We start from the raw sequence: 41,207 nt of genomic DNA on the forward strand, positions 1-41,207 counted from the left end.
CGGCGCAGCACATGCTGCGGCGCCGGGATGTGGCTGTGCTGCTGCCGCTGGCGGCGGCAGGCCTGTGGCCAACGGCCGCGCAGGCGGCGCCGGTGCTGCGTGTGCTGTCCTGGCCTGGGTATGCCGACCCCGATATCGTGGCGGTGTTCGAGAAGCGCCATGGCGCCAAGGTGGAGATCACCACCGTCGCTTCTGACGACGTGTTGCGTGCCAAGCTGGCCAACCCACAGGGGGCCGGTTTTGACCTGGTGGCCGCCAACACGGCCGAAATTTCGCGGCTGGTGGCCCGCCGCCTGCTTGCACCGTTGCCCATACACAACATTCCAAACACCGGGCGCCAGCTGCCACGCTTTCGGCAACTGCATGCCATCGCGGGCATTGCCCAGGGCACGGACGTGTACGCGATGCCCTACACCTATTCCGAGATGGGGCTCATCTACGACCGCCAGCAGATCAGCACGCCCCCCAACTCCATCGCCGTGCTGTGGGACCCCCGCTGGCGGGGCCGCGTGCTGGCGTTTGATGGCAGCAGCCATGGCTTTTCCCTGGCGGCGATGCACCGGGGGCTCCCGCCGTTCCAGATCCCCGCTGCGCAGTTTGGACCTCTGGCGAAGGAGCTGGTGGCCTTGCGCCGCAACGTGCGCTCGTTTTACAGCCTGCCCGAAGAGTCGCTGGAGCTGTTTCGCAAACACCGCATCGCGGTCATGCATGCCAACTACGGCCAGCAGCAGCTCAAGCAATTGCGGGATGCGGGGTTGGATGTGGGTTATGTGGTGCCGCGCGAAGGCGCGCTGGCCTGGCTGGACTGCTGGGCCATCACCCGCCGGTCCACCCAGGTGGCGCTGGCCACCGAGTGGATCAACTACATGCTCGATCCTTCCGTCAGCCGCGAGTTGACCCGGCGCCAGGGGCTGGCCAACACGCTCGACGAGCCGCCCGCGCTGTCGGACGATGCCCCTGCGGGCGCCATCGTGTGGCTGGAGCCCGTGGAAGATGAGGCCCGCCGTGCACAACTGTGGCAGCGCATCCTGTCGGGCGACCGACCGAACCGGTTCTGAACCATGAAAACCCGCATGAAATGGGGCATTGCGCTGCGGCTGGGGGTGCTGCTCGCGTCCTTCAGTGTCTTTGCGGCCGTTCTGGCGGGCTACTACACCTTTGATTCCAGCCGGGTACGCCTGCAGGGGCGGGCCGAACAGTCGCTGCTGGCCACCACGCAGGTGCTGGCGCGCCACATGCAGGCCGGTTTCGGCACCGTGTCGCGCGATACGGCCTTTCTGGCCAGTGTGGCGGCCATCGAGCAGGACAAGAACGTGCTGGCCGATGTATTCCGGGCCAGCCTGATCACCCACCCGAGCTACCAGCAGATCCGCTTCATCGGTGTGCAGGACTTTGGCCTGGAGCTGGTGCGTATTGACCGCAGGGGCGATGCCTGGATACGTGCCAGCGAGGAAGAACTGCAGGAGAAGGCCCACTTCCCCTTTGTGTTTGAAACCCTGGCGCTGGCGCCGGGCGAGGTCTACGTGTCGGAGTTCGGCATCAACCACGAAGGCGCTGCCGATGCCGAACCGCTGCCCGTGTTCAGCATGGCCTCGCCCGTGGTGCGGGGGGGGCAGGTGCGTGGCGTGGTGGTGGTGCGTGTGGCGGCGCAGCAGTTTTTGCGCAATTTCAACACGGCATTGCCCGCGCCCTATGGCTTCTTCCTCAGCAACCGCTGGGGCGACTTTCTGGTGCACCCGGACGCCAGCCAGGCCTTCGGGTTCGACCGGGGCCAACGGATCCTGATCCAGGACAGCTTTGCGCCCGTGGCTGCACTGGTCGAGGGCCGCCAGGAAGAGGTGGTCCTCAGCCAGCCTGGCACTGACGATGACGAGGCCCGTGTCTTCTCGTTCGTGCGCATGCCTTTCGGGCGCCAGGGAGAAGAGCGGTTCATGGTGGTGGGGCTCTCGCAGCCGCTGGCTGCGGTGCAGGGGGAGGTGGTGAATCTGGGCAACAGCATCCTCAAGATGCTGCTCGTGTTGAGCGCTATAGGCGTGGTACTGGCGGGGTGGGTGTCGCGCGTGGTCACGCAGCCGCTCAAGACCATGGTGCGGGCCACGCAGGCTCTGACGCAGGGCCGCTCGCACGATGTGCTGCCCGTGCAGCGCGAGGATGAGGTGGGCGAGCTGGCGCGCAGCTTTCAGGACATGGAGCAGCAGATCAGCCGCCAGATGACGGAGCTCAACGCCAGCCGCGATGCCATGGCCCATCTGGCGCACCACGATGCGCTCACCGGCCTGCCCAATCGCCGCATGTTCGAGCAGCGCCTGGCGCAGGCGCTGGAGCTGTCGCGCCGCAGCGGACGGGACTGTGCCCTGCTGTTTGTGGATATGGACGATTTCAAGGCCGTCAACGACGCATGGGGCCATGCCGTGGGCGATCAGGTGCTGCAGGCCGTGGCCCGCACCATCGTGGGTGCCGTGCGCCAGGCCGACACCGTGGCCCGGCTCGCGGGCGACGAGTTCACCGTGCTGTGCGAAAACGTGGATTCCGAGGACGCCGCTTTGCAGATCGCCGCCAAGCTGGAGCTTGCTTTCGAGACCCCGCTGCAGATCGAAGGCCAGCCGCTGCCCATGCGTGCCAGCATTGGCGTGGGCCTGTTCCCGCGCGATGCCCAGGATGCGCACACGCTGCTGGCCAGCGCCGACGCGGCGATGTACCGTGTCAAGCAGAGTCGCCGCCGAAGGGTTTGAGTCAGCCTGGGGCGGTAGTCTGTGATCTGTTTACCCACATCCGCCACCCATGACCTCGATCTTTGACCAGCACCTGCCTCGCACCGAAGCCAACTTCGCTGCCTTGTCCCCCCTGTCGTTCATCGAGCGCACGGCCGAGGTCTACCCCGACCGCCTGGCCATCGTGCATGGCCCGCTGCGCCAGACCTGGGGGGCAACCTACGCGCGCTGCCGCCAGCTGGCCAGTGCCCTGGTGCAGGCAGGCATCGGCAAGAACGACACGGTGGCCGTCATGCTGCCCAACACCCCACCCATGGTGGAGGCACACTTTGGCGTGCCCATGGCAGGCGCCGTGCTCAATGCGCTCAACACCCGGCTGGACCCCGAGGCCATTGCCTTCATGCTCGACCACGGCGAGGCCAAGGCCGTCATCGTGGACCCCGAGTTCACTGGCACCATGGCCAAGGCGCTGGCCGTGCGCACTGGCACCACGCCCATCCGCGTGATCGAGGTGCAGGACGCGCTGTACGGCCCTGCCGCGCAGAGCCTGGGCGGCACGGACTACGAAGCCTTTGTCGCCATGGGTGACCCGACTTTTGCCTGGAGGCTGCCCGACGACGAGTGGGACGCGATTGCGCTCAACTATACCAGTGGCACCACCGGCAACCCCAAGGGCGTGGTCTACCACCACCGGGGCGCGGCCAGCAACGCCATCAGCAACGTGCTGGAGTGGGACATGCCCAAGCACGCCGTGTACCTGTGGACCTTGCCCATGTTCCACTGCAACGGCTGGTGCTTTCCCTGGACCATCGCGGCCCGCGCGGGCGTCAACGTCTGCCTGCGGCGTGTGGACGCCCAGGCCATCTTCGACGCGATCCGCCAGCATGGCGTGACCCACTACTGCGGCGCGCCCATCGTGCACGGCCTGCTGGTCAATGCGCCGGATGCAATGAAGTCCGGTGTGCAGAGCCTTGCACAAGGGGGCGTCAAGGCCATGGTGGCGGGCGCTGCGCCCCCGGCCTCGATGATCGAGGGCATGGAGAAGATGGGGTTCGACCTGACCCACGTGTACGGCCTGACCGAGGTCTACGGCCCCGCCACCGTGTGCGCCAAACACGAGGCCTGGGACGCGCTCGACATCGGCGAACGCGCCCGCCTCAATGCCCGCCAGGGCGTGCGCTACCACCTGGAGCGCGACGTGCGCGTGCTGGACCCGGAGACCATGCTGCCCGTGCCGCAGGACGGCGAAACCATGGGCGAGATCATGTTCAAGGGCAACATCGCCATGAAGGGCTACCTCAAGAACCCCAAGGCCACCGACGAGGCGTTTGCGGGCGGTTGGTTCCACAGCGGCGATCTGGCCGTGCAGTACCCCGACGGCTACATCAAGATCAAGGACCGCAGCAAGGACATCATCATCTCGGGCGGCGAGAACATCTCGTCCATCGAGGTCGAAGACGTGCTCTACCGCCACCCCGACGTGCTGGCCGCCGCCGTGGTGGCCAAGCCCGATGCGAAGTGGGGCGAAACGCCGTGTGCCTTCGTCGAGCTGAAGGCCGGGGCCACGGCCACGGCCGAAGACATCGTGGCGCATTGCAAGAAGCACCTGGCGGGCTTCAAGGTGCCCCGCGCCGTGGTGTTTGGCGATCTGCCAAAGACCAGCACGGGCAAGATCCAGAAGTTCGAGCTGCGCAAGCTGGCGGGGTCGGCGGCGGCCATCGACGTCTGATCATCCGGCTCAGCCAAAACCGCACGCCAGCGTCTGCCGGCCGCCATCCAGGTTGTATTCGGACTTCCAGTAGTGCCGGTCTTCGATGGCGGTGAATTCCACGCCAGGCCCGGTCGGGTAGGCTGCTGCGAACGGGCGGCGCAGGATGACGAGCAGCTCGCACTGGGGCGGCCAGTCCGCCACCTCGTCGATAGTGTTGCCCCGCGCCAGCTCGGCCTCCAGGATCACGCGCAGCGGGGCGGCCAGGGCGGCGGGAATCTGCTGGCGGCTCATGCGCGGGGCTGGCTGGCGGCAACGGGCTTTGGCGACTGTTCGGGCGGTGCATCGCCCAGCAGCCGCTGCAGGGCCAGCACCTGCCACCGGTGCTCCGGCTCGAAGGCCGAGAGGTCTTGCACCGCATACCCCCCATACGCATACACCGTGGCATAGGCCGCGTAGCTGGCGGCCTCCAGCGCCCGGCCCGCCAGCGCGTTGGCCACGGCGTAGGTGGCAGACACGGCGGCATGGGCCGATCCGTCCAGCGACTGCGAGCCCCGGTGGTGCGAGGCCACTTCCTTGAGCCGGGCGGCTGCGTTGGCCAACGTGGCGGCATCCACCGTGCCTGCCGTGAACGCGGCCAGGGTGTCCAGGCCCGCGATGGCCTCCGGGTCTTCCAGCAGGTGGCGCACGCGCTGCACACAGGCCAGGCCAAACGCGAGGCGCAGCGGGGTCTGGGCGTCGCTGGCCAGCCCACAGTCGGCAGCCAGTTGGGTGAGAGCGGCGTTCATGGCGTGCATCCTTTCCGGCAGCTGATCCATTTGCGAATTTTTGCTATCAATTAAATAGCTGCTTGAGCAATCAGTACAAGCGCCAGGGCCTGTTTTAATCTAAAAAAAGTGCTTTGCGGCAGGCGCAGGACATTGTGGCGGCCCGTGGTCTCCGCGTCGAGGTGGGCAGGGGGATCGGCTTTGCCCGCTGGCTATGCGGCAAGGCCCTCCAGCCAGACCCGGGGCGACATGCCCAGCTTCTGCGCAAACACGCGCGACAGCGCCGAGGGGTTTGCATAACCCAGCTCGTTGGCAATCGACTTCAACGACCGGCCGTTGCGCAGATGGGCCTGCGCCAGCGTCAGCCGCCAGTGCGCCAGGTAGTCGGCGGGGGTGTCGCCCACCACCGCCTTGAAGCGCGCAGCAAACGCGCTGCGCGACATGCCCGCCTGCGCCGCCATCTGCGCCAGGCTCCAGGGCTGGCCCGGGGCATCGTGCAGGGCGGTGAGGGCGCGGGCCAGGGGCGAGTCGGCCAGGCCCGTGAGCAGGCCCGGTGGCATGGCTGCCTCCTGGGGGTGGTCTAGCAGCCAGCGCAACAGCTGGAGCAGCACCACTTCAAAGAGCCGGTCGGCCAGCACGCGGTGCCCGCAGCGCAGGCGGTCGGTTTCGGCAAACAGCAAGTCCAGGGACTGCTGCAGCCCGTCCACCTTGCCCAGGGGCAGCAGCACCAGCGGGGGCAGGGCGCGGGCCAGCGGGTGGCTGGCGCCGCCGTCAAAGTCCAGTGCGGCGCAGGTGAAGTCCGAGCCCTCGGTGGGCGCGTTGTGGAAGAAGTGCTCCAGCGGCCGGGCATAGAAGAGCAGGCTGGGCTCGCGCACCTCCAGCCGCTCCGGTGGGCCCGCCTGGGGCTGGTGGGTGACCACCATTTCCCCGTGCCGCAGCACATGCAGAAAGCCACGCCCGGGCGCCGCCGCAAAGTGCGTGACGCCGCACAGCGGCCCACTGTGGAACAGATGGGCGCGCACCCGAAAGCGCTCCAGCAGCGACGACAACCGGTCAAACGGCACGGGTGCCGGCGCCGGTGTTGGCAAGGGCATGGTGCAGTTGTCTAGGGCATTCATGGTGTTTGGATGATTTGGTATGAATTATGGATTATTCATGCCAAATTGTGCAACGCCACCCAAGACACTGCAGAGGTGCTGTGTTTCAGCACCCGGCCTTCACAACGGCGCCGGTCACCCAACCTGCCAACACTTTCAAGGAAAACACCATGTCCGCTACCGCCCTCTCCACTGCCCGCGTTGCCCTTGTGGACCGCACCACCGCCACCGGCCCGGTGCGCACGGTGCTCGACCAGATCCACGGCGCCTTCGGCGCCACGCCCCACATGTTCCGCGCGGTGGCCAACTCGCCCGCCGCGCTGCAAAGCATGTGGTCCGCCTTTGGCGCGCTGGGTGGCGGCGTGATTGGCGCTGCGCTGGGCGAGCAGATCGCCGTGGCCGTGGCCAACCGCAATGCCTGCGACTACTGCCTGGCCGCCCACACGGCGCTGGGCCGCAAGGCGGGCGTGAGCGGCGATGACCTGGCCGCCGCGCAGTCGGGCGAATCGGCCGACCCGCGCACCGCTGCCGTGCTGCGCTTTGCGCTCCAACTGGTCAACGGACGCGGCCAGGTCGATGCCGCCGACGTGCAGGCGCTGCGAGGCCACGGCTTGAGCGACGAGCACATCGTCGAGATCGTCGCCCATGTGGCGCTCAATCTGTTCACCAACTACGTGAACGTGGCGCTCGCGGTGCCGGTGGATTTCCCCGGCGTCAAGCTGCGCCCCGCGCGCTGACCTGCGGGGCTGCGCGCAGCCTGCCGCTGCGCGGGGGTGCGCGCAGTCCAAGGTACTGCCGGCCCACGCGACGTGGCCTGCATCCGCCGCAACTGCCGCGAAAACCCCTGGGACAGGGAGCGGGGCAGATTCTGGGGCTTGCAGGGCTGCATGCGTGCGGTTTTGTCACGCATGCCGGGCGGGAATGTCGTTTGTCAGTGTGGCAGCCGTGCCGCACCATGGCCTGTCCCTTGTCCTCCCCCGAAAGAGAAACCGCCATGACCACGCCCCGCGACGAGTACGCCATTGACACCCTTGTGCGCCTGGATGCACTGCTGGGGGTCCTCAGCGATGCCTCCCTGCACAAGGAGGTACCCCACGTGCACCCGGCCTACCGCGCCATGATCGAGGCCTCGCCGTTCGCGGTGCTGGCCACCACCGGCCCGGGTGGGCTCGATGCATCGCCGCGTGGCGACCCTCCGGGCTTCGTCCAGCTGCAGGACGATAAAACCCTGCTGCTGCCCGAGCGTCGGGGCAACAACCGCGCCGACAGCCTGCGCAACATCGTGGCCGATCCGCGCGTGGCGCTGCTCTTTCTCATCCCCGGCGTGGGTGAAACCCTGCGCGTGAACGGCCGCGCCCGCATCAGCGTGGCGCCCGATCTGCTCGCGCGCTTCGTCGTGAACGGGCAGCCGCCCAAGTGCGTGGTCGTGGTCGATGTGGAGACGGTGTTCTTTCAGTGCGCCCGCGCCATCCAGCGCTCGCGCCTGTGGGATGCCGTGCCGCCTGGCACCTCGCGCCCGGTGCCGACGCCCGGCGCCATCCTTGCGTCCATCACGCACGGTGCATTCGATGGCGCGGCGTATGACAAGGAGCTGCCAACGCGGCAGCAGGCGACGTTGTATTGAGAACCTGTTCAAGATCTTTTCGGGGTCGCACAAGCGCCTTGCCGGGAGGGAATGCAAGGCGCGGTGCGCAGCCGATAGCCCGTGCTATCGGCAAGCGCCGCAACGCCGCAGACCTCCCGGCAAGGCACTTGCCCGAAGGGTTGGAGTGAAATCGGGCGATTCGAAGCCCCGGCTGCTTGCATGGGCATGAGCCCATGCGGCGCATCCGAAGCATCCACTCTTCCCGATTGCACTCCAATGCGATCCTCGAAAAGATTTTGAACAGGTTCTGAGAGGATCGGCCGGAGGGGCTCGAACCCTCAGGCCTGCTCGGCCGTGAACGCCGTGGCCGCCTCGCGCAGCGCCTGTGCAAACTGCGCCACCTCGGCATGCTGCGCGTCCCGCTGGCGCTGGAACAGCGTGATGGGCGGCAGCGTCCAGCCAAAGCGGTGCGGCACGATGGCCACGCCGGCGATGCGCACGAGCTCCTGGGCAATGTCGGCCGGCACGATGGACACGGCCCGCTCGCTGGCCGCCACCAGTTCGCCGATCACCTTGGACGACAGGCTTTCCACATACGGCTGCGGCGGCACCACGCCCGCGCGCAGGAAAAAGTCGGTGATCTGCTCGCGCATGGGCGTCTGGCGCGCGCCCAGCACCCAGTCCAGGTCCGCCAGCTCGGCCCAGGCCAGGGGCTTGCGGGCCAGGCGCGCCGACAGGCGGCGGTGGGCGATGAGGCGCGGCTCCTGGTGGTAGAGCACCTCGTGCACCAGCCCGTGCATGTCGAGCACGGCGGAGGTGCGGCCGATCACGCAGTCGAGTTCGTGCCCGCGCAGGCGCTGCAGCAGGTGGTCGCTGGTGCCTTCGTGGATGCTGACCGTGGCGCGCAGGCCGCGGGGCCGCGTCTGGCCGATGGCCGCAGCCAGCAGGCGCCCCGGCACGAACGGGATCACGCCGACCTGCAGGTGCGCCGCGCGGCCTGCGCTGGCGGCCTCCATGTCGCGCGCCCAGTGGCCCAGGTCTTGCAGCAGGGTGCGCGCACGGGCCAGCGCCACGGTGCCCAGCGCCGTGGGCACCATGCCGCGCGTGGACCGCTCGAACAGCGGCGCGCCGAAGATCGCTTCCAGCTCGGCCAGCGCATGCGTGATGGCCGGCTGGCTCGTGGCCATGTGGTGCGCCACGCGGGTGAGCGTGCCATGCGCCTCGATCTGCTGCAGCAACACCAGGTGGCGCACCTTCAGGCGCGAGAGCAGGCGGGCCTGGACAGCGTCGGAATCAAGGGGCAAGGGCGCAGGCATGGCGGTTCAAGGCATTAGAAAATCAATATGGCTTGATATTAATTGCTGATGCTTTGCTTATGGGAAGTCTCCACAATGCACGGCAACAACGGAGGGGAAGGCGATGGACTCAGTGCTTTGGGTGGTGGCCCTCGGGGCGGTGGCGGCGGGCTTTGTGCAGGGCCTGTCGGGCTTTGGCTTTGGCATGGTGGCCATGTCGTTCTGGGCCTGGACGCTGGAGCCGCGCCTGGGCGCGGTGCTGACGGTGTGCGGCGCGCTCACCGGCCAGCTGGTGGCGGCGTTCTCGGTGCGCCGGGGTTTTGACAAGGCGCGGCTGCTGCCCTTCGTGCTGGGCGGGCTGGCGGGCATTCCGCTGGGGGTGGCCGTGCTGCCGCGTCTGGACATGGACGCCTTCAAGCTGGTGCTGGGCACACTGCTGGTGCTGTGGTGCCCGGCGATGCTCATGGCCAAGCAACTGCCGCGCATCACCCGCGGCGGCCGCGTGGCCGATGCGGTGGTCGGGATGGCCGGCGGGATGATGGGGGGCCTGGGCGGCTTCACGGGGGTGCTGCCCACGCTGTGGTGCACCCTGCGCGGCATGGACAAGGACGTGCAGCGCGCCATCATCCAGAACTTCAACCTGGCGATGCTGCTGGTGACCTTCGGCACCTACGCGGCCACGGGCCTCATCACCCGCGAGGCCCTGCCCCTGCTGGCCATCGTGGTCCCCGCCATGCTGGTGCCCACGCTGCTGGGCGCCCGGCTGTACCACGGCATCAGCGACGCGCGGTTCCGGCAGATCGTGCTGGGCATGCTCACGCTGTCGGGCGTGGCGATGCTGGTGGCGAGCGTGCCCCGGGTGCTGGCGCGGCTGACATAAGTCCACAATGGGCCGTCCGCTTTTGTGCCGGCCCTGTTCATGGATTCCTGCTCTCATTCACGCGAGGCGCTACATGCAGATGGAATACGTTACCGATCCGGTGGTCTGGCCGAAGCTCCGCTGCGAACATTGCGAACATTGCGAACATTGCGGACATCGGCTCCGCCAGATGCGGGAAGATCTGACACCGGCGCAAAGCCTGGGAGTCTTCTTGTGCGGAGAACCCCTCGCCTGGCTTGTTGTGAGCCTGGGGGCCATCGTCGGCCTTGTTGCGGACGCTGTCGTGGTTCTATGTGTGGCTTGGGCCATCATTGTTCCCTCTGGCGTTTCGTGGCTGTACATGTCGCGCCTTCGTCGCGCGTCCTTTCTTTGCAGCAGCTGCGGGCACATTTGCGGGTACGCCGCCGCGAGGAGCGCAGGCGGTGGCGCGCGACGCCGCCCGAAGCCCTAACATGCTCCCCGGCACACGCCCTGTTGCACGCGGGCGTGGCTGCCGCACCAGGCTGCACGGCGCAGCTGCGGCTTCATCCACCGAGGAGACTTCATGACAACAACACATAACAAGACCCTGGTCCGCACTGCGGGCGCCGCCATGGCCCTGGCGTTGGCCGCCGCGCCGGCGCTGGCCGAGGTGTTCACCAAGGAAGAGCTGATCAAGGCCAACAAGGAAGCGGCCGGCGGAGGCAAGGGCACGCTGATCGGTGAGTACGCCTTCACCCGCGACAAGGCGCTCAAGGACCACGCCATCAAGGAGATCAGCTGGCTCACGCTGCAGCCGGGCGACTCCATCGGCTACCACAAGCACACGACCAACGAAGACACCTACATCATCGTCTCGGGTCGGGGTACTTTCCGCGACAAGGATGGCAAGGACGTGGCCGTGAAGCCGGGCGACGTGACCATCGTGCGCAAGGGCGAGTCGCATGGGCTCGTGAACACCGGCACGGAGCCGCTGGTGTTCGTGGATGTGATCGCCGAGCAGTGAGCGACGCCTGCGGGATCCCGCGGCGGCGTTGAGTCCGAAGGCCACAAAGGCGTTCTGCGGCCGTGCCCGCAGAACGCTTTTTTTTGATAGCTATTTGCGCTTTATGGAAGAGCGTTGTCGGCCTCTTTGCTGCAAAAATAGGTTGTCTCAGTCGCCCATCACCACACCCTCACGCCGCGGGTCGGCGCCGCCCATCCATAGCTTCTTGCCATGGGCGTTGCCCAGCGTGATGGCCTGCAGGCCGCTGGTCATGTTCATCTCACGCACCTCGGCGCCGCGGGCGCGCAGGGCCTCGACCGTGGCGGGCGGAAAGCGCTTTTCCTCCAGCAGCGTGGGCCCGTTCATGGAGCCGAAGTTGGGCAGGTTGATGGCCTGCTGCGGCATCAGGCCCCAGTTGAAGACGCCATACAGCGTCTTGGCGGTGTAGTGGATGATGGCCGCGCCGCCGGGGCTGCCGCCGCTCATCAGCAACTCGCCCGTGGCCTTGTCGAACACCAGCGTGGGCGCCATGGACGAGCGCGGGCGCTTGCCGGGCTGCACGCGGTTGGCGATTGGCTGGCCTTGGGCGTCGGCGGGGGCAAAGCTGAAGTCGGTGAGCTCGTTGTTGAGCAAAAACCCTTTGACCATCTGCCGCGCGCCGAACTGGTCTTCGATGGTGGTCGTCATGGCCACGGCATTGCCGAACGCGTCGACGATGCTGATGTGGCTGGTGCCGTACTCGGGCTGGTCGGGCATGGGCGCATAGCTGGTTTTCACAGCGCCGGGGTTGCCGGGCTGCGCCACCTTCATGCTCTGCGCGCCGATGAGCTTGGCACGCTCGGCCAGGTAGGCCGGGGCGAGCAGGCTGCTCCAGCTGCCGGCAGGCGGCTGTACGAAGTCGGGGTCGCCCACGTACTGCGCGCGGTCGGCAAAGGCCAGGCGGGCGGCTTCGGTGTACAGGTGCAGCCAGTCGGCCGAGGGGATGCCGTCCTGCAGCGGCTTGGCGGCGGCGTCGGTGTTCTTGAGGATGCCCAGGATCTGTCCGATGGCAATGGCACCCGAGCTGGGCGGCGGAAAGCCGCACACGCGGAAGTCTTTGCTGGCCACCTGGTAGTCGTGGCACAGGGCCTCGCGCTTCTTGGGCTGGTAGCCGGCTAGGTCGGCCATGCTGAGCTTGCCGGGGTTGGTGGGGTGTTTTTGCACCTTGTCGACGATGGCCTGGGCGATCTCGCCCTCGTGCAGGGCCTTGCTGCCTTCGGCTGCAATCTTGCGCAAGACAGCGGCGAGTTCGGGGTTGCGCAGGTTCACGCCCACGTCGCGGGCATCGCCATCGGCCTTGTAGAAGTAGGCGGCGGCCACCGGGTCCTTTTTGAGGTGCGGGTCCGCCGCCACCAGGGTGTTGAGCCGCGCGCTGATCTTGAAGCCGCCTTCGGCCAGCGTGATGGCGGGCTGGAACAGCGTGGCCCAGGGCAGCTTGCCGTGCTGCTTGTGAGCCAGCTCCAGCATGCGAACGGTGCCGGGCACGCCGACCGAGCGGCCGCCCACCACGCCGTCGTAGAACGGCACGGGCTTGCCGTCGGCGCCGAGGAAGAGTTTTTCGTCTGCGGCAGCGGGCGCGGTCTCGCGGCCGTCATAGGCCTCCACGGTTTTTCCGGTGCTGTGCAGCAGGAAGGCGCCGCCACCGATGCCGCTTGACTGGGGCTCCACCAGCGTCAGCACCATCTGCACCGCAATGGCCGCGTCCACGGCCGAGCCCCCGGCCTTGAGGATCTGGTAGCCCGCATCGGTGGCCAGGGGGTTGGCGGCGGCCACGGCGAACTTCTCGGTGGCCCAGCCCGGTTTTTCGGTGTAGCCCGACGAGCCTTCGGGCTGGGCCGGCACGGTGTAGGCGAACTGTGAGGGGGCGCTGGCGCAGCCTGCGATGGCGACCAGGGTGGTGAGAGCCGCAATGGCGAGCAGTGTTCTGTTGAATGCGCGGGGAGAGGGCGTGGCGGGCGTTCTGGGCGTGGGTGCTTTTGACATGGCGGCTCCTTCGGTGCAAGAAGCGGCCATGGTAAGTCGCCTTCGCGGCGGGGCGCCGCAGCGTTACATCACGCTACAGGCTTTGAAAATATGAATGTTTTTGGCCTTTGGCGCTTGATGGAAAAGCGCTGGAAGCTATCAAAACAGGAGCAATTGCGCTGCGGGCGTGCACTCAGGCACGTACAGGGCCAGGCCGCTTGTCTTCCACCACAAACTGGGCGAGCGTGGTGGCGGTGCTGTCCACGCGCAGCGGGTCATCCAGCACGCGCAGGGCGGTGGTCCAACGCGCGGGCGTGATGTCGGCCAGGCCATAGCCGCGCTGGTCGCAACGGGCCAGCAGCACGTGCGGGTTGTGCCGGACGATGGCATCCACCTTGTCCTGCGTGGTGCCCGAGCGCGAGCTGATGGAGGTGCCGCAGAACTCGCTGGCGATGACGGGCGAATCGGGGCGGTCGGGATCGGCGTGCACGCGGCACACATAGTTCTGGTGGATGTCGCCGCCCAGCAGCACGGTGTTGCGCGGAGCATGCTGGCCCACGGCCTGCAGCAGGCGTGCGCGGGCGGTGGGGTAGCCGTCCCAGCTGTCGGTGGACGTGACGCCCGAGGGGTAGTGGCGTGGCGAAAACAGGGTTTGCTGCGCCAGCACGCTCCAGCGCGTGGTGTTCTGGTCGCGGGCGTCTGTGGCCAGGCCCGTGTGCAGCCACTGCTCTTGCGCCGTGCCCAGCAGTGTCCGGGCGGGGCTGGCCAGGTCGGCGCAGTCGGCGGCGCGCACGGCACCGGCGCTGGCGGATTGGGGCGAGCGGCAGGCCTGCCAGCTGCGGTACTGGCGGCTGTCCAGCAGGTGGATGTGGGCCAGACGCCCCCAGCGCAGTCGGCGGTACACCTGCAGGGCATCCCAGCGGGTGTCGGGGGATGGCCGGTTCAGGCTGGCGGCGCGCAGCGGCATGTTTTCGTAAAAGGCCTGCCAGGCGGCGCCGCGCAGCGCCAGGAAGCTGGCGTCGTCGCCCCGGCCTGCATGCCCTGTGCTGGCGGCGTAGTCGTTTTGCACCTCGTGGTCGTCCCACGTCACGGCCCAGGGGCAGGCGGCGTGGGCGGCCTGCAGGGCGGGGTCGCTTTTGTGCAGGGCGTAGCGGTCACGGAAGTCGGCCAGCGTGCTGGCCAGGCGCAGGCTGTGGGTGCGGGCCAGGTCGGTGGTGTTCTTGGGCGTGGCGTACTCGTAGATGTAGTCGCCCAGGAACAGCACCAGGTCGGGCTGGTCGGCCACCAGATGGCGCCACGCGGCGTAGTGGCCGTGTTCCCAGCGCTGGCAGGATGCAAACGCCAGGCGCAGCGCGTCTGGCAGGTCACCGGGTGCCGGGGCCGTGCGCGTGCGGCCCACCGTGCTGATGGCATCGCCCAGCATGAAGCGGTAGTGGTACCAGCGGCCTGGTGCCAGGCCCTGCAGCTCCACATGCACGCTGTGGCCGAGCGTGGGCAGGGCGGTGGCTTCGCCTTTTTGCACGATCTGCGCAAAACGCACATCGTGCGCCACCTCCCACCGCACGGTGTGGGTGGCCTGCATCTGCGCCGGGTCGGCCAGCACCAGCCGCGTCCACAGCACCACACCGTCCGGTGCCGGTTCGCCACTGGCCACGCCCAGCGCAAACGGGTTGAATTGCAGAGACGGCGGGTTGCTCCACGCCCAGCGGGGCAAGGTGACGGCAGCGGCAGCCCAGGCGGCGTGCCGCAAAAAGATTCGTCGCTGCTCTTGCGTCATTGCGGCGAGCTGGATATATGCGCTGCGCTTAAAACGGGCGCAGTCCAGGCCAGCGGCCACCGCGCAAGGGCCGCCACGCCGCGCTGGTGGCGTCCCCCTCCCGAAGGAGAGGGGGAAGGCGCCGAAGGCGACTCAGGGGGGGGTTCATCACCCTATGCTGCCATGACGCGGTTTTTGCCCGATCGTTTGGCCAGGTACATCGCCTGGTCGGCACGGCGGATGGCATCGGCGCTGTCTTCGCTGTCGTGCAGCTGGGCGACCCCGGCGCTGAAGGTGATGAGCACCTTCTCGCTGCCCTGCAGGAAAAAGCGTGTGGTCAGCTCGCGCTGCAGCCGCGTCATGGCGGCCACGCCGCTTTCCGCCGGGGTGTCGGGCAGCACCAGCACGAATTCCTCGCCGCCATAGCGCGCCAGCAGATCCTGTGGCCGCATGACCTCGCGCGTGACCTGGGCCAGGTGCACCAGCGCGGCGTCCCCGCCCGAATGGCCCAGGCGGTCGTTGATGGTCTTGAAATTGTCCACGTCCAGCAGCGCCAGGCACAGCGGCGAGCCCAGGCGGCGTGCGCGGGCAATTTCGCGCTCCATGGCTTCGTCCAGGCCCTTGCGGTTGAGCGAGCCCGTGAGCGGGTCGTGCCGGGCCTGGGCACTGGCGCGGTCCAGCTCTTCTTGCAGTCTGGCGACTTCGGCGCGCTTGGCTTCGGTGCGTTCGCGCAGGTCGTGCAGTTCGTCGTGCGCCACGCGGCTGTCCAGTGCCATCGAGCGGGTGGCGGTCATCACTTCCTGCAGCACGGGGGCGATTTCTTCGAGGGTGTTGGCCTTGCCGATCAGGTCGGCGCAGCGGGCCATCGTGCCCTGGTAGGTGGTGCTGGATGCGGTGATCTTGGCCAGGCGTTCGATGAACGTGGCCAGCATGTCCTTCATCTGCTCTTGCGCCTCGACCGTGCGGGCCTTGGCCTCGGTCTGCTTGAAGATCACGTCCTTGAGCCGGCGCTGCACATCGTCCAGGCGGCGCAGCGTGAGCGGCGGGGTGGAGGCGGCCATCAATGCCTCGGCTTGGCCGTGCAGCCAGCGGTCTTCCACGCTGAGCACGGCGATGTTCTCGAACACCATGTGCAGCAACTCCAGCAGGCTGGAGCGGATGGCGGCCTGGTCTTCGGTGGCAAACGACAGCCGGTAGGTGAAGTTGCCCAGCATGAGCTGGACGGTGGAGATGGGCGGTGCGGGTTCTTTCAGAAAGGCGATGAGCTTTTCCGCCATCTCGATCACGCGGGCATCGTCCTCGCCCAGCGCGGGCATCGTGTTGTCGATGAGGCGGGCCAGCATCTGCGCAAACTCGTCCGGCAGGACGCCAGGGTTGGCGGTGCCCGGAGCATCTGCCGCTGTCTCTACTGGGGTGGCCGCCGCCGCCGCCGGGTTCAGCCCCAGGTTGGCGTAGCCGACCAGCACACTTTGTAGCGAAGTCCAGTCTTTGTTGTTGACGGCGCGCTCAAATTGCCCCAGTAGTCGCTTTTGTGCGGGGGTTTGGCCTGGCAACACCCTCAGGATGTGGTGCAGCGGGCCTTCCGGGAACGGCTGGGGGCTGCGGGTTCCTGAGATCTCGTCGTACAGCGCCAAGTAGTTGTCGGGCGTCGGGGGCAGGCGCCGGGCGGTCAGCTGCTTGAGCGTCTCGCGCGCAATTTCGGAAGGTGGTCGGTCGGCCATGTACGGACACCAGTGTCAGGGGAAATCAGGAGGCACGAGTGTGACACAGCGGCTCGCACATTGCCCCACCTATTGGGGGGTGCTGCAGATCGCGCTGGCGCGGCGGCAGACCTGCAGGCGCCGTGGAATGGGCCTGGCCTGGCTACTGGCGTCCCCCGGGGATGGCGCAGCCGCCGCCGCAGGGGATTCCTAGTTCACCATCACGAGCTTGCCCATCACCCCCCGCGAACCCATGTGGGCGTAGGCGGCGGGCAGTTCGGCCATGGGCATGGTGCGGTCGATCACGGGCTTGATCTTGCCCTGGGCGTACCACTGCGCCAGCTCGCCCATCATGGCGGCGTTGGCCTTGGGCTCGCGCTTGGCGAAGTCGCCCCAGAACACACCCACGATGGAGGCACCCTTGAGCAGTGCCAGGTTGAAGGGCAGGGCCGGGATGGGGCCGGAGGCAAAACCCACCACCAGGTAGCGGCCGCGCCAGGCGATGGAGCGGAAGGCGGGCTCGGCAAAATCGCCGCCCACGGGGTCATATATCACGTCGGGGCCCTTGCCGTCGGTGAGCGTTTTGATGGCGTCGCGCAGGTTGTCCTTGCTGTAGTTGATGGTGGCGTCCGCGCCGATGGAGGTGCACAGCGCACACTTTTCGTCGCTGGAGGCTGCTGCAAGCACGCGCGAGCCCATCGCCTTGGCAATCTGGATGGCTGCTGTGCCCACGCCCCCGGCAGCGCCCAGCACCAGCACGGTTTCGCCGGCCTTGAGCTGTGCACGGTCTACCAGCGCATGGTGGGATGTGGCGTAGATCATGATGAACGCGGCGGCGTCCACATGCGAAAAACCGTCGGGCAGTGGCATGCACAGGGCCGCCGGGGCAAGGGTGTGGGTGCCAAAACCACCGGTGCCCGACAGGCAGGCCACGTTTTGGCCGACCTTGAGGTGGGTGACCCCATCGCCTACCGCCGCGACCACGCCTGCGTATTCCGACCCGGGCACGAAGGGCAGCGGCGGTTTCATCTGGTACTTGTTCTGCACGATCAGCAGGTCCGGGAAGTTCAGGCTGGCGGCCTTGATCTCGATGAGCACCTCGCCCGCCTTGGGCGAGGGCGTGGGCAATTCGGTCCAGGCCAGGGCGTCAACGCCGGTGGGGTTGGTGCAAAGCCAAGCGTGCATGGAAAAGTCTCCTGTCAATGTGGGCTGCATGATAGGCGGGGCAACCGGGCGCGCGATGTCCCACGAGCGACGGGGGCTGGCCGTGGGGCCAAGGCCGGACGCCCCACCTACAATCCGTTGCAAGCTCCACCGCAACCCATGAAAATTCTGATTTCCAACGACGACGGCTACCAGGCTCCGGGCATCGTTGCGCTGCACGATGCCTTGAAAACCCTTGATGGGGTGGAGGTGGAAGTGGTCGCGCCCGAGCACAACAACAGCGCCAAGTCCAATGCGTTGACGCTGCACTCGCCGCTGTATGTGCACAAGGCCTTCAACGGTTTTCGCTATGTGAACGGAACGCCAGCCGACTGCGTGCACATCGCCCTGACGGGGCTGCTGGGCTACCGGCCCGATCTGGTGGTGTCGGGCATCAACAATGGCGCCAACATGGGCGATGACACCATCTATTCGGGCACGGTGGGCGCGGCCATGGAGGGCTATCTGTTTGGCATTCCAGCCATTGCCTTCTCCCAGGTGGACAAGGGGTGGGGCGAGATCGAGGCCGCTGCGGCCAAAGCGCGCGAAATCGTTGCGCAGATGCTGGCGCAGAAGCTCGTGAACGAAACCCCGTGGCTGCTGAACGTGAACATTCCCAACATGCCCCTCGACGCGCTGAAGCCCCTCAAGCTGTGTCGCCTGGGGCGCCGCCACGCGGCCGAGCGTGTGATCGTGCAGGAAAGCCCCCGGGGCGAGGCGATGTACTGGATCGGTGGCGCAGGAGCGGCCAAGGATGACGCGGAGGGCACGGATTTCCATGCCACGGCGCAGGGCCATGTGTCCATCACGCCGCTGAAGGTGGATCTGACCGACCACGACAACCTTGGCTACTGGGCGCAAACGGCGTCCCGGCTTGCGGCAGGGGCGGCTGGCGCCCCTGAGCTCTGATGCAGCGCCGCCCAGGATTTCCAGCCCGGTTGCCGGGGTCTGGACATGCTCCAGCCCGGACCGCGCCGATGGCGACGCCCGTCCGCAATCCAGTGGCGGCAGCCCCGGTAGGCATCGGGTTGGACTCTGCGGCGGTCCGCGCGCGCATGGTGCAGAAACTGGCGGCTGGTGGTATCACGTCGGCGGCGGTGTTGCAGGCCATGGGCACTGTGGAGCGCCATCGTTTTGTGGACAGTGCCCTGGTCAATCAGGCGTACGAGGACACAAGCCTGCCGATTGGCCTCGGGCAGACCATCTCCAAACCCAATGTCGTTGCCCGCATGTGTGAATTGCTTTTGGGGGCTGAGGGTGCGCGCACCGGTGGGTTGGGGCGCGTGCTGGAGATCGGCACGGGCTGCGGCTACCAGGCCGCCGTGCTGAGCCACCTGGCACGCGAGGTCTACACGCTGGAGCGCCTGCGTGGCCTGCATGACAAGGCGCGCCACAATCTGCGCCCGTTTCGCCTGGCCAATGTTCATTTGCTGTTTGGTGACGGCATGCTGGGCTACGCCAAGGGCGCACCCTATGCAGCCATCATTGCCGCAGCTGGTGGTGATGCCGTGCCCCAGGCTTGGTGCGATCAATTGGCCGTTGGCGGCAGGCTGGTTGCACCCATGGCACTGGCGGGTGGGCAGCAGATGTTGCTTGTGATCGACAAAACTCCGCACGGATTGAAACAAAGCGTGCTGGAGCCTGTGCATTTTGTCCCTCTAAAATCGGGGATTGCCTGAAGGGAATTGCTTATGTTCGTATCGCGTGGTCTTGTGGTTGGGTTGACTGTGGCACTGGCGGGTTTTGCGCTCACCGGCTGCGGTACCCGGCTGAACAAGGCTCCAGTGGAAGACCGAGGCACATCCTCCTCCACACCTTCTTCCTCCGCACAACCCGGTGTGGTGGTTGGCGCCCCCGTCAAGCCGCTGCCTGGCGCCGAGAACGCTGGCAAACCAGGCTATTACACGGTCAAGCCAGGAGATACCCTTATCCGCATCGGGCTGGAATCTGGCCAGAGCTGGAAAGACATTGCGCGCTGGAACAGCCTTGACAATGCAAATCTGATCGAAGTCGGCCAGGTGCTGCGCGTGGCGCCGCCGGTAGCCGCTTCGCAGGCAGTCGCCTCGGACAGTGGCGTGGTAACGCGGCCTGTCACGTCCTCCACCGTGACGCCTGCAGCACCTGCCAGCACACCAGCGCCCGCTGCCAGCGCGGCCAAGCCTGCCACTTCGGCGGCCTCTGGCCCCGTGGTGGCAGTGGCACCCGCCACGCCTGCGGCTCCCCAGGCTGCAGCAGAAGATGACATGGCGTTTATCTGGCCAGCCCCAGGTTCGTTGATTGCCGGTTTTGACGAGGCGCGCAACAAGGGGTATGACATTGCTGGCAAGGCGGGGGATCCGGTCCTGGCAGCTGCCGATGGCCGTGTGGTGTATTCAGGGGCGGGGCTGCGCGGATATGGCAATCTTGTCATCCTCAAGCACAACAACACGTTTTTGACGGCGTATGCCCACAACCAGACCCTGCTTGTCAAGGAGGATCAGGCTGTGCGCAAGGGGCAAAAAATTGCCGAGATGGGTAGCACCGACGCCGACCGGGTCAAGCTGCACTTCGAAATCCGTCGCCAGGGCAAGCCTGTCGATCCGTCGCGTTACCTGCCTCCCCGTTGAATCCCGCTGTGGCTCTACCGCCCGTGGGTGCAACCGGTGATGTGCAGGGCTCGGCCGGAACCGTGGATGACCTGCTGAACGAAGAGTCGGAGGGGCTTGCGGAAGAATCGGGAAGCGAGCTTCGCTCCGCGCAGATCGGCGCCGGGCAACATGCCGCCCGGCTGGACCGGGCGCTGGCCGATCTGGTTCCCGAGTTCTCGCGCAGCTATCTGCAGCAGTTGCTGGCGCAGGGCCTGGTGAGCCTCAACGGCAAGCCGGTCACCAAGGTCGCTACCCGCGTGAAGGTGGGCGATCAGGTGGTGCTGGAAATGCGGCCCACCCTGCAAAGCCAGGCCTTCCGGCCCGAGCCCATGGAGATCGAGGTCGTCCATGAGGACGCGCATCTGCTGGTAGTGAACAAACCAGCGGGCCTGGTGGTCCATCCAGCGCCCGGGAACTGGAGTGGCACCTTGCTCAACGGTCTGCTCGCCCGCGACGAAAAAGCACTGACCGTGCCGCGTGCCGGCATCGTCCACCGGCTCGACAAGGACACGAGTGGCTTGATGGTGGTGGCGCGGGATCGCTCCACCATGGACGCGCTGGTCGCACTGATCGCGGAGCGCAAGGTGCAGCGCCAGTACCTGGCCCTGGCCCACGGCGCATGGTCAGGTCCCAAGAGCCGCACGGTGGATGCTCCCGTCGGCCGAGATCCACGCAACCGCCTGCGCATGGCTGTGGTGGACCTGGTGCTCCATGCGGGCAAGCTGGCGCGGACCGACGTGCGCTGGTTGGCTGGTTCGGACGAAGGCTGTTGGGTGCAATGCACGCTGCACACCGGGCGTACCCACCAGATACGGGTGCACATGGCATCCCTGAAGCACCCGCTGGTGGGGGACAGCCTCTATGGGGGCGCGCCGGTTGGCGCGATGCAGCGGCAGGCCCTTCACGCCTACCGCCTGGCTTTTGTGCATCCCGTCACGGGCGAGGCGCTGGAATTCCATGCGCCCGTGCCCGAAGACATGCGCCAGGCACTCTCCTTGTGGGGGCTGGGCTACAATGCGCCCTGACGGCCAGACTGGCCCCCCCAGCCCGTAGACGGAATCCCGCCGGGCTCTTGCGTCGCGCCAGCGCCCTTGCACAGCGCGCCATTGATTGCCCCCTGCTGTTGATGTGCCACCCGTTGCAACGCGTGGCACTTTTCCAGGAATCGCTGAACCATGAACACGGTGGATGCCAAACGGGTCCTCGAAACTGCGCTGATCTGCGCGCAGCAGCCTGTGCCCCTGCGCGAGCTGCGAGTGCTTTTTAATGATGCATTGGGGTCGGACACGCTCAAGGTGCTGCTGCAGGAGTTGCAGTTGGAATGGGCGCAGCGGGGTGTAGAGCTGGTTCAGGTGGCCACAGGGTGGCGCTTCCAGAGCCGTCCCGAAATGCGTGAATACCTTGACCGGTTGCACCCCGAAAAGCCTCCGCGCTATTCGAGGGCCACCATGGAGACACTGGCAATCATTGCGTATCGCCAGCCCGTAACACGGGGCGATATTGAGGACATCCGGGGGGTGACGGTCAATAGCCTGATCGTCAAGCAGTTGGAAGACCGTGGCTGGGTCGAGGTCATTGGTCACCGGGAAACGGTGGGGCGCCCGGCGCTGTTTGCAACCACCCGGCAGTTCCTGGATGACATGGGATTGCAGTCGCTGGATCAACTGCCGGTGCTCGACGACCCCTCAGGCAATGCGAACGTGTTGGAGGCAATGGCTGCTGCTGCGCAGGGAGTGATAGAGCCAGAGGCTGAGCTGGTGGCGGTGGGCGCAGATGCCCAGTCGCTTGAGTCTTCAGAGACTGTTGCTGCCAGTGGACAGTGGCCGCAGGTGGACGATTTTTTTCAGAATGTGGAGACGGATCTCCGCGATGACGATGCCGATACCCCGGGTGGTATCCAGGGAAATACTTGATGAACGACTCGACCCCCGAAATTCCGGCTGATCTGCCGGAGGCTGATCCTTCAGCGGCTGCCGCAGCGCCCAAAAAGGTCGCTGCCAAACGTGCTCCGCGCAAGAAGAAGGCCGAGCCAGTGGACAACGTGGAAGCCGAGGGCGGCGCTGTTGCGGATGGGCGGGATGCTGCCACGGCACCAGCCCCGGCCGTCGAGTTGCTGTCCCGGTCTCTTCAGCAGAATGTGCCTGTGGATGCACTGGTTGTGGCCGAGCCTGCAACGGTTCAGGCAGGTGTTCCTGACGCGATGAACGCGCCAGGCCAAGGCGAGCGCCAGCACCGTGGGGACGTCAGGGGGCGGCAACCACGCGCCGAAGGGGTTGCTCGGGACAAGCGCAAAGCCGTTGTGCCCGCTGTGCAGGGTTATGAGTTTGAAGATGTGGTGTCGGGCCGCTTTGACGAGGACGATGCCTCTGCAGAGACGGTTCCCGCCAAGCGCGTGCTGTTGCCCCAGGTGGAAACTCCGAAGCTTCACAAGGTGCTGGCCCAGGCGGGTTTGGGCTCGCGTCTGGAGATGGAGCAGCTCATTCTGGAAGGTCGCATCTCGGTGAACAATGAGCCTGCCCATATCGGGCAGCGCATCCAGTTCGGCGACCAGGTCAAGGTCAATGGCAAACCCATCCGCTATCGCATCGACCCTCCCCCTGCGCGCGTGATTGCGTACCACAAGCCTGTGGGCGAAGTGGTGACCCACGACGATCCGCAGAACCGGCCCACCGTCTTTCGCAAGCTTCCCCGGCTCATGCAGGGCAAGTGGCAGTCGGTTGGACGTCTGGATCTGAATACCGAAGGCCTGCTGCTGTTTACCAGCTCGGGTGAGCTGGCCAACAAGCTGATGCATCCCCGTTTCGGGCTGGAGCGCGAATACGCCGTGCGTGTGCTCGGCGCCCTCAGCAACGAGGAGAAGCAGAAGTTGCTGGATGGTGTGCGGCTGGACGATGGCATGGCGTCGTTTGGTTCTATCGAGGACGGTGGCGGCGAAGGGTCCAACTGCTGGTACAGGGTCACCATTTCCGAAGGGCGCAATCGTGAGGTGCGTCGCATGCTCGAATCTGTGGGTCACGCGGTCAGCCGACTGATCCGTATCCGTTACGGTGCCATGGTTCTGCCGCGTGGACTCAAGCGTGGCGCCTGGCTGGAGCTTGACGAGGGTGATATCCGTGCCTTGGTACAGGCGGCTGGTGCGGGGCGCCCGGAGGCTGTTGAAGGCCGTCCGGACGAAGGTTCGGATGCTGCCGGCGGGCGGGGAGGTGGCAACAAGCGCAACCGTGGGCGCAGTGGCCCTCGTGTGGGTGATGGTCCGCGCCGCGACATGTCGCAGGGGGCATCGGGTGGTCCCCGTGGTCAGAAACCGCGACGCGACGGAGGGCAGGGTTCCGACCGTGGTAACGGTGGTGGTGACCGCCAGCGCGGAGCCGCACAACCCGACCCGATGAAAACATCGGTAGGCTATATCGGCATGGACAGTCTCTCGCGGCACCGCCAGGACAAGCGACGCCCCGGTGGGGGAGGCCCTCGTCGCGGAGGCGGGCGCTAAGCGCGCGTAGCGCAGGTCTCCCCGGTTAGAATCGAGGGCTTTGTCCGGTGGGCAAACGAAATACAGCAACATCAATTCAGGAAATTACTATGGCAATCGAACGCACTCTCTCCATCATCAAGCCCGACGCAGTGGCCAAGAATGTTATCGGTCAGATCTATGCACGCTTTGAAGCGGCTGGCCTCAAGGTTGTAGCAGCGCGCATGGCCCACCTGTCGCGCCTGGAAGCCGAGCAGTTCTACGCAGTGCATAAAGCGCGTCCTTTCTTCAAGGACCTGGTGGACTTCATGATCTCCGGCCCTGTGATGATCCAGGCCCTGGAAGGCGAAAACGCGATTCTGAAGAATCGCGAACTCATGGGTGCTACGGACCCCAAGAAGGCAGAAGCTGGCACCATCCGCGCCGACTTCGCTGACAGCATCGATGCCAACGCAGTGCATGGCTCCGACGCGGCTGAAACGGCCCAGGCAGAAGTGGCTTTCTTCTTCCCAGGCCTGAACATCTACTCGCGCTGATATGGGTGTCCCCATGCCTGTTCCCGCAAACGTGGGAGACCTGCGCCATGGGGACGACTGCGTTCGGCCCACCCAGGGGGGAGCGCAGTGACGACCACCAACCTATTGGAATTTGACCTCGACGGTCTGGCGGCCTTCTGCCAGCAGTTGGGTGAAAAGCGGTTTCGCGCCACCCAGCTGTTCCGCTGGATCCATCAGCGCGGCGCCAGTGACTTTGACGCTATGAGCGACCTGGCCAAGGCCTTGCGCGACAAGCTCAAAGGCTGCGCTCGTGTCGAAGCCCTGCCCGTCGTCTCCGAACATGTTTCCTCAGACGGCACGGTGAAGTGGCTGTTTGACGTGGGAGATGGGAATGCGGTCGAGGCTGTTTTCATTCCTGAGGATGACCGGGGAACCCTGTGCATTTCCTCGCAGGCCGGCTGCGCTGTGGGGTGTCGTTTTTGCTCCACGGGGCACCAGGGTTTCAGCAGGAATCTGACCACGGGTGAGATCATCGCTCAGCTTTGGTTTGCTGAACATTCCTTGCGTCAACGCCTCAAGTCCGAGGACCGCGTCATATCGAACGTGGTGATGATGGGGATGGGCGAGCCTCTGCAAAACTACTCGGCTCTCGTGCCTGCCTTGCGCACCATGTTGGATGACCACGGGTATGGTTTGTCGCGTCGGCGGGTGACCGTGTCCACGTCGGGCGTGGTTCCAATGATGGATCGCCTTTCCCAGGATTGTCCTGTGGCCCTGGCAGTGTCGCTGCACGCACCGAACGATCCGCTGCGCGATAACCTGGTGCCGCTGAATCGCAAGTACCCTATTGACGAATTGTTGGCTGCCTGCAATCGCTATCTAGCGCATGCGCCGCGTGACTTCATCACATTTGAGTACTGCATGCTCGACGGGGTCAATGATCAGGTGGAGCATGCGCGGCAGTTGATCGAATTGGTCAAGCCGGCCCGAGGGGAAGGGGTGCGCTGCAAATTCAACCTTATCCCTTTTAATCCTTTTCCTGCATCGGGGCTTTTGCGTTCGCCGCAGAGCCAGGTGTTGGCCTTTGCCAAAGTCTTGAGCGAAGCGGGTATTGTCACGACCGTGCGCAAGACTCGCGGGGATGATATCGACGCTGCGTGTGGCCAACTCGCGGGGGATGTCAAGGACCGCACGCGGGCTGCTGAGCGCATGGCAAAGCAGCGGACAATCGTGCTCAAACCGGTGACTTGATCAGCAAGCAATCGGCATACTTCAAGGAGGCTCTACATGGTGGGATTGATTGGACGCTGGCAGCAATGGGGCCGCTGGACGCTCACGGCATGTAGTGTGGCGGCCTGTGTGGCGGCACTCCAGGGGTGTGCTACCACCAATAGTGGGATGCCCGCCGCCGATACCAATGCCGGATTGATTACTCCGTCCGACGAGCCAGAAACGAGGCGCCGCGCCCGCATACGCCTGGAGCTTGCTTCCAACTACTTCGAGAATGGCCAGACGGCCGTAGCGCTCGACGAGGTCAAACAGGCGTTGGCGGCCGATCCCACGTATGCCGATGCTTTCAATCTCCGCGGTCTCATTTACATGCGGTTGGGCGACCTTGTCCAGGCTGACGATAGTTTTCGCAGAGCATTGGCTTTGCGCGGGGGAGATCCCAATCTGCTGCACAACTATGGATGGTTGTTGTGCCAGCAGCAAAAATATGCGGAAGCGGATCAGCATTTTGCTCGGGCCCTCACCAGTCCGTCTTACACGGCGCGCAGCAAGACGTTGATGGCCCGAGGACTTTGCCAGTCGGGTGCTGGCCAGTTCGCGGAGGCTGAGCAGTCCATGCTGAAGGCCTATGAGCTGGATGCGGCGAATCCTGTGGTGGGTTACCACTTGGCGGCGCTTTTGTTGCGGCGCAATGAATTGACCCGGGCGCAGTTCTATATCCGGCGCCTCAACAATAGCCAGTTTGCCAACTCCGAGTCGTTGTGGTTGGGAATCAAGGTGGAGCGCACTTTGGGCGACTCCGTGGCCATGAAGCAACTGGCGGACCAGTTGCGCAAGCGTTTCCCGGATTCGCGGGAATTGGGTGCATTCGAGCGTGGGGCTTTCAATGAGTGAGGTTTTGGAGAGTGACGGGGCCACCGCGGGTGGGTTGCTGAGAGAGGCGCGGCAAGCATCTGGTATGCACATCGCTGCCCTGGCTGTGGCGCTGAAGGTACCTGTCAGTAAGCTGGAGGCGCTGGAGGCGGACAACTACGAAGCCTTGCCCGATACGGTGTTTGTGCGCGCGCTTGCTTCCAGCATGTGCAGGACGCTTAAGCTGGATCCCGCGCCGATTCTGTCACTGTTGCCGCAAAGTAAAAGCCCGCGCTTGGCGACCGACAGCGCAGGGCTGAATGCTCCGGTAAAAGGGAGTATTGGGAAGTCGTCTTCCTCCTCGGCGTCCTTTTCGTCGGGATCAACCTCACGGTCTGTGACGGTGGTCGTTTTGGCATTGTTGGTGGGTGCGCTGGTCCTGGTCTTTTTCCCTCGGCCACAGGACGGTGCAACGAGTCCGTCTGCGGCATCTGCGCCCGCCAAACCTGCCGTTAATGTCGTCGAGCAGCAGGCGATACCCCCCGTCATGGGTGCTTCGGGTGCAGTATCCGCGGTTGCGGAGCGTGTGCCAGAAAGTCCTCAATCGCCGGCAGTGGGGCGCCCGGAACTGACACGCCCTGCCGCCGTTGCTCCGGTTGCCAACGACGTCGCCTCTGCCCCGGTTGTTGCCGCCAGTGCGGCCACCCCACCGGCAGGTGCGTTGGTGTTGCGCGCGCGCAGTGAATCCTGGGTGCAGGTACGGGACTCGGCAGGCGCTGTGGCGTTACAGCGCAATCTGGCGGCAGGTGAGTCGGTGTCGGTCGCTGGACAGATGCCCTTTGCTGTCGTCATCGGTCGTGCAGACGCAACGGAGGTGTTCGTGCGTGGAAAACCTTTTGACTTGACGACGGTTTCGCGTGAAAACGTAGCTCGCTTCGAGGTGAAATAGTGGAAAAGCTACCGTGTGAGATGGATCCCATTGCTATAGCGTCCCCTTTGCCTCGGCGGTCGCGCCAAGCCAGGGTGGTATGGGGTTCGCGCGTGGTAACCGTGGGCGGGGACGCGCCGGTGCGTGTGCAGTCTATGACAAATACCGACACCGTGGATGCCATTGGTACGGCTATACAGGTGAAGGAGTTGGCACAGGCTGGCTCGGAGTTCGTCCGAATTACCGTGAACACCCCCGAGGCGGCGGCGGCAGTGCCTTACATCCGTGAACAGTTGGACCGGATGGGAGAAAGCGTGCCGTTGGTGGGAGATTTCCACTACAACGGACACCGGCTTCTCACCGAATTTCCTGACTGCGCGCAAGCTCTTTCCAAATACCGCATCAATCCCGGCAACGTTGGCAAGGGCGACAAGCGGGATCGACAATTTGGTCAGATGATTGATGCGGCCATGCGCTGGAACAAGGCCGTGCGGATCGGAGTGAATTGGGGCAGTCTTGACCAGGATTTGCTGGTCAATTTGATGGACACCAACAGCCGTCGCGCCAAGCCTTGGGAGGCGCGCCAGGTCATGTACGAGGCGCTAATCACGTCAGCCATTGAGTCCGCCCATCGGGCGGAAAAAATGGGCCTGGATGGCAATCAGATCATCTTGTCCTGCAAGGTCAGTGGTGTGCAGGACCTGATTTCCGTGTACCGCGAACTTGCGCGTCGCTGTGACTACGCGTTGCACCTGGGACTCACCGAAGCAGGCATGGGCACAAAGGGCACGGTAGCGTCGGCTACCGCGTTGTCTGTGCTGTTGCAAGAGGGGATTGGCGACACCATCCGTGTATCTCTGACCCCCCAGCCTGGTGAAGCGCGCACCCAAGAGGTGGTGGTCGCTTCGGAGATATTGCAGGCATTGGGATTGCGCGTGTTTGTTCCCAGTGTTACCGCGTGCCCAGGTTGTGGCCGTACCACCAGCACAACATTTCAGGACCTTGCCAAGCAGATCGACGATTTTCTGCGTGCCCAGATGCCTGTGTGGCGCGTTCGCTATCCCGGCGTCGAAAATTTACGCGTCGCAGTGATGGGATGCATCGTCAATGGCCCTGGAGAGAGCAAACACGCAGACATCGGCATCAGCCTCCCTGGCACGGGGGAGGCTCCTGCCGCGCCTGTGTTTATCGATGGCGAAAAGGCCATGACGCTGCGTGGTGACAACATTGCCAATGAGTTCCATCAAATTGTCGAGCAGTACATTGAGAAGCGCTTTGGCGCTGCCGTCGTGTCTGCGGCCTGAGTTTCGCTCGCTTTGCCTTTGATTGCTGCTCAGCTGCCTGCTGTGGCGGCAGCAATGCCTTTCCAAGAACTGCCAGATAGAGAAAAGAACAGTTGTGAGTAACGAAAAAAGCACTTTGGCGCCCAAGCCGGAAAAATTGGTCGCCGTGAAAGGCATGAACGATATCTTGCCTCCGGAATCTGCCCGCTGGGAGTGGCTAGAGTCAAAGGTCCGCGACCTCATGGCGCGCTATGCCTATCGCAATATCCGTACGCCGATCGTTGAACCTACGCCGCTCTTTGTGCGGGGGCTTGGGGAGGTCACCGATATTGTGGAAAAAGAGATGTACTCTTTTGAGGATCGTCTCAATGGTGAGCATCTCACTTTGCGTCCTGAGGCGACTGCCGGGGTTGTCCGAGCCGTCGCAGAGCATTCCATGCTGTATGACGGAGGCAAGCGCCTCTACTACATGGGGCCCATGTTCCGTCACGAGCGTCCGCAGCGGGGGCGATACCGCCAGTTCCACCAGATTGGGGCTGAAGCGCTGGGTTTTCCTGGCGCCGAGGTCGACGCGGAATTGATCTTGCTCGCCCAGGCACTGTGGCGTGAACTGGGCTTGCAGAACGTGCGGCTGGAGCTAAACAGCCTGGGTGAGCCGCATGAACGCAAGGCCCACCGTGCTGCGCTGATTTCCTACCTAGAGCAGCATATGGATGTGTTGGATGAAGAGGCGCGCCGACGTTTGCACAGCAATCCGTTGCGCATTCTGGATACCAAGAATCCTGCTATGCAATCCATGGTGGAAGCTGCGCCTCGTTTGATCGATTTTTTGGGGCCTCAGTCACTCGCGCATTTCGATGCCGTCAAGTCCATCTTGAGCGCCAACGGAGTCTCCTGGACTGTCAATCCGCGGCTTGTTCGGGGTATGGACTACTACAACCTGACGGTTTTTGAATTCGTCACCGATCAGTTGGGCTCGCAGGGCACGATTTGCGGCGGCGGTCGCTATGACTACCTGATCGAGCAGATCGGTGGCAAGGCTGCGCCTGCGGTGGGATGGGCGCTGGGGGTTGAGCGTGTGCTTGAACTTCTCAAGGAACAAGCCAGTACGCTACCTGCCCTGTCGCCTGACGTTTATGCCGTGATTCCATCCGTGGCGGCTCTACCAGTGGCTGTGACTACCATCGAGCGGTTGCGGCAGCTTGGTGTCAGTGTACAAATGCACGCTGCGCCCGCTGGGGGTGAGGGCATGGGCAGCATGAAATCCCAATTCAAGAAGGCAGATGCGAGTGGCGCGCTTTACGCGCTGGTCTTCGGCGAAGATGAGCTGTCCCGTGGGATGGTTGTTGTCAAGTCATTGCGTGATGGTGTGGGCGCACAGTCCGACCACACTCTGGATTCCCTGGCCGAATGGGCGCCCACCCTACAATCCAATCGCTAAACAGAACACATTCCATGGCAAATCACCTCGATCTCGAAGAACAAGAGCAGCTTGATCAGCTCAAGCATTTCTGGAACACCTGGGGCACGCTGATCAGTTCGGTGCTGATTTTGGTAGCGGGCTCTTTGGTCGCTTGGAACGGATATCAATATTGGCAGAACCGGCAGGCGGGCCAGGCCGCAGCGCTCTATGACGCTGTGGAGGTGGCAGCCCGGGCAGGTGACCAAAATCGGATGGCGCAGGCGTTTGCTGACCTGAAGGCCAAGTACGCAGGCACGACCCAGGCCAGTCAGGCGGGGCTTGCGTTGGCCAAGACCATGGTGGATACAGGCAATGCCGATGGCGCCAAAGAGGCACTCGGTTGGGTGGCGACCCAGTCGGGAGATGATGGCCTTAAGGCCTTGGCCAAATTGCGCCTGGCCAGCGTGCTAATGGATCAAAAAAACTACGACGAAGCACTCAAACAGCTGTCTGGCAGTGCTCCGCTGGAGTTTGATGCTGTGTTTGCAGATCGTAGAGGCGACATCTATCTTTTGCAGGAAAAACGTGCAGAAGCCATTGCTGAGTACGCCAAGGCCTATAAGTCTCTTGAAGACAGTGTTGAGTACCGTCGCCTTGTGGAGGTCAAGCTTGGGGCTTTGGGTGTCTCTCCCCAAGGTGTTGCTATGGCTGCCGCTGGATCCATAGACGGAGTGAAATAACCATGGCGTTCATTCGTGAAAACGAGGCGAAGTGCGGGTTGTTTGGGTTGCGATGCATTGTCTCGGGGGTCTTGGTGGCCACATTGGCAGGATGCTCGCTATGGAGCAGTGGCGCCGCCAAGCCTGTGCCTGCTGATCTGGGAGCCAATGTCGCAGTGCTTGGCGTGCGGCAGGCCTGGACCAACCGGATTGGCAGTGTTGCTGGCTTGCCCCTTGATATCCACACGGCAGGCAATGTCGTTACTGTCGCATCTTCCGATGGGATTGTGGCTGCGATCGACGCCCGCACCGGCGGGGATGTATGGCGCGCGGCGCTGGCGGAGCCGTTGTCTGCGGGGGTTGGAAGTGACGGCAAGTCGGCCGCAGTTGTTTCCCGCAGCAATGCGCTGATCGTTTTGGATGCTGGCCGTGAGCGGTGGCGCCAATCACTGGCTGCGCAAGTATTCACTCCTCCCCTTGTCGCTGGCGGACGCGTATTTGTACTCTCGGCCGATCGTTCCTTGGCGGCTTTCGATGCTGCGACGGGGCACAAACTCTGGAGCCAGCAGCGCTCTGGAGACCCCTTGATTTTGCGTCAGGCAGGCGTTCTTGTGGCGGTTGGCGATACGTTGGTGGCGGGTTTTGCCGGCCGTATCGTGGGCTTGAATCCAGACAATGGCAGTGTGCGCTGGGAAGCTCCGTTGGCCAGTTCGCGCGGCACCAACGATGTTGAGCGTTTGGTAGAGCTGGTCGGGCGCACCAGCAGAGTGGGCGATTCCATCTGTGCGCGTGCATTTCAGACAGCTGTAGGTTGTGTCAATGCTGCCAGGGGTTCGGTGGCTTGGGCGCAGCCGGCCAATGGTGCCGATGGTGTGCATGGTGACGGGGAGGCTCTGTTCGGTGCAGAGAGCAATGGCACGGTGGTTGGGTGGCGCCGCAGCGATGGTTCGCGTCTATGGACGACTGACAGGCTCAAGCACCGCAAACTGACGGCGCCTCTGCTGCTAGGGCGCTCGGTGGTGATTGGGGACGACACAGGCCTCATTCATCTGCTATCCCGTACGGATGGTTCTCCGCTCAACCGCATGGCCACGGATGGTTCAGGTATTGCCGCAGCACCCGCTGTGGCCGCCGATACGTTGGTAGTGGTTACTCGCAATGGTGGTGTCTACGGATTCCGTCCAGATTGATGGATTTTATTTAATGAAGCCAGTTATCGCCCTCGTGGGGCGTCCGAATGTCGGCAAGTCCACGCTCTTCAACCGCCTGACCAAGTCCCGCGACGCCATTGTTGCGGATTTCGCAGGGCTTACGCGTGACCGGCATTACGGTAATGGCAAGCAAGGTAAGCACGAATACATCGTTATCGATACAGGAGGCTTTGAGCCTGATGCGTCGAGTGGTATCTACAAGGAAATGGCCAAGCAGACTCAGCAGGCTGTCGCCGAAGCCGATGTGGTCATTTTTGTAGTAGATGCCCGTGCAGGCGTGTCCGCACAAGATCATGACATTGCGAATTATTTGCGCCGTCTTGGCAAGCCTTGTGTTCTCGTTGCCAACAAGGCAGAAGGCATGCTTGAAGGCGTGCAACTCGCCGAGTTCTATGAGTTGGGCCTGGGCGAGGTCTACCCGGTGTCTGCGGCGCATGGACAGGGTATCCGGAGTTTGGTGGATATTGCCCTTGAGCCCCTACAGCTTCCTGAGCCCGATGACTCCGATGGCGATCCTGACAAGGGCATCATCAAGCTTGCTGTTGCGGGGCGACCGAATGTTGGTAAATCGACGCTGATCAACACGTGGTTGGGCGAGGAGCGCTTGGTTGCCTTCGACATGCCGGGCACGACCCGGGACGCCATTACCGTACCATTTGAGCGCAATGGTCAGCGCTTTGAACTGGTGGACACGGCAGGGTTGCGACGCAAGGGGAAGGTTTTTGAGGCGATCGAAAAGTTCTCGGTCGTCAAGACACTTCAAGCTATTGAGTCGGCCAATGTGGTGCTGCTACTGCTCGATGCGACTCAGGGCGTCACGGACCAGGATGCGCACATCGCGGGATACATCCTTGAGAGTGGCAGGGCGGTGGTTGTTGCTGTGAACAAATGGGATGCGGTCGATGACTACCAGCGCCAGTTGCTGGAGCGGTCTATCGAGACCCGGCTCGCATTTCTGAAGTTCGCATCCTTGCATTTCATTTCGGCCAAAAAACGCCAGGGCCTGGGACCGCTCTGGACGTCCATTGCGCAGGCGCACAAAGCGGCGACCTGCAAGATGTCGACCCCGATATTGACACGTCTGCTGTTGGAAGCGGTGCAATTCCAGAGCCCCAAACGGGCGGGCATGTTCCGGCCGAAATTGCGATACGCGCACCAGGGTGGCATGAATCCTCCGGTCATCGTTGTCCATGGCAATTCGCTGGAGCATGTCACCGATGCTTACAAGCGTTTTCTGGAAGGTCGTTTCCGAAAGGAGTTTGATTTGGTGGGTACGCCGCTGAGAATAGAGATGAAGACCTCGCACAATCCCTTTGCAGACAAGGACGACGACTGATTCAAAGGTCAAAGACTCGATCCTTGAAGGGCCATGCGTCCTGAGTCTGGAGCGTGTCTCAGGCTGTGGTAAGGTGCTGGTTTACAACAACATTTTTGAACACGGAGAATATCGTGAGCAATAAAGGCCAACTTTTGCAAGACCCCTTCCTCAACGCCTTGCGTCGGGAGCATGTTCCTGTTTCTATCTATCTCGTGAACGGAATCAAGCTGCAGGGGCAGATCGAGTCGTTTGACCAATACGTCGTGTTGCTGCGCAATACGGTGACCCAGATGGTCTACAAGCACGCCATTTCTACAATCGTGCCAGGCCGCGCGGTCAATTTTTCCACTGCCGATACTTCTGATGCAGATAGCAACAACGCTTAAGTTGTTGTTCCTGAATCCGTCTTCGCCTCTTGCCCTGATCGGGCTAGAGGGCAAACTCCTTTGCATTCGATGACCTCTTCATCGGTAGACGGTACTCCGGTATTGCTCGTGGGGGTGGACTTTGGTCTTCCGCACTTCGATGGTGATCTTGAGGAATTGGGGTTGCTTGCGCAGACAGCTGGCATGAAACCTGTTGGCCGCTTGACGTGCAAGCGGAAAGCTCCGGATGCTGCCTTATTCGTTGGTAGTGGCAAAGCGGATGAAATTCGTACCCTGGCGCAGATGCACGGTGCGGTGGAAGTTCTGTTCGATCAGTCCCTCAGTCCGGCACAGCAGCGAAATCTGGAGCGTCACTTAGAGCTTCCAGTCAATGACCGCACGTTGCTGATTCTGGAAATTTTTGCCCAGCGCGCCCGCAGTCATGAAGGCAAGCTCCAGGTGGAGCTTGCGAGATTGCAGTATCTCAGTACCCGTCTTGTACGTCGTTGGTCGCATCTGGAGCGCCAAACGGGTGGGATTGGGGCGCGTGGCGGTCCCGGCGAGAAGCAGATTGAGCTGGATCGCCGGATGATCAGTGATGCAGTCAAGCGTACCCGTGACCGCCTGGTGAAGGTCAAGCGTCAGCGGTCCACACAGCGGAGGCAGCGCGAGCGACGTGATACCTTCAACATTTCATTGGTGGGCTACACCAATGCAGGTAAGTCCACACTCTTCAATGCACTGGTGAAGGCGAGAGCCTACGCTGCAGACCAGTTGTTTGCGACACTGGATACCACGACACGGCAACTCTATTTGGGTGATGCCGGGCGATCAGTCTCACTGTCCGATACCGTGGGATTTATCCGGGATTTGCCTCACGGCTTGGTGGATGCGTTCCAGGCAACGCTGCAAGAGGCCATTGATGCGGATCTACTGCTTCATGTCGTGGATGCATCCAATCCGGGCTTTCCGGAGCAGATGGCTCAGGTCCAAAAAGTATTGCACGAGATCGGGGCGGCTGACATTCCCCAAATACTAGTGTTCAACAAGCTGGACTCACTGGAGGCCGAGCAGCGCCCGCCGCTTCTTGAGGACCAGTATGACGTCGATGGTCAGTTGTTTCCGCGCCTGTTTGTGAGCGCACGTTCTGGCGAGGGATTGGGTACGCTGCGCCAAGCGCTCTCATCCCGAGTCGTTGCTGTCCAGGAGCGCATGACCCCTGAAGCCGCCATTGAATTGCCAGGGACCGTGCCCTGATTGGGCACAATGCCAGCATTACCAATGCCATACAGAGAACCAGAGACTTTGCGCATGAATTTCCAAAATCGCACCCTACGCTGGGCATCGTTGCCAGAACGCATTCGGGGCATGTTCAATCTGAATGACCCTCGCTGGGGGCGCGGCGAGGACAACAAGACTGACGATGGCGGACGACCGGATGAGCGGCCTGCTACACCACCACCGGCCGGCAATCGGGGCAACGACCAGCGGCCGAACAATGGGCAACCGCCGGACCTGGATGAACTTTGGCGTGACCTGAACAAGAAGCTCGGAGGCTTCTTTGGTTCCAAGAACGGCGGTGGTCGAGGGCCAGGCAACGGCGGTAGTTCTGGTGGCGGATTTCAGCCGGATATGAAGAGCGCAGGCGTGGGCGTAGGGCTGATCGCAGGGATCGTCTTCGTCATCTGGATGGGGACAGGTTTTTTCATCGTCCAGGAAGGCCAACAGGCCGTCATTACTCAGTTCGGCAAATACAAAAGCACGGTGGGGGCAGGGTTCAACTGGCGCCTGCCTTACCCCATTGAGCGCCACGAACTGGTCTTTGTGACCCAGATACGGTCCGCAGATGTTGGGCGTGACAGCATCATCAAGAGCACGGGGTTGCGGGAGTCGGCCATGCTCACGGAAGATGAGAATATCGTAGAGATCAAATTTGCCGTTCAGTATCGCTTGAGTGACGCCCGCGCTTGGCTGTTTGAAAGCAAGAACCCGACGGATGCCGTGGTTCAGGCGGCGGAGACGGCAGTTCGCGAAGTGGTTGGAAAGATGCGCATGGATACGGCGTTGGCCGAAGAGCGTGATCAGATTGCACCGCGTGTTCGTACTCTCATGCAAACCATCCTGGATCGCTACAAGGTGGGCGTGGAGGTGGTCGGTATCAATCTGCAGCAAGGTGGGGTGCGCCCCCCAGAGCAGGTGCAGGCCTCCTTTGACGATGTACTCAAAGCGGGCCAGGAGCGCGAGCGGGCCAAGAATGAAGCCCAAGCGTACGCGAATGACGTTATCCCTCGGGCCGTGGGTTCTGCATCGCGCCTGAACGAAGAGGCAGCAGCCTATAAGGCGCGGATTGTTGCCCAGGCGCAAGGTGATGCGCAGCGATTTTCTTCCATCCTTGCGGAGTACCAGAAGTCGCCGCAGGTGACCCGTGACCGCATGTACCTGGAGACCATGCAGCAGATTTATGGCAGCGTGACCAAGGTGCTAGTTGAATCGAGACAGGGGTCCAACCTGTTGTATTTGCCACTGGACAAGATCATGCAAAGTGTCGCCAGTGGAGGAGGGGCTTCTGATGCCCCTGCCGCGAGCACTACGGCCCCTGTGGCGGCACCGGCGGTGCCTTCGTCTACTTTCTCTAATGACCCCCGAGCGCGTGACAGCAGTCGTACACGTGATCGTGAATCTCGCTAGGAGCAGCTCGTGAACAGAGTCGGATTTATTGCATCGACCCTCCTGGTGGTACTGGCCCTCATGAGTTCCATGCTTTTTGTGGTGGATCAGCGCCAATTTGGTGTGTTGTATGCGTTGGGGCAGATCAAGGAAGTGATCACCGAGCCGGGTTTGAATTTCAAGCTGCCACCACCCTTCCAGAATGTGTCATACATCGACAAACGCCTTCTGACGCTGGACAGCAGCGATACGGAACCTATGCTGACAGCGGAGAAGCAGCGTGTGGTGATTGATTGGTATGTGCGTTGGCGGATCTCTGAGCCTACGGAGTACATCCGCAATGTCGGTCTGGACGAAAGTGCGGGCGCGATGCAGTTGAACCGAGTTGTCCGCAATGCATTCCAAGAAGAGATCAACAAGCGCACCGTCAAGGAATTGCTTTCCCTCAAGCGGGAAGCATTGATGGCGGATGTGAAGCGTGAGGTGCTGGAGACGGTCCGTGGTGCCAAGCCTTGGGGTGTCGATGTTGTGGATGTACGCATTACCCGCGTCGACTACGTGGAGGCGATTACGGAATCGGTGTATCGGCGCATGGAAGCTGAACGCAAACGGGTGGCCAATGAGTTGCGCTCCACGGGGGCGGCAGAGGGTGAAAAAATCCGTGCTGATGCGGATCGCCAGCGTGAAATCACGATCGCCAATGCCTATCGAGATGCTCAGAAGATCAAAGGTGAGGGCGACGCCGAAGCTGCGCGCATTTACGCAGAGGCTTTTGGCCGCGACCCACAGTTTGCGCAGTTCTACCGGAGTCTGGAAGCCTATAAGTCCAGCTTCAACAAGAAAAGCGATGTGATGGTTCTTGACCCATCTTCGTCGGAGTTTTTCAAGACTTTCCGAGGTGGTAATTCAGTGGCTGTACCTGCCGCACCTCGCAGGTAGATCTTGGGCCCGTCGTCGAAGGCCGGCCGCAGTGACTTTTGAAAACCTATGGACAGCACTGGCGCTGGTTCTGGTGATTGAGGGGTTATTGCCTTTCTTTTCACCCCAGAGTTGGCGACGGGCGGTTGCCCAGATTTTGCTGCTGCGGGACGGTCAGGTTCGATTTTTCGCCTTGTTGGCAATCGTCGCTGGTGTGTTGATGCTCTGGCTTTGACCAGCGCATGAGCCGATGGTGGATGGAGTCTCTCGGGACTTCTCTCCGCTCCCGGTAGAATCACGGTTTTAACAGCCCCCCTTTTTCTCCATGTCTGCTTGGGTCCTTCCGGATCACATTGCCGATGTCTTGCCGTCCGAAGCGCGGCACATCGAAGAATTGCGTCGCGGGCTGCTTGATACAGCCCGTTGTTACGGCTATGAGCTGGTCATGCCTCCTTTGCTAGAGCATCTTGAATCTCTGCTGACAGGCACTGGCGAGGCGCTCGATCTCCAGACCTTCAAGCTGGTGGACCAGCTCTCCGGGCGATCCATGGGGCTCAGAGCGGACACCACCCCCCAAGTGGCTCGTATTGATGCACATCTGCTCAACCGCAAAGGGGTCACCCGCCTTTGCTATTGCGGCCCGGTGCTGCACACACGGCCAGATCGTCCCCATGCGACCCGCGAACCGCTTCAGTTTGGCGCGGAGATCTACGGGCATGCCGGGCTGGAGGCTGATCTTGAGGCATTGCAGTTGGCCCGAGAATGTTTGCGCATTGCCAATGTGCACAACACCACAATTGACCTGGCGGATGTGCGCATCGTCCGAATTCTTCTGGCGGGCGTGCCGTTGAACTCCCAGATCCTGAGTGGTATCCATGCCGCACTTGCGGCCAAGGATGCGGCTGAATTGGCGGCCTTGACCCGCGATTTTCCCCCTGAATCTCGTGAAGGTTTGTTGGCTCTGCTTCAGCTCTATGGAGATCGGGGCGTACTGGTTGAGGCTCAAAAATCTCTCCAGCGCTTTCCTGGCATATCTCAAGTGCTATCAAATTTGAAATGGCTTGCCTCCCGCTTAGAAGGGGCTGCTGTTACTTTCGATCTGGCTGACCTGCGTGGCTATGCGTATTACAGTGGCGCGCGTTTTGCGATCTATGCCCCGGGTGCAAGCGACGCGCTCGTCCGTGGCGGTCGCTATGACGAGGTGGGCGCAGTGTTCGGTCGGACCCGTCCAGCGGCGGGATTCAGTTTGGACATCAAGCAGGTGGTGGGTGTGGTCTCGCCGCGTGCGCTAAAGGCTGCCATCCGCGCCCCCTGGGGGGAGGCCGATGACGTGAATGCCGCAATCGCCGAGCTGCGCAAGGCCGGTGAGACGGTGGTTTGCGTTCTGCCGGGACATGGGAGCGAAGTGGATGAGTTTCACTGCGACAGGGAACTGGTGCAGGTTGCGGGCCAATGGGTCGTGCAGGCTGTTTGAGCAATTGTCAATTGAATTGGGTTTGAGATGAAAGCAACCAAAGGTCGCAACGTAGTGGTAGTCGGAACCCAGTGGGGCGACGAGGGAAAAGGCAAGCTGGTTGACTGGCTGACTGAAAGTGCACAAGGTGTTGTCCGTTTTCAGGGCGGGCACAACGCGGGCCACACATTGGTTATCAATGGGGTCAAGACGGCGCTGCATTTGATCCCCAGCGGCATCATGCGCCCTGGCGTCAAGTGCTATATCGGCAATGGCGTAGTTTTGTCGGCTGCCAAGCTGTTCGAGGAAATCGAAGGGTTGGAGAAAGCAGGCGTTGAGGTCCGCTCGCGCCTGCGTATCAGCGAGGCCTGCCCCTTGATCCTTCCATTCCATGCTGCCATTGATGTGGCGCGCGAAGCTGCCCGTGAACAAGGCGGTACGGAGAAAATTGGAACAACCGGACGAGGGATTGGTCCTGCGTACGAGGACAAGATTGCCCGCCGTGCCTTGCGCGTCCAAGACTTGAAGTACCCAGAGCGGTTTGCAGCCAAGCTGCGTGAATTGCTGGATCTCCACAACCACATCCTTACGACCTACCTGCGCTCTGGCTCCTTCATGTTTGGTGATGCCCTCAGGCCTTACATTGAGGGCGGTGAAGTGCAATTCGACGTGGTCTACGCAGAGGCGATGCGCCATGCCGAGTTGCTCAAGCCCATGATGGCGGATGTGTCGCGTGAACTCAACGACGCCCACCGCGATGGCGCCAATCTCCTGTTTGAAGGTGCGCAAGGCACGCTGCTGGATGTGGATCATGGGACATATCCCTATGTCACGTCCAGCAATTGTGTTGCCGGAAACGCAGCGGCAGGGTCGGGTGTTGGGCCAGGGATGTTGCATTACATCTTGGGCATTACCAAGGCGTATTGCACCCGCGTAGGCGGAGGTCCTTTCCCTACAGAGCTTGATTGGGAAGTTCCGGGAACGCCCGGATATCACATGAGCACCGTGGGCGCAGAGAAGGGGGTGACCACTGGGCGTAGCCGTCGATGCGGCTGGTTTGACGCTGCGTTGCTCAAGCGTAGCGCTCAAGTCAACGGTCTCTCTGGTTTGTGCATTACCAAGTTGGATGTTCTGGACGGTCTCGAAGAGTTGTTGCTTTGTACGGGCTATGAACTCGACGGGGAGCAGATTGATCTCCTGCCCATGGGTGCGGAAGACATTGCGCGGTGCAAGCCGATCTATGAGACCTTGTCCGGCTGGAGTGAGTCCACCGTGGGTGTGACGGACTACGCTAAGTTGCCACAGAGCGCTCGCCGCTATCTGGAGCGCATTGAGCAGGTTACGGGTGTGCCGATCGACATGATCTCTACCAGCCCCGACCGCGACCACACCATCATGATGCGTCACCCTTATGTCGCAGGCTAGTGGTTTACCGATGCCACTGACTCACAAGCCCGCACCTATCTATCCAGGAGCCATTTCATGTTGACCGAAGACGGCAAGCACCTTTATGTCAGCTATGACGAGTACCACAGTCTCATCGAGAAGCTGGCACTGAAGGTGCATCAATCTGGTTGGGCGTTCGACACGATCCTTTGCCTTGCACGCGGGGGGTTGCGTCCAGGGGATATTCTGAGTCGCATCTTTGACAAGCCTCTGGCCATCATGTCCACGAGTTCTTACCGTGCAGAGGCCGGAACCGTGCAGGGACATCTCGATATTGCGCGTTTCATAACAACGCCCAAGGGTGAAATTGCCGGCAAGGTACTGTTGGTAGATGACCTTGCGGACTCTGGGCACACCTTGCATGCGGTGATTAGCATGCTGAAGACCAACTATGCTCCGATCACTGAGTTGCGCAGCGCCGTGATTTGGACCAAAGGCTTGTCGACATTCACTCCGGACTATTCGGTGGAATTTTTGCCGACCAATCCCTGGATTCATCAGCCGTTCGAAGGCTACGACAGCCTTAGCCCGGAGAAGTTGTTGGAGAAGTGGCGGGTGTAGAGGGGTGGTCAAGGGGGGGTTGTCCTATAGGTGAATGCTAAAATTTCCTCATATCTTTCTTGCCGCCCCTAAAACTAATGCTATAGTCGAGGGCTTCGCTACTGAGGCGGTTCTGCAGAAATGCAGGGAGCTGGTGGTTCGGGTGGTGATGGGGCTGAGGCCTTGTTGCTGCAGGGGCTGAGAAGGTGGTGAAGAAAGTTTGGTTTTGAGTTGTGGGTGGTGTAAAAACCGGTATATAATTCAAGGCTTCGCTGAGTAGAGCAAGGTGTTGCAAGACGCTGAGTTTGAAAGGTGATGAAGACGAAAAAGTTTTCAAAAGTTTGACAGTTCTTCAAAAACTGTGCTAGAATTCAAGGCTCAGCTGATCGCAGCTAAGTCGGGAAAACAAAGAAAGACTTCGGTCTTTGTGAGTGATCCGGTTCATTAAAAATATACAGCCGATAAGCGTGGGCGTTTGATGGCGAGTGCCAAGTTCTTTGGAACTAGTGCTTAGCACTACAAACGCTCATGAGAGAGAAGTGAAGTTCACTTCAATTCTTAATTATGAGTTGCTCGAAAAGAGCGAAAAAAATCAAGATCGAACTGTAGAGTTTG

Annotated in this window: 38 protein-coding genes (1 of these 38 only partly in view); 30 read left to right on the forward strand and 8 right to left on the reverse strand. The window is 62.8% G+C overall.

Features of this window, described 5'->3' with window-relative positions; all coding sequences use genetic code 11:
- The 3 genes in view from ARADN35_RS0116820 to ARADN35_RS0116830 are tightly spaced (at most 49 nt apart) and all read left to right on the forward strand, a layout consistent with a single transcriptional unit that may run on beyond the window.
- Positions 1-1,058, forward strand: the 3' portion of a protein-coding gene (locus ARADN35_RS0116820) for an ABC transporter substrate-binding protein (RefSeq protein ID WP_010464118.1). 46 nt of this gene lie to the left of the window's left edge; 1,058 of the gene's 1,104 nt are visible here — the last part of the coding sequence; its start codon lies off the left edge, out of view; it ends in the stop codon at positions 1,056-1,058.
- A gap of 3 nt (positions 1,059-1,061) precedes the next feature.
- A complete protein-coding gene (locus tag ARADN35_RS0116825) occupies positions 1,062-2,732 on the forward strand; it encodes a GGDEF domain-containing protein (protein WP_029414110.1) in 1,671 nt (556 codons plus the stop codon).
- 49 nt (positions 2,733-2,781) lie between these two features.
- Positions 2,782-4,440: an acyl-CoA synthetase gene (locus ARADN35_RS0116830; RefSeq protein ID WP_010464120.1), complete on the forward strand. Its 1,659-nt coding sequence runs from the start codon at positions 2,782-2,784 to the stop codon at positions 4,438-4,440.
- A 9-nt stretch (positions 4,441-4,449) separates the two neighbouring features.
- Here ARADN35_RS0116830 and ARADN35_RS0116835 read toward each other — a convergent pair whose 3' ends face one another.
- The 3 genes from ARADN35_RS0116835 to ARADN35_RS0116845 all read right to left on the reverse strand — a co-directional run bounded on the left by ARADN35_RS0116835 (position 4,450) and on the right by ARADN35_RS0116845 (position 6,304).
- Positions 4,450-4,713, reverse strand: a complete 264-nt coding sequence (locus ARADN35_RS0116835) for a hypothetical protein (protein ID WP_010464122.1) — start codon at positions 4,711-4,713, stop codon at positions 4,450-4,452.
- Positions 4,710-5,207: a hypothetical protein gene (locus ARADN35_RS0116840; RefSeq protein WP_010464123.1), complete on the reverse strand. Its 498-nt coding sequence runs from the start codon at positions 5,205-5,207 to the stop codon at positions 4,710-4,712. Before ARADN35_RS0116840 ends, ARADN35_RS0116835 begins: the two co-directional genes overlap by 4 nt.
- Before the next feature lie 191 nt (positions 5,208-5,398).
- Positions 5,399-6,304: a helix-turn-helix transcriptional regulator gene (locus ARADN35_RS0116845; RefSeq protein ID WP_010464124.1), complete on the reverse strand. Its 906-nt coding sequence runs from the start codon at positions 6,302-6,304 to the stop codon at positions 5,399-5,401.
- A 149-nt stretch (positions 6,305-6,453) separates the two neighbouring features.
- On the opposite strand from ARADN35_RS0116845, the gene ARADN35_RS0116850 reads away from it, so the two are divergent.
- Both ARADN35_RS0116850 and ARADN35_RS0116855 read left to right on the forward strand, forming a co-directional pair.
- A complete protein-coding gene (locus ARADN35_RS0116850) occupies positions 6,454-7,020 on the forward strand; it encodes a carboxymuconolactone decarboxylase family protein (RefSeq protein ID WP_029414112.1) in 567 nt (188 codons plus the stop codon).
- 257 nt (positions 7,021-7,277) lie between these two features.
- On the forward strand, positions 7,278-7,907 hold the full coding sequence (locus tag ARADN35_RS0116855; protein WP_010464128.1) for a pyridoxamine 5'-phosphate oxidase family protein: 630 nt from the start codon (positions 7,278-7,280) through the stop codon (positions 7,905-7,907).
- A gap of 299 nt (positions 7,908-8,206) precedes the next feature.
- Here the strand turns inward: ARADN35_RS0116855 and ARADN35_RS0116860 are convergent, their stop codons facing one another.
- Complete coding sequence (locus ARADN35_RS0116860) at positions 8,207-9,184, reverse strand: LysR substrate-binding domain-containing protein (RefSeq protein ID WP_010464130.1); 978 nt, start codon at positions 9,182-9,184, stop codon at positions 8,207-8,209.
- A gap of 103 nt (positions 9,185-9,287) precedes the next feature.
- Here ARADN35_RS0116860 and ARADN35_RS0116865 point away from each other — a divergent pair, with 103 nt between their 5' ends.
- Positions 9,288-10,043: a sulfite exporter TauE/SafE family protein gene (locus ARADN35_RS0116865; protein ID WP_010464131.1), complete on the forward strand. Its 756-nt coding sequence runs from the start codon at positions 9,288-9,290 to the stop codon at positions 10,041-10,043.
- Between the two features lie 544 nt (positions 10,044-10,587).
- Positions 10,588-11,028 carry a cupin domain-containing protein gene (locus ARADN35_RS0116870; RefSeq protein WP_241777009.1) on the forward strand — a complete coding sequence of 147 codons (441 nt, stop codon included), beginning with the start codon at positions 10,588-10,590 and terminating at the stop codon, positions 11,026-11,028.
- A gap of 147 nt (positions 11,029-11,175) precedes the next feature.
- Here the strand turns inward: ARADN35_RS0116870 and ARADN35_RS0116875 are convergent, their stop codons facing one another.
- The 4 genes from ARADN35_RS0116875 to ARADN35_RS0116890 form a co-directional block, all read right to left on the reverse strand.
- Positions 11,176-13,029 (reverse strand): gamma-glutamyltransferase family protein, encoded by a 1,854-nt coding sequence (locus ARADN35_RS0116875; RefSeq protein WP_010464141.1) that lies wholly within the window; start codon positions 13,027-13,029, stop codon positions 11,176-11,178.
- Between the two features lie 172 nt (positions 13,030-13,201).
- A complete protein-coding gene (locus ARADN35_RS0116880) occupies positions 13,202-14,785 on the reverse strand; it encodes an alkaline phosphatase D family protein (protein ID WP_010464143.1) in 1,584 nt (527 codons plus the stop codon).
- A 152-nt stretch (positions 14,786-14,937) separates the two neighbouring features.
- The gene (locus ARADN35_RS0116885) at positions 14,938-16,485 is read right to left on the reverse strand and encodes a GGDEF domain-containing protein (RefSeq protein ID WP_010464145.1); all 1,548 of its coding nucleotides are present in this window, start codon (positions 16,483-16,485) and stop codon (positions 14,938-14,940) included.
- Between the two features lie 189 nt (positions 16,486-16,674).
- A complete protein-coding gene (locus ARADN35_RS0116890; protein ID WP_010464146.1) occupies positions 16,675-17,649 on the reverse strand; it encodes an NADPH:quinone oxidoreductase family protein in 975 nt (324 codons plus the stop codon).
- Positions 17,650-17,787: 138 nt separating this feature from the next.
- On the opposite strand from ARADN35_RS0116890, the gene surE reads away from it, so the two are divergent.
- The 23 genes from surE (at position 17,788) to ARADN35_RS0117010 (ending at position 40,613) form a co-directional block, all read left to right on the forward strand.
- On the forward strand, positions 17,788-18,576 hold the full coding sequence (gene surE / locus ARADN35_RS0116895; RefSeq protein ID WP_010464148.1) for a 5'/3'-nucleotidase SurE: 789 nt from the start codon (positions 17,788-17,790) through the stop codon (positions 18,574-18,576).
- Positions 18,576-19,346 (forward strand): protein-L-isoaspartate(D-aspartate) O-methyltransferase, encoded by a 771-nt coding sequence (locus ARADN35_RS0116900; RefSeq protein ID WP_029414114.1) that lies wholly within the window; start codon positions 18,576-18,578, stop codon positions 19,344-19,346. Before surE ends, ARADN35_RS0116900 begins: the two co-directional genes overlap by 1 nt.
- A gap of 12 nt (positions 19,347-19,358) precedes the next feature.
- Positions 19,359-20,273, forward strand: coding sequence for a peptidoglycan DD-metalloendopeptidase family protein (locus ARADN35_RS0116905; protein WP_010464155.1), 915 nt, complete (start codon positions 19,359-19,361; stop codon positions 20,271-20,273).
- A gap of 41 nt (positions 20,274-20,314) precedes the next feature.
- Positions 20,315-21,319 carry an RluA family pseudouridine synthase gene (locus ARADN35_RS0116910; protein WP_010464158.1) on the forward strand — a complete coding sequence of 335 codons (1,005 nt, stop codon included), beginning with the start codon at positions 20,315-20,317 and terminating at the stop codon, positions 21,317-21,319.
- A gap of 150 nt (positions 21,320-21,469) precedes the next feature.
- Positions 21,470-22,207, forward strand: coding sequence for an SMC-Scp complex subunit ScpB (gene scpB / locus ARADN35_RS0116915; RefSeq protein WP_010464160.1), 738 nt, complete (start codon positions 21,470-21,472; stop codon positions 22,205-22,207).
- A complete protein-coding gene (locus ARADN35_RS0116920; protein WP_010464161.1) occupies positions 22,207-23,784 on the forward strand; it encodes a pseudouridine synthase in 1,578 nt (525 codons plus the stop codon). Before scpB ends, ARADN35_RS0116920 begins: the two co-directional genes overlap by 1 nt.
- Before the next feature lie 89 nt (positions 23,785-23,873).
- Positions 23,874-24,299 (forward strand): nucleoside-diphosphate kinase, encoded by a 426-nt coding sequence (gene ndk, locus ARADN35_RS0116925; protein ID WP_010464162.1) that lies wholly within the window; start codon positions 23,874-23,876, stop codon positions 24,297-24,299.
- An 87-nt stretch (positions 24,300-24,386) separates the two neighbouring features.
- On the forward strand, positions 24,387-25,511 hold the full coding sequence (gene rlmN, locus ARADN35_RS26520) for a dual-specificity RNA methyltransferase RlmN (RefSeq protein ID WP_010464163.1): 1,125 nt from the start codon (positions 24,387-24,389) through the stop codon (positions 25,509-25,511).
- A gap of 36 nt (positions 25,512-25,547) precedes the next feature.
- Entirely contained in the window at positions 25,548-26,384 is an 837-nt protein-coding gene (pilW, locus tag ARADN35_RS0116945; protein ID WP_010464164.1) for a type IV pilus biogenesis/stability protein PilW, read from the forward strand.
- A complete protein-coding gene (locus ARADN35_RS0116950; RefSeq protein WP_029414118.1) occupies positions 26,377-27,291 on the forward strand; it encodes a helix-turn-helix domain-containing protein in 915 nt (304 codons plus the stop codon). The genes pilW and ARADN35_RS0116950 overlap by 8 nt, the downstream gene beginning before the upstream one ends.
- Positions 27,292-27,311: 20 nt before the next feature.
- Positions 27,312-28,574 carry a flavodoxin-dependent (E)-4-hydroxy-3-methylbut-2-enyl-diphosphate synthase gene (gene ispG, locus ARADN35_RS0116955; RefSeq protein WP_029414119.1) on the forward strand — a complete coding sequence of 421 codons (1,263 nt, stop codon included), beginning with the start codon at positions 27,312-27,314 and terminating at the stop codon, positions 28,572-28,574.
- Positions 28,575-28,728: 154 nt separating this feature from the next.
- On the forward strand, positions 28,729-29,994 hold the full coding sequence (hisS, locus tag ARADN35_RS0116960; RefSeq protein WP_035198245.1) for a histidine--tRNA ligase: 1,266 nt from the start codon (positions 28,729-28,731) through the stop codon (positions 29,992-29,994).
- Positions 29,995-30,008: 14 nt separating this feature from the next.
- The gene (locus tag ARADN35_RS0116965) at positions 30,009-30,695 is read left to right on the forward strand and encodes a YfgM family protein (RefSeq protein WP_010464170.1); all 687 of its coding nucleotides are present in this window, start codon (positions 30,009-30,011) and stop codon (positions 30,693-30,695) included.
- A gap of 2 nt (positions 30,696-30,697) precedes the next feature.
- Positions 30,698-31,864, forward strand: coding sequence for an outer membrane protein assembly factor BamB (bamB, locus tag ARADN35_RS27435; RefSeq protein ID WP_081474658.1), 1,167 nt, complete (start codon positions 30,698-30,700; stop codon positions 31,862-31,864).
- A gap of 13 nt (positions 31,865-31,877) precedes the next feature.
- A complete protein-coding gene (gene der / locus ARADN35_RS0116975; protein WP_010464174.1) occupies positions 31,878-33,221 on the forward strand; it encodes a ribosome biogenesis GTPase Der in 1,344 nt (447 codons plus the stop codon).
- Between the two features lie 113 nt (positions 33,222-33,334).
- Positions 33,335-33,589 (forward strand): RNA chaperone Hfq, encoded by a 255-nt coding sequence (hfq, locus tag ARADN35_RS0116980; RefSeq protein ID WP_010464175.1) that lies wholly within the window; start codon positions 33,335-33,337, stop codon positions 33,587-33,589.
- A 69-nt stretch (positions 33,590-33,658) separates the two neighbouring features.
- Entirely contained in the window at positions 33,659-34,825 is a 1,167-nt protein-coding gene (gene hflX / locus ARADN35_RS0116985; RefSeq protein WP_085940314.1) for a GTPase HflX, read from the forward strand.
- A gap of 54 nt (positions 34,826-34,879) precedes the next feature.
- The gene (hflK, locus tag ARADN35_RS0116990; protein WP_029414121.1) at positions 34,880-36,256 is read left to right on the forward strand and encodes an FtsH protease activity modulator HflK; all 1,377 of its coding nucleotides are present in this window, start codon (positions 34,880-34,882) and stop codon (positions 36,254-36,256) included.
- A 9-nt stretch (positions 36,257-36,265) separates the two neighbouring features.
- Complete coding sequence (hflC, locus tag ARADN35_RS0116995; protein ID WP_010464180.1) at positions 36,266-37,174, forward strand: protease modulator HflC; 909 nt, start codon at positions 36,266-36,268, stop codon at positions 37,172-37,174.
- A 31-nt stretch (positions 37,175-37,205) separates the two neighbouring features.
- On the forward strand, positions 37,206-37,388 hold the full coding sequence (locus tag ARADN35_RS27440; RefSeq protein WP_010464181.1) for a DUF2065 domain-containing protein: 183 nt from the start codon (positions 37,206-37,208) through the stop codon (positions 37,386-37,388).
- A 90-nt stretch (positions 37,389-37,478) separates the two neighbouring features.
- Positions 37,479-38,627, forward strand: a complete 1,149-nt coding sequence (locus ARADN35_RS0117000) for an ATP phosphoribosyltransferase regulatory subunit (protein ID WP_029414122.1) — start codon at positions 37,479-37,481, stop codon at positions 38,625-38,627.
- 27 nt (positions 38,628-38,654) lie between these two features.
- On the forward strand, positions 38,655-40,031 hold the full coding sequence (locus ARADN35_RS0117005) for an adenylosuccinate synthase (protein WP_010464185.1): 1,377 nt from the start codon (positions 38,655-38,657) through the stop codon (positions 40,029-40,031).
- A gap of 57 nt (positions 40,032-40,088) precedes the next feature.
- The gene (locus ARADN35_RS0117010; RefSeq protein WP_010464186.1) at positions 40,089-40,613 is read left to right on the forward strand and encodes a phosphoribosyltransferase; all 525 of its coding nucleotides are present in this window, start codon (positions 40,089-40,091) and stop codon (positions 40,611-40,613) included.
- Positions 40,614-41,207: the final 594 nt, after the last annotated feature.

Origin of the sequence: Acidovorax radicis N35, from assembly GCF_000204195.1 — a bacterium.
GTDB lineage: Bacteria > Pseudomonadota > Gammaproteobacteria > Burkholderiales > Burkholderiaceae_C > Acidovorax > Acidovorax radicis.

Excerpts from the sequence above, each read along its gene's own strand:
- ARADN35_RS0116850 (WP_029414112.1), top strand. The coding sequence starts at position 6,454 with ATGTCCGCTACCGCCCTCTCCACTGCCCGCGTTGCCCTTGTGGACCGC.
- surE (WP_010464148.1), top strand. The coding sequence starts at position 17,788 with ATGAAAATTCTGATTTCCAACGACGACGGCTACCAGGCTCCGGGCATC.
- ARADN35_RS0116890 (WP_010464146.1), bottom strand. The coding sequence starts at position 17,649 with ATGCACGCTTGGCTTTGCACCAACCCCACCGGCGTTGACGCCCTGGCC.
- ARADN35_RS0116900 (WP_029414114.1), top strand. The coding sequence starts at position 18,576 with ATGCAGCGCCGCCCAGGATTTCCAGCCCGGTTGCCGGGGTCTGGACAT.
- ndk (WP_010464162.1), top strand. The coding sequence starts at position 23,874 with ATGGCAATCGAACGCACTCTCTCCATCATCAAGCCCGACGCAGTGGCC.
- ARADN35_RS0116875 (WP_010464141.1), bottom strand. The coding sequence starts at position 13,029 with ATGTCAAAAGCACCCACGCCCAGAACGCCCGCCACGCCCTCTCCCCGC.
- pilW (WP_010464164.1), top strand. The coding sequence starts at position 25,548 with ATGGTGGGATTGATTGGACGCTGGCAGCAATGGGGCCGCTGGACGCTC.
- hflX (WP_085940314.1), top strand. The coding sequence starts at position 33,659 with ATGACCTCTTCATCGGTAGACGGTACTCCGGTATTGCTCGTGGGGGTG.
- ARADN35_RS0116950 (WP_029414118.1), top strand. The coding sequence starts at position 26,377 with ATGAGTGAGGTTTTGGAGAGTGACGGGGCCACCGCGGGTGGGTTGCTG.
- ARADN35_RS0117005 (WP_010464185.1), top strand. The coding sequence starts at position 38,655 with ATGAAAGCAACCAAAGGTCGCAACGTAGTGGTAGTCGGAACCCAGTGG.
- ARADN35_RS0116865 (WP_010464131.1), top strand. The coding sequence starts at position 9,288 with ATGGACTCAGTGCTTTGGGTGGTGGCCCTCGGGGCGGTGGCGGCGGGC.
- ARADN35_RS0116885 (WP_010464145.1), bottom strand. The coding sequence starts at position 16,485 with ATGGCCGACCGACCACCTTCCGAAATTGCGCGCGAGACGCTCAAGCAG.
- ARADN35_RS0117000 (WP_029414122.1), top strand. The coding sequence starts at position 37,479 with ATGTCTGCTTGGGTCCTTCCGGATCACATTGCCGATGTCTTGCCGTCC.
- ARADN35_RS0116965 (WP_010464170.1), top strand. The coding sequence starts at position 30,009 with ATGGCAAATCACCTCGATCTCGAAGAACAAGAGCAGCTTGATCAGCTC.
- hflK (WP_029414121.1), top strand. The coding sequence starts at position 34,880 with ATGAATTTCCAAAATCGCACCCTACGCTGGGCATCGTTGCCAGAACGC.
- ARADN35_RS0116860 (WP_010464130.1), bottom strand. The coding sequence starts at position 9,184 with ATGCCTGCGCCCTTGCCCCTTGATTCCGACGCTGTCCAGGCCCGCCTG.
- ARADN35_RS0116880 (WP_010464143.1), bottom strand. The coding sequence starts at position 14,785 with ATGACGCAAGAGCAGCGACGAATCTTTTTGCGGCACGCCGCCTGGGCT.
- ARADN35_RS0116920 (WP_010464161.1), top strand. The coding sequence starts at position 22,207 with ATGAACGACTCGACCCCCGAAATTCCGGCTGATCTGCCGGAGGCTGAT.
- ARADN35_RS0116835 (WP_010464122.1), bottom strand. The coding sequence starts at position 4,713 with ATGAGCCGCCAGCAGATTCCCGCCGCCCTGGCCGCCCCGCTGCGCGTG.
- hisS (WP_035198245.1), top strand. The coding sequence starts at position 28,729 with ATGAACGATATCTTGCCTCCGGAATCTGCCCGCTGGGAGTGGCTAGAG.
- ispG (WP_029414119.1), top strand. The coding sequence starts at position 27,312 with ATGGATCCCATTGCTATAGCGTCCCCTTTGCCTCGGCGGTCGCGCCAA.
- scpB (WP_010464160.1), top strand. The coding sequence starts at position 21,470 with ATGAACACGGTGGATGCCAAACGGGTCCTCGAAACTGCGCTGATCTGC.
- ARADN35_RS0116830 (WP_010464120.1), top strand. The coding sequence starts at position 2,782 with ATGACCTCGATCTTTGACCAGCACCTGCCTCGCACCGAAGCCAACTTC.
- ARADN35_RS0116840 (WP_010464123.1), bottom strand. The coding sequence starts at position 5,207 with ATGAACGCCGCTCTCACCCAACTGGCTGCCGACTGTGGGCTGGCCAGC.
- bamB (WP_081474658.1), top strand. The coding sequence starts at position 30,698 with ATGGCGTTCATTCGTGAAAACGAGGCGAAGTGCGGGTTGTTTGGGTTG.
- ARADN35_RS0116825 (WP_029414110.1), top strand. The coding sequence starts at position 1,062 with ATGAAAACCCGCATGAAATGGGGCATTGCGCTGCGGCTGGGGGTGCTG.
- ARADN35_RS0116845 (WP_010464124.1), bottom strand. The coding sequence starts at position 6,304 with ATGAATGCCCTAGACAACTGCACCATGCCCTTGCCAACACCGGCGCCG.
- ARADN35_RS0116870 (WP_241777009.1), top strand. The coding sequence starts at position 10,588 with ATGACAACAACACATAACAAGACCCTGGTCCGCACTGCGGGCGCCGCC.
- ARADN35_RS0116855 (WP_010464128.1), top strand. The coding sequence starts at position 7,278 with ATGACCACGCCCCGCGACGAGTACGCCATTGACACCCTTGTGCGCCTG.
- ARADN35_RS0116905 (WP_010464155.1), top strand. The coding sequence starts at position 19,359 with ATGTTCGTATCGCGTGGTCTTGTGGTTGGGTTGACTGTGGCACTGGCG.
- ARADN35_RS0117010 (WP_010464186.1), top strand. The coding sequence starts at position 40,089 with ATGTTGACCGAAGACGGCAAGCACCTTTATGTCAGCTATGACGAGTAC.
- der (WP_010464174.1), top strand. The coding sequence starts at position 31,878 with ATGAAGCCAGTTATCGCCCTCGTGGGGCGTCCGAATGTCGGCAAGTCC.